This window comes from Nocardia testacea NBRC 100365, from assembly GCF_000308775.1.
GTDB classification, from domain to species: domain Bacteria; phylum Actinomycetota; class Actinomycetes; order Mycobacteriales; family Mycobacteriaceae; genus Nocardia; species Nocardia testacea.
Genome location: NZ_BAGJ01000006.1, coordinates 1 through 56,489 on the forward strand (window position 1 = coordinate 1; position 56,489 = coordinate 56,489).

Below are 56,489 nucleotides of genomic sequence, written 5' to 3' on the forward strand. Positions count from 1 at the left end.
TCGGCCGCCACCGCGGCCGGCCGGGCGCGCCGACGCTCCCGCGCCGGCCGCGCGGTCTGCGGGTGAGGTCCGCCCCGCGGCGCCTATTAGAGTCGAGCCCCGTGCGACCGGACCGATCTCCTCGAGCGTTGAACCGTATCCGTCTGCTGGCCCTGGTATCCGGGCTACTCGGATTCGTGCTGGCCGTCGCGGCGCCGCTGCTGCCGGTGCGCCAGGACAGTACCGCCCTGGACTGGCCGCAGGCCGGTGCGGCCAGTGTCGAGGCGCCGCTGGTGAGTTATCAGCCGTTGCGGCTGGACCTCACCGTGCCGTGCCCGGTGCTGAACACCGCCGAGGGCACGGTCGTGGAGACGGTGCCCGACGGTTCGGGCCAGTCGTCGGCGCGCGGGCTGCGGGTCACGGTGACCGGCGACACCCTGTCGGTGGTGCTGCGCGATGTACCGCTCCTGTCGGCCGAGCGCGCCGAACTGGGCGGCTGCCAGGCCCTGACCGTCTCCTCGTCGGCCGTCGCGACCACCGCGGAACTGACCGGTACCGCCCGGGCCGACGGCACACCGTTCCGCGCGGAGGTGGGCCGCGATATCCGCCCGCAAATGGTCGGAGTGTTCACCGACCTGCCGCGGGACCGGCTCGACGGTATCCGGTTGCACGCCGATATCGACTCGCGTTTCACCTCGTCCCCGACTCCGCTCAAGCTGGCCGCGATCGTCGGCGCGGCGGTGTTCACGGTGCTCGCCCTGGTCGCGCTGCATCTGCTCGACACCACCGACGGCCGCCGCGCCCGCCGTTTCCTGCCCGCGCACTGGTGGCGCTTCCGGTTCGCCGACGGCGCGGTGCTCGGCGTCCTCGTCGCCTGGCACATCATCGGGGCCAACACCTCCGACGACGGTTACATCCTGAACATGGCCCGGGTCTCGGACCGGGCCGGTTATCTGGCCAACTACTACCGCTGGTTCGGGGTGCCGGAAGCGCCGTTCGGCTGGTCCTACGAAGTCCTGGCCTGGATGACGCGGGTCTCGGAGTCGAGCCCGTGGATGCGACTGCCCACGCTGCTGGCCGGGATCGTGTGCTGGCTGGTGATCAGCCGGGAGGTGCTGCCCCGGCTCGGCGCGCGGGTCCGGGGAAACCGGATCGCCCTGTGGACAGCGGGCCTGGTGTTCCTGGCGTTCTGGCTGCCCTACGACAACGGTCTGCGCCCGGAACCGCTGATCGCGGCCGGGGCGCTGCTCACCTGGTGTTCGATCGAACGCGCGATCGCCACCGCCCGGCTGCTGCCCGCCGCGATCGCGGTACTCATCGCGGCGTTCTCGCTGGCCGCCGGCCCCACCGGGCTCATCTGCATCGCCGCGCTGATCGCCGGTTCCCGGCCGGTACTCCAGATCATCATCGCCCGCGCCCGGGGCGGCGCTTCCCGGGCACAGTCGCTGTGGCGGTACGCGAGCCTGCTCCTGCCCGGCATGGCCGCCGGAACCCTGGTGCTGGTGGTGATCTTCGCCGATCAGACCCTGTCCACGGTGCTGGAGGCGACCCGCGTCCGGACCGCGGTCGGGCCGAATGTCGCCTGGTTCGACGAGCGCACCCGCTGGGATTCGCTGCTCATGCTGTCCCCGGACGGTTCGCTGGCGCGGCGGTTCGGGGTCCTGCTCATGCTGCTCTGCCTGCTGGTATGCGTACTCCAGGTGCTGCGCAAGGGCCGGATCCCCGGAACATCACGCGGACCGTCGGTGCGCATCCTGGGCATCGTGTTCGCCTCGCTGCTGCTGATGATGTTCACACCCACCAAATGGACCCATCACTTCGGTGTCTACGCGGGCCTGGCGGGTTCGCTGGCCGCGCTGGCCGCGGTCGCGGTGGGTAACAATGGAATCCGGGCGCCGCGCAATCGCGCCCTGTTCGCCGCCGCCGTACTCTTCCTGCTGGCCATCACGTTCACCGGTTCCAACGGCTGGTGGTACGTGTCCAGTTACGGTGTCCCGTGGTGGGACAAGGCGCCGCTGATCGCAGGTAAGGGCCTGTCCACCCTGTTCCTGGGACTCAGCGTGCTCGCCCTGCTCACCGCGTTGTGGCTGCACTACCGGATGCCGTACCTCCGTGGTTCGAACCGAGGCCGAGGGGGCCCCGGACCCGCGACGCCGAAGGTGGCGCGGTATTACACAGCGCCGCTCACGGTGGCCGCGGCGTTGCTGGTGCTCTTCGAGATCGCGTCGCTGACCAAGGCCGCCGTCGGACAGTACCCGGCCTACTCCGTCGCGAAGTCGAATATCCGCGCGATGGCCGGTGATCCGTGCGGGCTGGCCGACGATGTGCTGGTGGAGACGAATACCGCCGACTCGCTGCTGCTCCCGTATGAGGGTGCCCCCGCCGACGGTCTGGTCTCCACCGATCCCGAGGCGCGGACGGTCGGATTCACCCCGGACGGAGTGGCCGAGGATCTGACCGCCGACGCGGAGGAGACCACCTCCGGTGGTGCGAATTCCGTCGAATCCGATACCGAGAACAAGACCACCGACACCACCGGCGCCGGAACCGGAGGCGGCACGTCCGGGCAGGCCGGTATCAACGGGTCCACGGTGGCGCTGCCGTTCGGTCTGGACCCGTCCCGGACCCCGGTGCTGGGCAGCTACACGACCGGCGACCAGCAGCAGGCGAAGCTCACCACGGGCTGGTACCGGCTGGATCTCACCGACGAGATGCGGGCCGATCCCGCCTACCGGGTGCTCGCCCTGACCGCGGCGGGACGGATCAGATCGGTGGACGCCGACGGAGTGCTCACCTACGGCCAGGATCTCACGGTGGAGTACGGCACCCGCTCCGCCGACGGCACCATGACCGTGCTCGGTTCGGTGACACCGCTGGATATCGGCCCCAATCCGTCCTGGCGCAATCTGCGCGTACCCCTGGACCAGTTGCCCCGGGAGGTGAACGCGGTTCGGCTGGTGGCCGTCGACAACGACATCACCGCCCGGCAGTGGCTGGCGATCACGCCGCCGCGGCTTCCGCGGCTGGCCACCCTTGATTCCGTTGTGGGGCACACCGACCCGGTGCTGCTGGACTGGCATGTCGGGCTGGCCTTCGGCTGCCAGCGGCCGTTCGACCACAGCCACGGCATCGCGGAGGTACCGCGCTGGCGGATCCTGCCCGACCGCGTCGGCTCCGATGCCTCCAACGCGTGGCAGGACCATATCGGCGGCGGCCCGCTCGGCTGGACCGAGCTACTGCTGCAAGCCGATACGGTGGCGACCTATCTGTCCGACGACTGGGGCCGGGACTGGGGTTCGCTGGAGCGTTTCACCCCGTACCGGCCCGACGCCGTACCGGCCGAAACGACCGTCACCGAGGCGGATCGAAGCGGTCTGAGCACTGACGATCCGATCAAAGTGAGTTGAACGGGGTTGCGCTACATCGAGACTCGTCTATCAAGTGGTTTGGCTCACATATCGGTTTATTTCCATGTGAGGGAATTGCCGAACGGATGACGAACGGCAGCACGGCCCGTAGGCTGGTTCGCATGACTTCGGCCTTCGACGATATGGAACTGCGCGATCTCGTCGGCTTGCTCACCGATGAGGAGCAAAAGGAACTACGACCGTCGGTTCTGCGCGTCCTCGGACGCCTGCCGTCTCAGGAGGTGCTGCGCCGCGAGCTGGGCCAGCGTATGACCCGCGTGTGACAGCGGTAGCGGCCACCGGACCCGGGTGGCCCGCCGGAATTATCGAATACGACGAGGGCCGTCGCACACCGGATAGGTGCGCGGCGGCCCTCGGAATCTGTGCGGAGGTGAGCCGTGTCACCGGACCTGCCCGGTGACACGGGCAGGCCGGCCCGGGCGGACTAGACAGGAAGCCTGCGGAAGATCGGCCGCGGGATATGGCGCAGGATCATCATCACGTACCGGAACGCGCCGGGCGCCCAGATGAGCTCCTTGCCCTTCTCCGAGGCCTCCACCGCCAGCGCGGCGACCTCTTCCTTGTCGACCGTGAATGGCGCCTCTTTGGCGCCGGTGGCCTTCCAGTGCTCGATCGTGGTGGTGGTGCGCACCTGACCCGGCCGGATCACCAGGACCCGGGGGCCGTGCGGCCGCAGCGCCTCGCCGAGGCCCAGGTAGAAACCGTCCAGCCCCGCCTTGGTGGAACCGTAGACGAAGTTGGAGCGGCGCACCCGCTCGCCGGCCGCCGAGGACATGGCGATGATCCGGCCGAAACCCTGCGCCTTCATCTTCTCGCCGGTCAGCACGCCGACCGAGACCGCGGCGGTGTAGTTGATCTGCGCGATCTGCACCGCTTTGCGCTGGTCCTGCCACAATTCCTCGGCATTGCCGAGCAGCCCGAACGCGACGATCGCGACATCGACGTCGCCGTCCGCGAAGGCCTGGTCGACCACCTTCGGGTGGCTGTCGGTATCGAGGGCGTCGAAATCGATCACATCGACCTGGCTCGCGCCCGCGGCCTTGGTCTGCGCCACCGCGGTATCACGCAGCGGATCGCCCGGCAGGGCGGCCAGGATCACCCGGGCCGGCCCTTTCTTCAGGTACTCCGCGACGATCGCGAGGCCGATTTCCGAGGTCCCGCCGAACAGCAGAATGGACTGCGGATTGCCTACCGCGTTGATCACTGAAGCTCCAGCCTTCTCGCCATATCGGACATGAAAACGCCTGTGGGATCGACGCTGCGGCGGACCTTGATCCACTCGTCGATCCGGGGATACATCTGATGGAAGTTCTCGGCGGTGGTGCGCGAGTCCTTACCGGTGTAGAGCCGGCCACCGAATTCCAGTACCCGCCGGTCCAATTCGGTGACGAAGTCGTTGAGACCGGGCGCGATCGGGAAGTCCAGGCACACGTTCCAGCCCGGCATGGGGAAGCTCAGCGGCGCCTGGTTGCCCTCGCCGAAGTACTTGAACACATTCAGGAACGAATAGTGCCCGCTCGCCTGGATGTCGATGAGGATCTGCTTGAACTCCTCCACCGCCTCCGGCGGCACCACGAACTGGTACTGCAGGAAACCCCGCGACCCGTAGGCCCGGTTCCATTCGCCGAGCATATCGAGGGGGTGGTAGAAGGCCGTCAGATTCTGCGGCTTCTGCCGGTAGGTGGCGCCCTTGCGGTACCAGATCTCGGTGGCCAGGGTGAACGTCTTGTTGTTGAGCAGACCGTTGGGGAACACATCGGGGAAGGTCAGGAACGTCTTCCCGGTGAAACCCAGCGGGTTCTTGCGCAGTTTCTTCGGCAGCTGATCCAGCTTGGCCAGCGAACCCCGCGAGATCACCGCGCGGCCCAGCTTGGGCATGGGGCTGAGCGCGTCGAACCAGGCCGAGCTGTACTCGTAGTTGTCCTCGGAGCCGTCGCTGTGGAACGCGATGGTCTCGTCGAGACCGGAGGTCACATCGCCGTCGGCGATGAAGTACGCGGTCTCCGTCGGCGTCATCTCGATGGTGGCACGCAGGATGATGCCGGTGAGGCCGCAGCCGCCGATGGTGGCCCAGAACAGCTTGGCGTTCTTCTTGGGGCCGATGGTCTGCACCTCACCGTCGGCGGTGAGCAGCTGAATGGACCGCACATGGTTGCCGAAGCTGCCCGCGCTGTGATGGTTCTTACCGTGGATATCGGAGCCGATGGCGCCGCCGACGGTGACCTGCCGGGTACCCGGCAGGACCGGAACCCACAGGCCGAACGGGAGTGCCGTCTTCATCAGCTGGTCGAGGGTTACGCCCCCGTCGACATCCACCAGCCGGGTGTCCTGGTCGATGCGGTGGATCTTGTTCAGGGCGGTCATATCGATGACCAGCCCGCCCGCGTTCTGCGCATTGTCGCCGTAGGACCGGCCGAGCCCGCGGGCGATCACACCACGCCGCAGATGCTCTGGTTTGCCGTCATTGTCCTCGGCGACCATGGCGACCGCGCGGGCGATGAGTTCGGGGTCGCTCGTCGAGAGCACTTCGGCGGTGGTGGCCGCCGTACGGGCCCACCCGGTGAGCGTCCGGGTTCGCGTGGGTAGCGTGAACCCCGTACCGGCGTTTTCTGGATCGCCGGCCGGCGGGGTCTCGGTACCGGACGCCTGAGTCGAGGTCGGAGCTTTCGTGGACATCGGCATAGAGGCTACAGGCTGTATTGGATTGCGGCGCCTTCGGCGCCGCGAGGTCGGGGCACTGTGACCCCGGTTCTTCACTCCTCCGTTCGGTCGCTGCGCTCCCTCGCTCCGTCGCTCCAGAATCGGGGGCGGGCCCCGACCACGGAGGTGGACCATCGCGGCTCCGGACAAGTACATTTCCGTCGGTGGGCCCTGAAAGCAATGCAGTGAGCCGGAGCCCCCGGGTGACCCCGGGCGGCACCGGGGATGTTTCCGTCTCGGCCGAGGAGCGGGTCGTCGCGGTGAGCGAACCGGACTCCGCCGTGCCCGGGAGCGCGCAGATCGGCCTGGTGACCCAGCTGGTGCGGTTCGGTATCACCGGGGCGCTGTCGGCTGTGGTCGACTTCGGGCTCTACGTGCTGCTGCTCGAGGTCGTGGGTATGCCGGTGAACCCGGCGAAGGCGATCGGTTTCATCGCAGGCACCACGACCGCTTATCTGATCAACCGCCGGTGGACCTTCAACGCGGCGCCGAGCCGGGCCCGCTTCATCGCGGTGGTGATCCTGTACGCCCTCACCTTCTGCGTCCAGGTGGGTATCAACTGGGTCTTCTACCACGCCTTCGACGAGGGCCTGTGGTGGCGCGTCCCGGTGGCCTATGTGATCGCGCAGGGCACGGCCACGGTGATCAACTTCGTCGTCCAGCGCCTGGTCATCTTCCGTATCCGTTAGTTGCGCCACGCACAGCGATGAGCCCCGGGAGTCGGAGACTTCCGGGGCTCACTGCTGTGGGTTCCTATTGTTGTCGGGTCCTGTCGATGCCGCTGTGGTCGCGGCCGGCGCCTCAGGCGCAGGCGACGCTGGCCAGCCGCTGCGGCCGGCGGGCACGCACGGAACGCACCGCGGCGCCGATCGCGACCACCGGCGGGATCCAGCGGGCTTCTTCCGGGCTCACTCCCCAGGTGGCCGAACCGGCCGAGAGGTGGGTGGGCGGCAGCGGGATGCCGTCGCCGTCGGTGTGCACGACCGCACCGGCGGCCCGCAGCGCTTCCACGGCACGTCCGGCCTTGCGCATCCCGGTGACCAGATGGATCTCACGGCGCTCGGCGCCCGGGATCTCGATCACCGGACCGGTCAGGTTGTTGGCGCGCAGATACCGGCGGACCGACGCGGCCAACTCCCCGGTGACCTCGACGGCGGAAAGGTCTGCGTCGGTGATCAGGCACAGGCCGTTGGTCGTTTCGGCGACCGTCCAGCCACGCTGGGCGTAATCCCGCGCGGCAGCGGACTTGGCGGCCGCCGAGACGGAAGTCGGAAACGTCGTACGCACTGTCATCTCCATTCCCCGGTATAGATAAGCTCCGGCTTTCATGGGTCGTATCGGTGCCGGGTGCCCGGGGCGTTACGCCGTTCCAGGGATTTTTTTCGACTGTCGGCTTCCTCTCATTTGTGGCAGCAGTCGACATCCACTGGTACAGGAGGCTCGTCGGGGTCCTGGTTGGCTTCGCGCACGGAATCCGGGAAGGTTTCCGTTATGGCCAGCGAGGCAGCGGACGAATCCCCGAGAACCGGTCCGGCGGCGGCCGGAGCACCTGAGCCGGCGGTTCCTCCCGCAGCCGGCGCGGGAGTGGGACCGCCGGAGGAGGACGATACTGCGGATTCGCCTGGTCGGCGAATCCGGCGGAAGCTCAGTTGGCGGGCCGAAGCCGCGCAGCGGTTCGCCGACGCGGCCGCCGCCGAGGAGGACGAAACCCGCCCCGAAGCCGGTGATCGGGCCGGAACGGCTCGGCGCTGGGGCGCGGACGCGGCCCGCGGACTCCTGGATGTGCAGTTCCGCCGGCCCGCCACCAGGACGCTGTTGCCGCTGGTCTACCTGCTCGGTTTGGTTTTCGCGGTGACCGTGCCGGTGGTGCTCACCGTGTTGGCCTGGCGGATCTCGGTATTGCTCGGGGTCCTGGCGGCCCTGCTGGCGCTGCCTTTCGCGCTGACGATCGCGGCCGCGGTGCGGCTCCTGCTGGAGTTCCTGGTGAACGCCTCCCGGCTGGCGACCCGGGTCGAGCACATCAGCGATCTCGCCGACGACCTGTTCCAGGTGCTTTCCGAAGTGGCCGAACCGGTCAACCAGCTCTCCGAAGATGTGCGGGCGGTACAGTTCTGGCGATTCCGCCGTGGGTCGCGCAAATAACACCGGGACTCGCGTGATAGCACCGGCTCAATTCAGTAGGGGAAATCACTGTTCCCGGGCTGCCGAATAAATCGGCGACTTCGGAAATCATCGACCAGGCGTCCGGTCGCTCGAGCGGATATTTCAGCGGTTCCGCAGCCGAGGCGCCGCGGCGTCCTTCGGGGAGCGCAGATAGGTGAGCCGCTGTCCGTCGCGACCGGTCTCGGGCCAGTCGATGGCCAGGTCCGGATCGAAGGCGTCCAGATCGTGGTCGTGCTCGGGGCTGTACTCGAGTGAGCACAGATAGGTGAGAACCGAATCGTCCTGTAGGGACAGCACCGCGTGCCCGAGCCCCTCGGACAGGAACACCGACCGGCGATCGAGATCGTCGAGCACCACGCTGTCCCAGCGGCCGAAGGTGGGGGAGCCGGGCCGCAGATCGACCACGACGTCGAGGAAGGCGCCACGCCCGCAGGTCACGTATTTGGCCTGGCCCGGCGGATCGTCGGTGTAATGGATGCCGCGCAGTACGCCGGCGGCCGACACCGAGGTGTTCACCTGGAGCAGATCGAAGGACCGGCCGGTGGCCTTCTCGAATTCCGAGGCCCGGAAGGTCTCGGCGAAGGCGCCCCGGTCGTCGCCGTGGATTCTCGGTGTGAAAACCCAGGCGCCGGGGACCGACATCTCACTGATCCGCATCTACCCACTCACCAACTTCGTCCGTGCCCGAGTAGATCGAGCAGGTACTTACCGTAACCGGAGCGGGTGAGCGGGTCGGCGAGCAGGCACAGTTGCTCGTCGTCGATGAAGCCCATCCGCCACGCGACCTCCTCGGGCACTCCGATCTTCAGGCCCTGCCGCTCCTCGATGGTGCGGACATAGTTGGCCGCGTCCAGCAGGGAGTCGAAGGTGCCGGTGTCCAGCCAGGCGGTACCACGGGCCAGTACATCGACACTGAGCTTGCCCGCTTCGAGATAGGCCCGGTTGATATCGCTGATCTCGTATTCGCCGCGGCCGGAGGGACGCAGTCCGCGCGCGATCTCCACCACGTTGTTGTCGTAGAAATACAGTCCCGGCACGGCATAGTTGGACCGGGGCACCTCGGGTTTCTCCTCGATGGAAATAGCCTTGCCGTCGGCGAATTCGACCACCCCGTAAGCGGTCGGGTCGGAGACCCGGTAGGCGAAGATGGCGCCACCGTCGACCTCGGCGAACCGGCTCAGGCTGGTGCCGAGGCCGGGGCCGTGGAAGATGTTGTCGCCCAGCACCAGTGCGGCCGGTTCGTCGCCGATATGGTCGGCGCCCAGCACGAACGCCCGGGCGAGGCCGTCGGGCACCGGCTGCACGACGTAGTCGATCGCGATGCCGAACTGACCGCCGTCTCCCAATAGGCGCCTGAAGGATTCGGCGTCCTCGGGTGTGGTGATCACCAGGATGTCCCGGATCCCGGCCAGCATGAGAGTGGACAGCGGGTAGTAGACCATCGGCTTGTCGTAGACCGGGACCAGCTGTTTGCTCACCCCGCGCGTGATCGGATGCAAACGCGACCCGGTGCCGCCCGCCAGAATGATTCCGCGCATGTTCGGTGAGTGTGCCAGCCCGCGCGAGTGCGGCTGCGTGCGGCGGTACTTCGGCACGCTGCCGAGTGGGGCGTGGCCCGGGCCGGGTCGGCGGACGAGCGGGCCGTTGCCGCGTACCGGGCCGGTCCGCAGCGCCTCCGGCACCGTTTGGTGTCGAACATTCCTGGGTACTCACGGACAATGAGGGCGATACAGGGGTCCGATCCAGATCCGTCTCGATATTTTTGCTGAGGATTCGGTCGAGTATCCGCCCGAATTCCGTGCCGGTGCGGTTTTCCGTGCACGGCCGTGATATTGCGCCCTCGCGATCTGATAGGTGCGAAATGTGATTGAGAGGGGAGAGGCTTTGTCGGTTCCGGCTGTGGACACGAGAAATCGAAACCCGGATAAGGGGTATGTAGCGCTTTTGGGTTGGAGTCTCAATGCGGTCGAGGCGGTGGATCGTTTCGACAGGCGTTACGTGGTGGTCGCCCCCGAGTGGGCGGAGGGATACTGTGCCGAGCACGGGATACCCTATATCTCCTGGAATTTTGAAAGGCTCAACGAACGCTCGGTCGAGATCGCCGAGACCTTACGTGACATGGGTGTCGACGTCGCCATCCCGATCTTCGAGGAAACCGTCGAATGGGCGGGGGCCATAAACTCGGTTCTGATGAACAACCCGCGGCTCTTCGGGCAGGCCATGCTGCTGCGGGACAAGGCGCTGATGAAACGGCGCGCACAGCTCGGCGGGATCCGGGTGGGAATATTCGAGGAAGCACACGAGCGCGAGGACGTGATCCGTTTCCTGAAAGGTCAACCAGACGTTGCTGAAACTCGACGGCGATCCCAACGACCCGATCCACATCAAGGCGTTCGACAAGGCCGGTTGCCTCGGTCACCGGGTCATACGGACGCCCGACGAGATCGAGACCATCCCGGACGACGACTTTCCGGTGCTCATGGAGTCCCACCTCGACGGCTGGGAGTTCGCGGTCGAAGCCTGGATCCACGACGGCAAGATTCGATTCCTGAATATTTCGGAATATGTGACACTGGGCTACTCCGTTTTCGTTCCGGCGACTCCTGAACTGGAAAAGTACCGGCCGGAGATAACCCGTCAGGTGGAACGGCTGATCAAAACATTCGATATCGAATTCGGCTTCGTCCACCCCGAGTATTTCGTGACCAGCGACGGCGAGATGTACTTCGGTGAGGTCGCCTACCGGCCGCCCGGATTCAAAGTGTTCGAGCTGCTGGAACGGGCGTACGGATTCAACGCCTACCACGGGTTGGTGCTCGCGTTCGACCCCAAGACGACGGAAGAGGAGATAACAGAATTCTTCCCGCAGGAGGTGGTGGACGCCAAGGGGCATGCGGGAACCTTCGGGGTCTACCCGCGCCGCCGGGTGGTCAGCCGATTGTCCTTGCCGGAGGAGACCGAAGATCACGAATATTTCGAATCACATGAGCTCACCGCTCCGTTGACCGAAAAAGTGATGAAGCGGACGGCGTTCGGAAACCATTGGGGTCTCCTGTACTTCTTCGGAGAGGACCCGTACACTCTCCGGGACCTGTTGAAAAGGCAGGAAGAGCTCGATTTCTATATTTGATCCGTTGTCGGCAACGGGTTCGTCGGGGAGGTTCGGCGATTGAGTCCACTCAGCAGCGGCGATGAGTCCATGGACAGGCATCTGGCCCGATTGGACGACGCCATCCAGGCACTTGCGGATGCCGGTGATTTCGGTAAGCAGATCAAGTTGTCGCGAGTATTCGGCGCGCTGCGCCGAGTACTGCTGCTGCCCGGAGGCTGCGCGGCGGTGCGTTCGCGTGCGGTGCGGCTGGACACCGCCGGACTGTTCCTCGGTACCGACTGGGCGCGCCCGCAGATCCTCATCCCGTCGCTGAGCAGCGGCTCGCTGCGCAGCGCCAATCCGGACACCGTCGTCCTCGAGACGGTGAGCAATCTGCGGATGCTGGAGATCGCCAAGGGTGTCTACGTGCATCCGCTGATTTCCGCGGAGCAGGCCCACCATCATGTCTCGCAGGTGCTCGCCATCAACCTGTCGCTGCTGTTCACCCCCCCGTCCGAGGCCGAGCGGACACAGCAGGGGCGGATGGCCCAGGTGTCGCGGGAGTTGCTGCGGCACCTGGTGGAAGAGGTGGGCTACGAGAAGGTCCTCGAGAACCTGGTCGACGAGATCTGGCGGATCCTGAGGCAGCGTCCGATCCAGGTCGACTCGGTGAAGCGGATGATCACCCAGATAGCGGTGGCCCGTAGTAATCCGGATATCGACCTGGGTGCGGGCGGGCTGGGCGCGGACCGGCTGATCAGCAGTCTGTACGGCACCACCGACTCCTGCCGTGAGGATCCGGGGGTCGAGGTGTACCGCACCCGGCTGGAGACCATGGACGACAGCGCGCTGCAGTACGAGACAGCGGGTTTCGCGCGCTCGATGCACGATACGGGCCTGGTGTCGCCCTACCACGCGGTGCTGCTGCGTTTCCTGCTGGGCAAGGGCGAGTATCTGCTGAGCGAGGCGCTGGGGTTGTCCAGTACCGGACGTGAATGCCTGCTCTGCTACCACGAACTGGTGCGGCGGCTGATCGACGAGGCCGTGCACGTCGAGACGGCGCAGTGTATCTACGGGCTGGCGCTGATGCTCGAACGCGGCATCCTGTACCAGCCGCCGGTCGCCCCAGCCCTGTGGCGGCAGCTGGCACTGCAACTGTCGGCCCATTCCCAGCAGCGCCTGACGCAGGCCTTCGGTCCGGATCCGTCCCCCCGGGTCCGGTTGCTGGCGGGCATGCTGTCGGTGCTGGGGCTGCCACTCGGGATCGGCCAGGGCGACAATCCGACCTGCCAGTCCGCGCGGGCGCTGTCCATGTGGGCCTACAACGACCCCGACTATCTGCTGCAGACACTGGCCTGGGCCGCGCGCGACGACGAGGTCGTCATGCATTTCGAGGGCGAGCAGATCTCATCCCGCGGCAGCGCCGGCGGGGTCGCCACCGAGCTACCGGTGGACCTGGACCCGGTATCGCTGCTGGTCGTGCCCCATCTGGACCGGATCTACGCGGAAATGGGACGGCGTTGCGCGGACCGGGAGGGCGATCCGCACCGCTGGATCAACCCGGAGTTCCACGGATGGTGGTCCGGCCGGGGCTTCCGGATCAATGTCGACGTGGCGACGGGCAACCTGACCGATCTGGACGAGTTCCTGCGGCATTTCTACGCGAGTTACCACCCGTTCCACAATGGCAATCAACCGCTGATCCACCCCCAGCCGGCCGGTATCGCGGTGACCGACAGCGCTGCCCGATTCGTCGGCTGGCACGCGATCACGGTGCTGCGGGTGGCGCTGGACCCCCAGGAACGGATGCGGGTCTATTTCTACAACCCGAACAACGACAGCGGGCAGGACTGGGGAGACGGCGTGGTGGTCGGCACCGCCGGGCACGGCGAACGGTTCGGGGAGGCATCGCTGCCGTTCGAACAGTTCGCCTCGCGCCTCTACATCTTCCATTTCGATCCGCTGGAGCCCGGCGAGCTGGCCTCGGTGGACCGGGAAGAACTGGACCGGGTGGTGGGCTATGTCCACCGCAGCTGGGGCGCCGACCGGTTGCCCGCCTGACCGCTCAGTCCCGGTACCGGGCGACCAGTTCCGCGAGTTCGTCCAGGTCTCGCAGGGAATCCGCTTCCGGTTGGGTTTCCAGTTTGAGGGTCACCCGTTCCACTCCGGCTTCGGCGTAGGCGTCCAGCACCGCCGGGTCCGCGGGGGCCGGGGTGACCGTGACCGGAAGTCCGCTCGCGCCGAATTCCGCCAGCTGCGCCCGGACCGCGGCGGGATCGGAGACACCGTTGGGTATCCAGCCCACCCCGTGCCGGAGCGCGCGCCGCGCCGCGGCCTCGCCGCCCCCGATGAAAATGGGCGGATGCGGCTGCCGGTGTGGTTTCGGCCAGGCGAAGATCGGGTCGAAATCGATGAATTTCCCGTGGTATTCGGCGAGTTCCTCGGTCCAGATCGCGACGATGGCCTCGAGTTGTTCGTCCAGCAGGGCGCCCCGGGTGCGCGGATCGGTACCGTGGTCGGCCATCTCCTCGCGGTTCCAGCCGACGCCCACGCCGAAGACCACCCGGCCGCCGGAGATCCGGTCGAGGGTGGCGACCTCCTTCGCCGTGTGGATGACATCGCGCTGGATGAGCAGCGTGACACCGGTCCCCAGGACGAGCCGGTCGGTGACCGCCGCGATCGCGCCGAGTGCGACGAAGGGATCGAGGGTGCGGAAATAGACCCGGGGGAGTTCGCCCCCGCCGGGGTACGGGGACTCCCGGCTCGCCGGGATATGCGAGTGCTCGGCGAGGAACAGCGATTCGAAACCGCGTTCCTCGAGTGCCGGCCCGAGCACGGTCCCGCTGATTCCCTCGTCGGTCAGGAAGGTGTTGACGCCGATCTTCATGACAGACCGAACGCCGTGCCCACCCACGAATATTTCGCGGGCGGGCACGGCGCCGGAGATCTACCGGTGGACTACCGGGCCGGGACCGAGCCGTTCGGCGGGAACGGCTCGTTGATGGTGGTGACGTACTGGATCACCGCGCCGATGATCACCGGGGCGGTGACGAATAGCTGGCCGGCCACCGTGCCGAGGGCGCCGATCGCGATGATGCCGCCGAGGCAGCCGACCACCGCGGCCGGGACGAACGGTCCGAAGAGCCCGACGATGGTCGCCGCGGCCACGGTCGCGCCGGCGATGCCGCCGAGCACACAGCCGACTGCGGCGCCGCCCAGGCCGCCGACCGCGGTGCCGACCGCCGCTCCGGTGGCGATGGTGTCCTTGAGCCGGGTGAAGGCGGCGACCTCCCGGTCGTAGGGGGTTTTCCACGGCGCTGTTTCCTGATGCGGCAGCGCGGCCGGTCGATATACGGCCCGGTCCGGGTCGAGTTGCGGGGTGAGCGTGGCGGTGTGGCCGGAAATCGCCGCCGCGATCGGGAACTCGAAATCGTCCAGCCGGAATTTCAGCGGTGTGCCGGCCACCACGGTGCCGTCCGCGGACTTGATCTTGAAGGTACCGTCCTCGACCACCATGGACCCCGAGTCGGTGGTGATGACGGACCGGCCGTCCACGACCTCGGCGGTGAAGCCGACCGGATCCGTCCGGTCGGTGGGCGCGGCGTGGGCGCTGCCGGATGCGATACCGAGCGCGGCGATGAGCAGCGCCGACATCGTGGTCAAACTCCTGACGAGCATGTGTGTATTCACCTCATATTGGAGTGCGGGCACAGATTCGTGTCGATCGAACGGAAGCGGCCGCCCGATGGAGCCCGGCCGAATCCAGACAAAAAGGTTATAGGCCCGGTACCGGACTCCGGCCCACGGGGGTCACGAAAAATGCTCGTCTGCTTGGCGTTTCGTAAAATCTTGTGTTCCGGATCGGCCCGCGTTGCCGCTCGCGTCCCGGCCGGCGCGAAAATCGGCTGCGGGCGCGCCACCCGCCCGCAGCCGCCTCACCTGTCGCTGCCCGGCCCGGTGACCAGGACGTAGAGTGAACGGGTGCGTCTACTCGTGACCGGTGGAGCCGGGTTCATCGGAGCCAACTTCGTCCAGTACACGGTCGCCGAACGGCCGGATACGACGGTGACAGTGCTGGACGCGCTCACCTACGCGGGCAACCGGGCCTCGCTCGACCCGGTGGCCGATCGGATCGACTTCGTCCACGGCGATATCGCCGATCTGGACCTGGTCGACGAACTGGTGAGTGGAGTGGACGCGGTGGTCCATTTCGCCGCCGAATCGCACAACGACAACTCACTGGCCGAACCCTGGCCCTTCGTGCAGACCAATATCGTCGGCACCTATTCGCTGCTCCAGGCCGTGCGCCGCCACGATGTGCGCTACCACCACGTCTCCACCGACGAGGTGTACGGGGATCTGGGGCCCGACGACCCCCCGTTCTCCGAACGGACCGCCTACAACCCGTCGAGCCCGTACTCGGCGACCAAGGCCGCCAGCGATATGCTGGTGCGCGCCTGGGTGCGTTCCTTCGGGCTGCGCGCCACGCTGTCGAACTGCTCCAACAACTATGGGCCATACCAGCACGTGGAGAAGTTCATTCCACGCCAGATCACCAATCTGATCGACGGGGTGCGACCCCGGCTCTACGGCGCCGGACATCAGATCCGCGACTGGATCCACGTGGAGGACCACAATCGCGCGGTCTGGGATGTCCTCGACCGGGGACGGATCGGTCGCACCTATCTGATCGGGGCCGACGGTGAACTGGACAACCGGACGGTGGTGGAGCTGCTCCTCGCCGAGTTCGGCCGCGACCCCGGCGATTTCGACCATGTCACCGACCGTGCCGGACACGATCAGCGATATGCCATAGACGCGACCCCGCTCCGGACCGAACTCGGCTGGCAGCCGCGCTACGCGGACTTCCGGGCGGGGCTTTCGGCAACGGTCGCCTGGTACCGCGCGAACGAATCCTGGTGGCGTCCGGTCAAAGCCGCTACCGAGCGGGCGTACGCCGCGGCGGGGGAGCGGACCATCTCCGTGTAATGACAACGCCCGGCCCGCCGTAGCGCGGACCGGGCGTATCCGGTGCGATTGCGGTCAGGCCCAGACGTAGATGTGGTACTTCGCCACCGAGGCGATCAGGGCGATCAGCGCCGCGACGACGATGGTCACCGCGGCGTAGCGGCCGGGTGCGCGGTCGCCGGGGCCGCGGAGCCGGAAGGGCATCCAGCGCAGCAGCACCGCGAACGACACGATGGCCAGCGGCACGAAGTAGCGCCCCTGAACACCGTCGATGATGTAGTAGCCCACCGGAGTGAAGGACATGTAGAGGGTCACGTAGATCATCGCGACACTGGCCGCCATGGTCAGCGCCACCACCAGCGTGCGCCGGAAATCCGGGCGGTCGAAGCGTTCCGCCATCCCCACGCTCACCGCGAAGGCCAGCAGGCAGGCCACGATCGCGGTGGCCGGCACGTTGATATAGGCGAAACCGAGTTCCCCGAAGAATTCGGGGAACCACTCCTGGTCACGCCGCAGAATGCTCTCCCAGAAGGTCCGCAGGAAACCGAACGGGTCGGTGATGATGCCCATCAACTGCTCGCCGGTGTCCACGGTGTACCACTGGTGCGGAGGCCGCATCAGGCTGGTGCCCTCGCCCGTGGGTGCGGCGATCTTCATCCACACCGCGAACCCGATCGCGCCGAGCGCCGCGCACACCCAGGTGAGCCACCGGCGCCAACCGGTCAGACCCATCCGCTCGGCCGGGATCAGCACCACCAGCATGGCCAGCAGCACATAGGTGGGTTTGCACAGCGGCAGCGCGATCGCGGTACCCAGCACCGCGGCGGTTTCCACCCGGCTCAGCCGGTCCCCGAGGAACAGGCCCTTCACCAGCAGCGCCGAGACCAGGACGGCCAGGGCGTTGGTGAGGGTGTCGGCGGTGACCGTTCCGGCCTGGAACACCGCGATGGGCAGGACGGCCACGGTGAAGGCCAGCCACTGGATGCGGTGCCCCCGCAACGCCCACAGGGCGAAGCCGACCACGAGCAGGTAGGCGGCCAGCCCGGACAACCGGGTGAGGCGCACCATGGTGCCGGCGTCGGCGTCGATCAGTTCGGCGAGTCCGATACCGATCGCATTGGGCACGTAGGGGACCGCTGAGTAGGCGGCGGTGTTGGTGAACCAGATGATCTGGCGCTCGTCGGTGACCGGAGCGTCGCCCAGTCGCTGGTAGGCGGCGGGATCGGCCACATCGGGATACGGTTCGCCCGGGTTGTGGGTGTAGTCGTCGATGGCGTAACCCATCAGCGCTTCGATCGCCGCCGGCACCTCGCCGCCGTAGGCGACGCCGCGGTCGTCCTCGATCCGGGTGGGGTTCAGGCCGCCGTGGGCCACCTGGTAGGCGCGCCCGAACTGGGTGATTTCGTCGTGGCCCCAGAACGGCGGGCTCATCACCGCGAACACGAGACCGAATATCCCGGCCAGGAGAGTGAACGCGACGGTCGCCGGGCCCACCCGGCGCAGCAGGACCTCCCCGGCACGCCGGGGGCCGGCCAGGAAGGAACGACCCGCGGCCTGCTTCGCTTCGGCAGGGCGGGTCTCGGTCTCGGCGGTCAACGGAGGTCCCCGGCCACCTGGTCACTGTGTTGTCCGGGCGTGAGCGAGGCCCCTGCGCGGTCACGCTTCACCACCGCCTCCGGGCCCGACTCGGGGCCGGCGCCGGTTGCGGCCGCGAGGCCCGCGCCGGGAGCCTCGTAGCGGAGATAGATCAGCCGTGCCGCCTCATGCCGGGAACGGCGGATACCGTCCAGGATCAGACCGGCGGTCCAGGCCAGGAAACCGACCAGCAGCAGGGTGCAGGCCAGGAACAGGGTCGGGAAACGGGGCACGGTATGGGTGTCGTAGTACTCGATGATGATCGGGACGGTCAGCACCACCGAGATCAGCCAGCTCACGGTACCGAGCAGGCCGTAGAAGGCGACCGGGCGTTCGTGCCTGGCCAGTCCGACGATCAGAGCCAGGATCTTGAAACCGTCGTGGTAGGTGCGCAGTTTGCTCTCACTGCCGGCGGGCCGGTCCCGGAAACCCACAGGTACCGCGGTCTGCGGAACCCGCAGGTGCAGTGAGTGCACGGTGAGCTCGGTCTCGATCTCGAATTCCCGGGAGACGGCGGGGAAACTCTTCACGAAGCGCCGGGAGAAGACCCGGAAGCCGCTGAGCATATCCTCGACGTTCTCGCCGAAAACCTTGCCCACCACACCGTTGAGAACTTTGTTCCCGGTTTCGTGGCCCGCCCGGTAGGCCGATCCGCTCTCGTCCTGTTTCCGGACGCCGAGGACGTGGTCGTACGGGCCCGACAGCAGCGTTTCGATCATCGCCGGCGCCGCGGACGCCTCGTAGGTGTCGTCGCCGTCGATCATGAGATAGATATCGGCCTCGATATCGGCGAAAGCGCGGCGCACCACATTGCCCTTGCCCTTGGCCCGCTCCGCGCGCACGATCGCGCCGGCGGCCCGGGCCTTCTCGGCGGTGGCGTCGGTGCTCAGATTGTCGTACACGTAGACGACAATTCCGGGCACCGCGGCCTTGAGGTCTGTGACGACCTTGGCGACCGACGCCTCTTCGTTGTGACACGGGACAACGGCGGCAATGCGCAGTTCGTCGGTGGATTCCACCTGGTCAAATCCTCGAAATCGACGGATACGGGAACACCGGGAGAGTACCGGGTCTGTGACATTGGGCATGATCGAGGGCCCTGCGTGGTGACGCTGCGCTACCGCCTCCGGGCCTGACCGCTCATGCCGTGCCCCAGAGGATGGCTCAGGTCACTGCGGTACCGTCGGCGCGTGTCATCTGGTGAGTCAACGGCCGCTGTCGCCGCCGACGCGCCGGCCCCCCGTTCGCTCGCCGAGCGCCTGCGGTCCGGCCTGCGGCAGAGTGCGGCGTTCCTGGTGGTCGGCGTGGTCGGCTTCCTGGTCGATGCGGGGACCTACAACCTGCTGGTGTTCAACATGGGCGCCTGGGGCGGCGAGGGTCTCATGTACTCGGCGCCGCTGCCCGCCAAGATCATCGCGATCGGGGTGGCCACCGTGGTCACCTACTTCGGTAACAAGTGGTGGACGTTCTCGCACAAGCAGTCCGGCAGTCCGGTCCGCGAGTATGTGAGCTACGCGGCGATCAATGTGATCGCGATCGGACTCCAATTGGGCTGCCTGGGTTTCTCCAGGTACATCCTGGATCTGTCCACGCCGCTGGCGGACAATATCTCTGGAACATTGATCGGTCAGATCGTCGCCGTGGTGTTCCGATATTGGGCTTATGACAAGTTCGTGTTTACCGGGGAACCCGATCGGGAAACGACCAACCGGGCGACCGGCGTGGCTGATTGATATCCTCGGGCCCGCCGCGAACCGTATTCAGGGACATGTTTGTCCAGTCGGCACAGCATGAGTTGGTCGGGCCCGGAGGCGGTAGCGGAGCGTAACCACGCAGGGCCCTCGCTCATGCGCGAAAATATTGAGGATTTCGAGGACTTCATGGACCAGTCGGCTATGCAGGCCGTTACCGAGACGAACGATCACGCTGCGGTCGCGCCGGAGTCGCTGCGCGCCGAACACCACCGGGCTCCGCGCCGGCTGGTGCTCGCCCGGGGCATCTTCACCGGGCCCTCGGCGAAGATCAGCGACGAGCTGTACGCGGTGGTCAAGGGCCGTGCCACCCGCGACCGGATGAGCCTGCGCCTGGACAAGGGCTCGACCGCGCACACCAACACCTACTTCGGCCGTTTCGCCGCCAGCTACTGGCAGCGCTGGACCGTGGTCACCGAAGTGCAGGCCACCATGATCCTGCAGGTCGGCAAGCACGCCAGAGTGCGGATCGTGGCCTCCGATATCGCCGGGCACCGCCGGATCGTCGGCACCGCCGAGGTCACCGCCAGCGGCCCGCTGACCCTGACCGCGCCGCTGGACCAGTTCGTCGACGGCGGGGCCCTGTGGCTGGAGTTCGAAGCGGTCGGTGCCGACCTGGAGATCTCCGAACTCACCTGGACCGCGGCCGCCCCCGAGACCGTACGCCCGGTCGCCATCGCCATCTGTACCTTCAACCGCGCCCAGGACTGTGCCGAGACCATCGCCGCGCTGGCCTCCGACCAGACCGTCCTCGGTTCGCTCGACGCGGTGTACGTGGTGGACCAGGGCACCGACCTGGTGGAGGACCGGCCGCTGTACCAGGCCACGCGGTCGATGTTCGGTGACAAACTCCGCTATATCCGCCAGCCCAATCTGGGCGGTGCGGGCGGTTTCACCCGCGGCCTGTACGAGGTGTCGGCGGCCAACGAGCACGCCGACGTCATCCTCATGGACGACGATATCCTCTGCGAACCCGAAACAGTGCTGCGGCTGCAGGCCTTCGCCAATCTCACCGTGGAACCGACGCTGGTCGGCGCGCAGATGCTCTTTCTGCTCAACCCCGACTACCTGAACGTCGGCGCCGAGGATGTGCACCTGCACCGTCTCATGCACGGCCAGAAGGTCCCCAAGGCGCTGCGCAACACCAGCATGCTCAAGAAGAACCAGGAACGCCGGGTAGACGCCGGATACAACGCCTGGTGGACCTGCCTCATCCCGGCCGAGGTGGTGAAGAAGATCGGGCTGCCACTGCCCATCTTCTTCCAGTGGGACGATGTCGAATACGGGGTCCGCGCCCGCGAGCACGGGTTCGTCACGGTCACGCTGCCCAACGCGGCGGTCTGGCACGCGGACTTCTACTGGAAGGACTTCGACGACTGGGCGCGGTACTTCAGTACCCGTAACTCGCTGATCGTCAGCTCGATGCACGCGGACCTGGACCCGGGCACGGTCACCCGGCAGCTCTTCCGCAACATCTCCGAATACCTGGTCGCGATGCAGTACGGGCTCGCGCACACCACCCTGCAGGGCATCGAGGACTTCCTGGCGGGGCCGTCGATCCTGCGGGACGGCGGGATCGAGCCGCTGAAACGGGCCCGGACCAGTCGCGCCGACTACACGGAGACCGTGAAACATCCCGCGGCGACGCCGCCGGTGGACTCCTCCGAGATCCGTGTACGCCGCGCCGGCGGCGAGCCCAGCCGGCTACTGGCGGTGTTGATCAAACGCGCGATCCAGCAGTGGACCGGCAAGGTCCAGTACGGGCTGGTCGGGGTCACCCGCGAGGATGCGCACTGGTGGCATGTCTCGCTGTTCGACCATGTCGTGGTCACCGATGCCTCACAGTCCGGGGTCCGAATCCGCAAGCGCGACAAGGCGACCGCGCGCGCTCTGCTGCTGCGCACGATGCGGGTATTGCGCCGGCTGTACAAGGAACTGCCGGAGCTGCAACAGCGCTACCGCGCCGCGCACGCCGAACTCACCAGCCGGGAGAACTGGGAGCGGCTGTACGGGATCGACTCCGACCGGGGCTGACCGGAGGCACCCGCACGGGCCACGCCGCGGCCGCGGCGTGGCCCGTGGTCGTCAGAGGAACAGGTCGGTGGTGAGTGGTTCGTCGCCCGGGGTCACCCGGTACCTGTCCAGGTCGGTGATGCCGTGGGTGGCGAGCACCTCGTCGTCGATGAAGAAATTGCCGGTCGTCTCGGTGGCCGGTGAGGTGAGTACCAGGTAGGCGGCGTCGGCGTAGATGTCCGGGGTCCGCGAGGTACGGACCATCTCCTCGCCACCGAGCAGATTGCGTACGGCCGCGGTCGCGATCGTGGTGCGCGGCCAGAGCGAATTCACGCCGATACCGTCGGATTTCAGTTCCTCGGCCAGCCCCAGCGTGGTCAGCGACATGCCGTACTTGGCGATGGTGTAGCCCAGTGAGGACCCGGCCCATTTGGGGTCCAGGTTCAGCGGCGGCGACAGCGTGAGGATATGCGGGTTCCGGCCGGCGGCGGCGGAGTCACGCAGCGCCGGTATGCACAGTTTGGACAGCAGGAAAGTGCCGCGGCAGTTGATGTCCTGCATGAGGTCGTACTTCTTCATCGCCAGCGAATCGGTGGGGGACAGATCGATGGCGGAGGCGTTGTTCACCACGATATCGATACCGCCGAAGCGCTCGGTGGTCAGCCGGACCGCCTCGGCGACCGATTCGTCGACCCGCACATCGCCGACGAACGGCAGCACGGTCGCGCCCGCCGCCTCGAGTTCCGCGGCGGCCGTGTGGATGGTGCCCGGCAACTTGGGATGGGGCTGATCGGTTTTGGCGATCAGCGTGATGTTCGCGCCGTCGGCGGCCGCCCGTTTGGCGATCTCCAGCCCGATCCCGCGGCTGCCGCCGGACATGATCATCGTCCGGCCGCTCAGCGGCTTGTCTCCGGTTGCTGTCATTGCCTGCCCTCCTGTTGGTCGCGGGCGCCGATCGCCGTGCGTTCGGCGCTGCGCTTCGAGCGTAGGCAACAGGTCCGGGCTTGCCCAGGGACCGCGCGATCCGGTCTGCGGGTGTCGGACAGGACACCGGAGCCCCGCGGCACGGCTGCCGCCGGGTCGCGAACGTGAGTTCCGAAGTCCGGCCCTGGCCGCCGCCCGGCGGGGCCCCGCTCTCGGGCCGCCCGGCTCTACCGGGACGGAGCCCTCGAGCCGGGGAGCCGGCCGGAGTCTGCCGACCCGGCCGCAGCGATTCACAACTGCGCCCGTCCGGCCGGCGTGGCGGCGGCAGGTGTCCGGCCGGGTCCGCATGCGGTGGGCCCGGGAGACCTCGCCGCATGCGGACATCCGCTCACATCGTGGCGATCATCAGGATGTTCAGCAGGAAGATCAGGGCGACGAACGCCCAGATCACGTACATGACCACCATGCCGGGGGTCTTCTGCGGCACCGGGCCGATCGCTCCGTTGAGGAAGATGAGCGCCGGTGTGCGGTAGTAGTACCGGACCGCCTGCCCGGGCTGGACCGGTACCGCCACATCGGCCGGACCCATATCGAACAGCCAGGGCGTCGTAACCCGCACGTGGTACTGGCCCGGGCCGACCGGAATGTGGTTGGCGCCCCACCGGGTGTTCGGCACCCGCTGCCCGTTCACCGTGATCTTCGGCTTGGTGATCGCGAGCAGGAACGCCATCGGGGTGTAGGAGCAGTCCACCGTGATGCCCGGCGGGTCGTTGGGCGCTGCCTGGGGCGGCTGGCCGTAGGGCCCGGGCTGCCCGCCCGGACCGAACTGGGCCGGGGGCTGCCCGGTCGGCTGCGCGTACGGGCCGCTGGCGTACTGCGGCTGGGCGGGCGGCTGACCGAAGCCCTGCGGCGGCTGCCCGGGCGGCGGGGCGCCCCACGGCTGCGGACCGCCCTGTGGCCCCCCTGGATACTGTGGCTGCCCACCCTGGTTCGGTGCCGGCGGCGCGAACTGCTGTTGCGGCGGCGGGAACTGGCCGGGTGCGGGCTGGCCCTGTGGCGGCTGACCGCCGGGGTAACTCATCGATCTCCTCCCGAATCATGCAGATTGCCAGCCGAACTTACCCGGCGGGGATGAATCTCTCGCATCGGCCGTCAACCCTGGTTGTCCGGTGGGTGAACGATCGGGAGCCGATGAGTGCTCGCGGACTAGTCCGGCTTCTGGAACTGCTCGTTGCGGCCGAGGCTGCGCAGATGGAACCACTCACGCAATCCGGCCGGGTCGCGGCGGGTCACCAGGAAGAACCACGAGAACCGAATCCATTCCTGGGGCAGCAGCTTTCGCATACCCGGCTGGGACATGAGATAGCCGCGGTTGCGGTAGGTGAAATACCGCTTCACCGGATCGTCCGGGTACTGGGTGTGCATCCGGCCGCCGAGGATCGGCTTGAACTCGGCCGCGCCGTTCGGGTGCAGATACGCGGTTTGCAGGCAGGTGCCGAAGGGTAATCCGGAGCGGACCAGCCGGCGGTGTACCTCGACCTCGTCGCCGCGCACGAACAGCCGCAGATCCGGTACACCGATCACATCCACCGCCTGCGCGGAGATGAGGGCGCCGTTGAACAGTGACGCGATACCGGGCAGGAAGTCCTCGCCGCCCAGTTCGGACCGCAACCGCCGCCACACCACGCCCCGACGCAGCGGGAACGCCAGCCGGTCGGGTTCGTCGATATCGCAGACGACCGGTGAGACCTCCACCAGTTCGTGACGCCGCGCACAGTCGAACAGGGTGGCCAGCACCTCGGGGCCCTCCGGCCGCCCGTCGTCGTCGGCCAGCCAGACCCAGTCGGCACCCAGGCTCAGCGCGTGCAGTATGCCCAGCGCGAAACCGCCCGCCCCGCCCAGATTGTGCGCCGAACCGAGATAGGTGGTCTCGATCGGCTGGTCGGCGACGAGTTCGGCCACCTCGGCTTCATTGCCGTTGTCGATCACGATGAGGTGATCGACCGCCCGGGACTGCCCGGCGACGGCCTTCAACGACTCGGCGAGCAGATCACGCCGCTTGTGTGTCACCACCACGGCGACGATCTTGGCCTCCGGCCCGTATCGGACTTCGGGCAACACCGCGGCGGCCGCGTTGTGCTCGCGCGCGGAATCCGGAGCCGGGCGCCGGGGTCCGGCTCCGTCACGCCCGGCGGAAGCGACCGAGGGCTCCGGGCGATTGTCTCCGGGGCCCGAAGCCGGCTCGCCGGTGCCGTCGCCGGTTACGGGTGTGGTCGCGACGGCTTCGCGCTCGGGCTCCGGCGCCGGCTCGCCGGTGCTGTGTCCGCCGGGCGAGGGGTCGGCGTGGTCACGCGTCGCTTCCGCCTCGGAGCCCGGCTCGCTCGGGCTGTCGTCGGGCACCGGCGCGGGCGCTGTGGGCTCACGCGTCGCTTCCGCCTCCGGGCGGGACTCGCTCATGCTGTGCTGGTCGGGCATGAGCGCGGGCCCTGCGGGGTCACGCTCCGCTTCCGCCTCCGGGCCTGACTCGCTCATGCTGTGTTGTTCTCCAGTTCTCTTTCGCCGACGGCCGGCTGCTCTGCGCCGGTTTCCCGATCGGACTTCTCGGCCTCGATCTCCCGCAGGACCGCCGCCACATGATTACCCGCGTCCGGTCCCTCGTAGGCCCGCACGACTTCTTCGATTCCGCCCTGCAACCGCACCTGGCCGTGGTCGATCCACATGGCGGTATCGCAGAGCTGAGCCAGGAACTCGTTGGAATGGCTGGCGAACACCAGGATGCCCGAGCGGGCGACCAGTTCCTGCAAGCGGATCCGCGCCTTCTTCATGAACTCCGCGTCGACCGCGCCGATGCCCTCGTCGAGCAGCAGGATCTCCGGGTCGATGGAGGTCACCACGCCCATCGCCAGCCGTACCCGCATACCGGTCGAATAGGTGCGCAGCGGCATGGACAGATATTCGCCGAGCTCGGTGAAATCGGCGATCTCGTCGATTTTGGAGAGCATCTGCTTGCGGGTCTGTCCCAGGAACAGGCCGCGGATGATGATGTTCTCGTAGCCGGAGATCTCCGGGTCCATCCCGACACCCAGATCGAACACCGGCGCGACCCGCCCGCGGATCCGGGCGCTACCGCGCGAGGGCTCGTAGATCCCGGACAGCAACCGCAGCAGCGTGGACTTACCCGCGCCGTTGTGGCCGACCAGGCCCACCCGGTCGCCCTCTTTCAGCGACAGGTTGATTTCGCGCAGTGCCTCGACCACCACGACATCGGACTGGTTACGGCCGATCGAACCGCCCGCCTTACCCAGAAACGCTTTTTTCAGCGACCGGGATTTCGCGTCGAAGATCGGGAACTCCACCCACGCATTGCGGGTTTCGATACTCACGTGATCACTCATGATCGCCTGACTCCTAAACCCAGTAGGGCACGCGCGAACGGTACTTCTTCAGGGCGATCGCGGCGGCGATCCAGCCCACCACGGTGATGGCGCCGACGATCGCCCAGTGATACAGCTTCTGGTCGTCGCCGAGCAGCGGTGCGCGCACGATCTCCAGGTAGTGGTAGGTGGGCACCACTTCGGCCAGCCGGGCCCGCTCGGCGACCTGGCCGCCCTGCTCGTGCAGGCTCTTGGTATTCCACATCACCGGCGTCAGCACGAACAGCATGAGCGTCATACTGCCCAGAATCGGCGCGATATCGCGGTAGCGGGTGCTGAAGATACCGAACAGCACCGAAACCCACATCGCGTTGAGGAACACCAGCACCAGGGCCGGTATGGCGAAGATCGCGGTCCAGTGCAGGTCACGCCAGACGCCGAACAGCGCCAGCACGACGAAGTAGATCGCCGCGTTGTGCGCGAAGAACAGGATCTGCCGCCACACCAGCCGGTACACGTGCACGCTCAGCGCCGACGGCAGCTGTTTGATGAGGCCCTCGTTGGCGATGAACACATCCGCGCCCTCCAGGATCGAGGCGTTGATGACGTTCCACACGATCAGGCCGACCGCGACGTAGGGCAGGTATTCGGTCAGCGGCTGACCGAGCAGTGCGGCGTACAGGATGCCGATGGCGGTGGCCTGCACGCCGGTGGCGATGGTGATCCAGAACGGACCCAGCACCGACCGCCGGTAGCGCTGTTTGATGTCCTGCCAGCCGAGCGAGAGCCATAGTTCGCGCTGCCCGAAACCGTCGCGGATATCGCGCCAGGCCCGGGCCCAGGACTGCGAATCCGATTCGATGGGGTCCGCGGCGGTCACCTCGGTGATATCGGAGACGGCGGTATCGGCGCCGGCGACCGGGGTCTGCTCGGAACTCACGGGCTTCTCATCTACGGCGGGGTCGTGGTCGGGGCGCACCGGGCTCTCGTCGGTGCTCTCCGGATCGTCAGGGTTTACCAGGTCGGAGCGAGCGGAAGCTGCAGGCACGGTGCACGACACTACCTCGGTCGGCGAGTCCCGGTACCGGCCGCCTATACACCACCGTGTTCAGAGGTATTGTCCGGTGCCTCCGATGGACTGGCCCGGCTGCGCACCGCGACCTTCCGCCGCGTGGATACCCGGAGGCAGGGCACCCTGGCGCATCTGCTCGAGCTGTGCCCGGGCGGCCATCTGCTGGGCGAACAGCGCCGTCTGGATGCCGTGGAACAGACCTTCCAGCCAGCCCACCAGCTGCGCCTGGGCGATACGCAGTTCGGCATCCGAGGGGACGGCGTCCTCGCTGAACGGCAGGGCCAGCCGTTCCAGCTCCTCGCGCAGCTCCGGCGCCAGGCCCTGCTCCAGCTCGCGGATGGAGGATTTGTGGATCTCGGCCAGCCGGGTCCGGCTGGCATCGTCGAGCGGAGCCGCCCGCACCTCCTCGAGCAGCTGTTTGATCATGGTGCCGATCCGCATGACCTTGGCCGGCTGCTCGACCATATCGGCCAGCGATTCGGAGGTGTCCCGATCGGAACCCTCCTGCTCTGGCGTCTCCCGGCCGGGGTAGGACGCGCTCGCCGCGGCGCCCGCGGGCAGCACCAGCGGACGGCCCTCGGGGCCGATCACGACAACGGGATCCGATGCGTCATCCGATTGCGTCATGGTCCCCATCATGTCGTGTTCGCGCCGAACGCGCTAAGCCGGTGGTCGTGAGGCGAGTCGGAGACCCCGGACCAGGGTTACCGAGATATGGACCCTGCCTTAAAGTGACCTGCATGACTTACGACGTCGCGCGGGTCCGGGGACTGATCCCCTCCCTGGCCGACGGCTGGATCAACCTGGCTCCGCAGGCGGGCATGCTTGTTCCGGATTCTGTCTCGCGCGCGGTGTCCATCGGTTTCCGCTCGTCGTCGTTCTCCCACCTCGGCCGCCACGGCGCCGCCAAACGCAGCGCCGATATGCTGCACGACGCCCGGGTGGCGGTCGCGGATCTGGTCGGCGCGGACCCCAGCGGGGTCGTACTGGGGCCGGACCGGGCCGTCCTGCTGGCCTGGCTCGCCGAATCGCTGAGTTCCCGCCTGGGCCTGGGTACGGGGATCGTGCTGTCCCGGCTGGACGACGAGGCCAACGTGGCGCCGTGGCTGCGGATCGCCAACCGCTACGGCGCCCATGTGCGCTGGGCCGAAGTGGAGATCGAGACCTGTGAGATGCCGGCCTGGCAGTTCGAGGAGCTCATCGGGCCCACCGCCCGGCTGGTCGCGCTCACCGCAGCCTCGCCGATCGTGGGGTCGGCGCCCTCGGTGCGGGTCGCGGCCGAACGAGTACACGAGGTCGGCGGCCTGCTGGTCGCCGACGCGGTCGGCGCCGCACCGTACGCGCTGCTCGATATCGAGGAACTGAACGCCGATGTGGTGGCGTTGAGCGCGCCGAGCTGGGGTGGCCCCCAGGTCGGCGCGCTCGTCTTCCGAGACCCGGCGTTCCTGGACCGGATCCCGTCCATGGCGTTGAACCCGTACGCCAAAGGTCCCGAACGGCTCGAGGTCGGCGGGCACCAGTACGCGCTGCTGGCCGGCCTCACCACCTCGATCGACTATCTGGCCGGGCTCGACGAACGGGCCCGCGGCACCCGCCGGGAACGGCTGGAACTGTCGATCACCTCGCTGCAGGACTATCACGATCAGCTGTTCGATCATCTGATGAGCACTCTGGACAAGATCGGTGGGCTCACCGTGATCGGCCGCGCCTCCACCCGGATCCCGACGGTCAGTTTCACCATCGACGGTATGCAGGCGGAGAAGATCGCCGCCGAACTGGCCGACAAGCGCATCAATGTGCTGGCGGGCTCGCACGGCGGCAGCCGGTTACTGGACGCATTGGGTGTGAACGACGAGGGCGGCGCGGTGACCATCGGTCTCGCGCCGTACACGACTCGCCGGGAGATCGATCAGTTCGGCCGGGCCCTGGCCGCGCTCGGCTGACCGGCCCGGCTCTGCCCGGGCCGCGCACGAGCGAGGCCCGGGCGGGCCCGGCTTCCGCCTACCGGCTCGACTCGTCCGCGCCGGCATCCCCGATCCGCAGGATCACCTTGCCGAACGTGTCGTGTTCGTCGAGCAGTTCGTGTGCCCGGGCCGCCTCGGTCACCGGGACCTCGGCATGGATCACCGGGACGACCGCGCCCGTCTCCAGCAGCGGCCAGACGTGGGCACGCACCTCGGCGATGATGTCGGCCTTGCTGCCGCGGCCGGTGGCCGGGCGGTCGCGCAGTTTGATCGCACGCACCGTCCCGCGCTTGGCCATGAGCTCACCCAGGTTCAGTTCGGCGTTCACCCCGCCCTGCATGCCGATCACCAGTATCTGGCCGTCCAGGGCCAGCGCCGCCACATTGCGTCCGAGGTAGGCGGCGCCCATATTGTCGAGGATGATGTCCGCGCCCGGCCCGCCCAGGCCCTCTTCGGCCCGGATCAGATCGACGAAATCGTGTTCCCGGTAGTTGATGAGCACGCTCGCGCCGAGTTCGGCGCAGCGTGCCAGTTTCGTCGCCGACCCGGCCGTCACCGCGACCCGGGCGCCCAGCTGCGCCGCCACCTGGATGGCGTGGGTGCCGATACCGCTGCCACCGCCGTGGATCAGCAACAGCTGGCCGGAGTGCAGACCGGCGGTCAGCACCAGATTCGACCAGACCGTCGCCGCGACCTCGGGTAGTCCGGCGGCCGCCGCCAGATCCACGCCGTCCGGTACCGGGAGCACCTGTCCGGCCGGGACCACCACTTTTTCGGCGTATCCGCCGCCGGACAGCAACGCGCACACCCGGTCGCCGACCGACCATTCCCGGACACCCTCGCCGACCGCCGCGATCACTCCCGAGCATTCGAGCCCGGGCACGGCGGTGGTACCCGGCGGGGGCGCGTACAGTCCCCGCCGCTGCAGCAGGTCGGCCCGGTTCACCCCGGCCGCCACCACCTCGATCAGCACTTCACCGTGACCCGGCACCGGATCGGGCGTCTCGGACCACTCCATGACCTCGGGACCACCGAAGCCGTTCAAATTGATCGCGCGCACCGGCCCATAGTGCACCAGGAAACCTTCGTAACGTGGTGGAAGACTTTCCTGCGCGTCGCCGGCGGTCGGTGCGGCCGGCCGGGTCGGTGCGGCCGGCCGAGTCCTTCCCATCCGGTGTAATGCCTGCTCAGATATCTAGGATCACTTTCGAATTGTCTTGCGGCTCCGAGGGAAGTGCATATGGCTGACGTGATTCCGGGGAAGAAGCAGAGGTCTTTCGCCGGTGCGGTTGTCTTCGGTCTCGCGGTAGCGGGAGTTTCGGCGCTCGGGGTCGGCCCGGCGCAGGCGGCGCCACCGGGATTCGTGCACTGTGTGGCCGTGCCCGCCGGTAGCCGCGTGGAGGTGGAATGCACGAACACCGATGTGGGCGCGGCCACCGCCGGGATGGCGGGTTTGTGCACCAACCTGCGTGTTCTCTACCGCCAGGCCGAACGAATGCGCGGCGAATCGACCATCGCGTGGACCGAGGACTGTGGTCCGGGCGCACATCCGATCCTGTGGAACGCGTGGGGCGAAACCGACTATCAGCGGTCGCTCGACAACGACTGACGCGCCGTCCGCGCGCGGAAACGGCCGAGGGCGTGCCCGGCGCGCCTGTCCGGGCTAGCGTGAGCGTTCGTGAGCAGCTTCATCGACTTCCAGAACGAGATCTATCTCCAGGGAATGGGCGGGGTGGTCCCCGAACTGCCGATGACCGCGGACGGCTTCGCGGACCGGGCCCGGGAGTTGCTCGACGCGCGCGCCTACGCCTACGTGGCCGGTAGTGCCTCCACCGGACGCACGGCCGTGGCCAACACCTCCGCGTTCGATCGGTACCGGATCGTGCCGCGCATGCTGTGCGGAACCAGCGGGCCGGGCGCGCGCGATACCGCGGTCGAGGTGCTCGGCACCAAACTGGCCGCGCCGGTGCTGACCTCCCCGGTCGGGGTGCTGGAACTGCTGCACGAGAAGGGTGAGGTGGTGGTCGCGCAGGCCGCGAAGGAGCTGGGGGTCGGCACCGTGCTGTCCACCGCGTCCTCCGCGACCATCGAGGAGGTGGGCCGGGTCGCCGGTGACTGGTGGTATCAGCTGTACTGGCCCGCCGACGACGAGCTGGCCCGCTCCTTCGTGGAGCGCGCGCAGCGGGCCGGGGCGAAGGCGATCGTGGTCACCGTGGACACCCCTTCGCTGGGCTGGCGGCCCCGCGATCTCGAACTGGGGCATCTGCCCTTCCTGCTGGGCAAAGGTATCGCCAACTATCTGTCCGACCCGGTTTTCCGGGCGAAGCTGTCCGCGCCGCCGGAGGAGAGCGAGGACGCGATGCGGATGGCGATCCTCACCTGGGTCGGCCTGTTCGGTAACCACTCGCTACGTCCCGCCGACCTGGCCGAGCTGCGGGAATGGACCGATCTGCCGATCGCGGTCAAGGGCGTGCTCCATCCCGACGATGCCCGGCTGCTGGTCGACGCCGGCGCGGACGGGGTGTGGGTGAGCAACCACGGCGGCCGGCAGATCGACAATTCGATCGCCGCGCTGGACGCGCTCGGCGCGGTGGTCGGCGCGGTCGGTGACCGGGCCGATGTGCTGTTCGACTCCGGTGTCCGATCCGGCTCGGATGTGCTGGTCGCGCTCGCTCTCGGCGCCAAAGCGGTGGGCTACGGCCGGCCTTGGGCCTACGCCCTCGGTATCGCCGGCAGCGCGGGGGTGCGCCACGCCCTGCGCCTGCTGCTCGCCGATTTCGACTCCGCCATGGGACTTTCCGGCTGCGCCGATCTCTCCGGCGTCACCCGTGACCTGCTCGCCGTCCCCCGGTGAGCGCGCGGCCGGCCACCCGGGCACCGGTGGTCGGCTTTGGGTCGCTCCCGGTCACATCGGTTACTATCGAGGCCCTGGAGACGTGGCAGAGCGGCCGAATGCACTCGCCTTGAAAGCGAGAGTCGTGAGAGCGACCGGGGGTTCAAATCCCTCCGTCTCCGCCAGAACGGCAGATCGATCTGCCACCGGTATCCGGCTCCGGCCCGCCGGCGCGACGGGCTTGCTCGGCCGAGGAAGTCCGGCCGGGCCGTCGACCGAGCGGTTGTCGCCTCACCCGCCTTGTGTAATGGTTTTCCGATTGCACAGTGCGGTGTGGGAGCACCGCGGGAGGGAGGGGCCGCATGCCGGAAGAACTCGAGGTCGATCCGGACCAAGTAGAGAAATTCTCGGCGAGCTTGAAGAAGCTGGCGGACGAGAACGCAAGTGCCACCGCCTACATAGACAAGTGGTTGGTGGTCGACAACAGCGTGTGGGGTGACGGTGGGCTGATCCGTCTCGGGCTCGGTGCGATCAGTGAGGCGTACGACAAGCTCAAACCGAACTACGAGACGCTGGGGAGACTGTCGGCTGCCGCGGCGACCGAACTGACGGCGGTGGCCCAGATGTACCGGACCACGGACAGGGCCAACGCCGCGGCATTGGATCGTACCTACGAGGGTGGCAAGTGATGGCCGGCGCACCTGTCGAGAAATTGGCCGAGCCCGCACTCGAAGATCCGATGAACGACAAGTTCGAGCTCATCGTGACCTCCAACGAGATCTCACCCACCTATTGGGCATGCACGTGGCTCAAAAATGTTGTGGGTGTCGACCCGGTGGAGTGGTTGGCACAGAAGATCTCCGGTGATTGGGAGGCTCTGCAGAAGGCGGGCCGGGCGGTCGAGAATCTCGCGGCCTACAACGCGAGTTTCGCCGCCGAGATCGAGAACGCGACCAAGGCCGTCGACCCGGCCTGGGACGGCAATGCGGCAGCGAACGCGCAAGCGTACTTCGCCGAATTGGCTACGGCGGTCGCTGCGCAAGTCGAATCCTTGAAGACCATCGCAGATGAGATCGAGAACTTCGCGAACGCGGCATATTACGGTGCGAAGACGATCGGCGACGGTGTGCAGACCCTGTTGGATATCGGCGCCATTGCCCTGATCCAATTCGCTGCGCTGAAAATGGCCGCGGTCTCGGGCGTGGGCCTTGTCGCCACCGCGGCGCTTGCCGCGGCCGCGACCTTGACCACCCTGCGGGCAATTGCCGCATTCAATATGCTGGTCTCCGAGCTGACCTCGGTCTATATCGGCTTGGAAGGGATAGCTGGGCTCGTCTATGCGGGCATAGGCGCGATCCAGTCCGCCGATCTGCCCACGCTGCCGCAGAATTCCTACGATCACCCGGGGGCGTGACGTGAGTTCATCCGAGCCGATACACGACCTGGCGCGGGGAGATATCGCGGTGTCGCGTCAGCTGTCCCAGGCGCTCCAGGTCATCATGGACGGTACGACGGACCCGCGGCTGAAGAGTGAGATCCGCGCCATTCTCGATGGCCGGGCCAGCGCCCGGGAACTCATGCACAGCGACGCCTTCAATGTGGTTCTCGATCAGACCATACCCGCGGCCATGCAGGAGTTCGCCGAGATGCCGGAAGAGGAGCGGCAGCGGCTCGCGGAACAGGGGCAAGAGGAACTCGACCGCCTCCGCGATCAGCCGTCGGCATGGTCTGAGCCGCCGCCGGCGGAGCCGGTGGCCTCGTCACCGCCGGTAGCGCCGCAAGCGCCCGCGCCTCCGGTTCGGCCGCAGCCGGGAGGGCCCAAGTCCCACCGTGACCAGGTCGTCACCCCCGACGAACCCGATGAGGACGACCTCTACTTCCGTGATCGCTGGAAGAACGGCTGGATGCAGTGACCGGGCGGGAGCGAGTGCTCTTCGATACGGAGGTGTCCCCGGACCGTCTTCCGATTCTGTCGACCGCGCCGCTCGAACTGGAAGTCGCCGAGTCTCTGCCCGATGTCTGTAGTGAACACGGTCTTCCATCCGTCGAGAGCCGTCCCTTCGTGGTGAATTCCATGGGGCAGCCGGGGTCGGAGATACCGACTATGCGGGGTTTTCTCAGTTCGATCAGGCTGCCTTGGAAGCCTGGGGAAAACTACGGGGTACAGGCTCGCCTGCGATTCGAATGTCCGGCCTGTGAGTACTGCCTGTACGAGGTTCGGCGTTTCCGGCGGCGGGCGCTGCTGGCGCTGTCGGCCGTCGTGCTGACGCTCGCGGCACTCGTAGCCGTGGTCCTCTTCGAGGTGGAGCAACTCTATGTACCGCTGGGATTCGCGGTGGTGCCCGGATGCTTCCCCATCGCGTCGGCTGTGGGCTTGATCGCGTGGATGCGATCGGACTACTTCGCGGATGTCTGGTTGACCGATTCGACCGAGCAGTTGATCGTGTCGGCGCATCCGGACTTCGTCGCGGCTGTGGAACGGCTTCGAGCGCGGGAACGCGATTGAGAACCGCCCACGGATGGTGACGCCGCGACGCGGAACACGGCCCGTATGGGCGCTGCCGGCGCGGCTCTTGCGTACGGTGGACACGTGACGCAATCGAGCGACGTAACCCCCGGACCGGCGGCGACGCCGGCCGCCGGGCGGTGGCCCGCGGTTCTCACCTGGCGTGCGCACGACGGCTCGCGAATGGAATCGGTCCGCGTAACGCTCAACGGCAACCGCATCCGTGCCAGCGGCCGGATCATCGGCGCCGGCTGCGGCGAGCACACCGCGTTCAGCGCCTCCTACGACCTGGTCACCGATGAGAACGGGGCGACCAGGCGGTTGTCGATGAGCAGCACCACCGCCGCCGGGGAACGGCACGCGTCCCTGGCCCGTGACGAGGAGAACTACTGGCTCGTCGACGCCACCGGCGCGCATATCCGGTCCATGTTCGGCGGTGCCCTGGACGCGGACGTGGTGCTCAGCCCGTTCTTCAACACCCTGCCCATCCGCCGGTTCGGCCTGCAGCACGCCATGGAGGATGTGCAGGTCCCGGTGGTCTATGTCCGGTTGCCGGAGCTGACAGTGCAGGAGGCCGATCTCGTCTACAGCAGCGCCGGGGACGGGATCAGCGTTCTCTCGCCGGTGTCCAGCGCGACTCTCACCGTCGACCCGGACGGTTTCGTGCTCGACTACCCGGGACTGGCCGAGCGGGTCTGAGCCGCCGTCGCGCCCGGCCGCTCCCGCGCGGCTCAGGCGTCGGCGGCCGGTTCGATCGCGAGGTGGGTGATGACACCGCCCGCCCGGCCCGCTTCCTGCAGCTTCTCCAGCCAGCCCGCCGCCCCCGGGGAGATCTCGGTGATCTCCCAGCGTTCGGCCGTTTCGTAACGCTGCCGGGCGGCGTGCCCGGCCGCGGTGAGATCGGCGAGGGAGGTCTGGGCGCTCAGGGACTCCCTGGCCTCACCCAGGGCGGTCAGCGTCTCGTCCAGTACCGCCAGCAGGGCCTCGGAGTTGGGTTCGCAGATCGCCCGCACCAGATCGGGTGCGGTTCCCGCGACCCGGGTGCCGTCGCGGAACGAGCCCGCCGCCAATCCGAGCGCGAGGTCGCCGCCGCGGGCCCCGGCCACCGCCAGGGCTTCGGCGAGCACATGCGGTAGATGCGAGATCCGGGCCACGGCCCGGTCGTGTTCGGAGGCGGTCACCGGGACGGCCACCGCGCCGCAGTCCAGAGCCAGTCGCGTGACGCGCAACCAGACGTCGGCGTCGGCGCCCGGGTCCACCCCGACCGCCCACGCCGCGCCGCGGAACAGTTCCGGATCGGTTGCCTGCCAGCCCGACTCGGCGGTACCCGCCATGGGGTGCCCGCCGACGTAGCGGGCTTGGAGCCCGTATCGGCGCACCGCCGCCGCGACAGGGGCCTTCACACTCACCACATCGGTCAGCGCGCATCCCGGCGCGTGTTCGGCGATTGCGTCGAGCATCGCGTTCACGGCCGGCATCGGTACCGCCACCACGATGAGCGCGTCGGCCGCGGCGGCCCGGCGCAGCACCGCCGCGAGGTCGTCGCTCACATCGAAACCCGAGGTCCGTGCCGCCGCCACGCCCGGCGCCGAACGGTTGTATCCCCAGCAGGTCCGACCGGCCGCGGCCGCCGCACGCAGCAGCGAGCCGCCGATCAAACCCGTTCCGAGAACACAGAGCGCCGTATGGTCGTCAGCAGTCACCGGAACAGATTCGCATACGACTTCATCTAACGGCCTCGGGCCGACTACCGTTGCGCCCATGGCAGCACAGCGCTCGGGGACGAACAGGGCGACGTCGGACGATTACGACGATGTGGAAGGGTTCGCGGTGGCCGTTGTCCGGGAAGACGGTACCTGGCGGTGCACTCCGTTGACCTCGGCCGCGCTCGGTACCCTGTCGGCCGCGGAGAACGAGCTGAAAGCGCTGCGTTCCTCCGGCGCGGTCTTCGGACTCCTCGACGTCGACGACGAGTTCTTCATCGTGGTCCGGCCCGCTCCCAGCGGTACCCGGCTGCTGGTGTCGGACGCGACCGCGGCGATCGACTACGACATCGCGGCCGATGTCCTCGAGGAACTCCATATCGACATCCCCGATATCGATCCCGACGAGCTCGACGATGTCGAACCCTGGGAGGAGGGCGACCTCGGCATCCTGGCCGATCTGGGCCTGCCCGAACCGGTGCTCAGTGTGATCCTGGCCGAGACCGATCTCTATCCCGACGAGCAGCTCGCGATGATCGCCCAGCGGCTGGGCTTCGCGTCGGAGTTCTCCGCGGTGCTCGACAAACTGCCCCGCTGAGGTGAGCGTCCCGCTCGCCGATATCGAGATGGTGCGTACGGCCCTCGCCGTGGCCGCCACCGCCGACCCGCGGGATGTACCCGTGGGCGCGGTGGTGTTCGACAGCCGGGGCCGGGAGCTGGCCCGTGCCACCAATGCCCGTGAGGCCTCCGGCGACCCGACCGCGCATGCCGAAGTACTGGCCCTGCGCCGCGCGGCCGCGGTCCACGGCGACGGCTGGCGGCTCACCGGCACCACCCTCGCGGTGACCTTGGAGCCGTGCACCATGTGCGCCGGTGCGCTGGTGGCGGCCCGGGTGGATCGGCTGCTGTTCGGGGCGTGGGAGCCGAAGACGGGGGCGGTCGGGTCGCTGTGGGATGTAGTCCGCGACCGGCGTCTCAACCATCGTCCCGAGGTGCGCGGCGGGATCCTGGAAGCCGAATGCGCGGCGATCCTCGACGATTTCTTCCGGGCCCAGCGCTGAGCGCCTCTTCGGCGAGTTGTCCGGTGGCTCGCCGATGTGGCGGCGGGCGCGGTCTTCCGGAGATTCGCAGGTCGGCCCCCCGATTTAGGGATACGGGGCGGTTCCGGTATTGTTGCGGGCGGTGGCGTGTCCGAGCGGCCTAAGGAGCACGCCTCGAAAGCGTGTGAGGGGTAACCCCCCTCCGAGGGTTCAAATCCCTCCGCCACCGCTTCAGCCCCTTACCTGTTACGGGTGAGGGGCTTTTTCTTGTCGTGGGCGTCCGTCGGCCGCCGCGCTTCGCGGGGTCGCATATGCCGATGTTCCGGCCGCGCGTGGGTCCTACGGCATGATCACCCGGGGCAAATGGTGCCCTCGGACAGCAAGGTCACCGGCACGGCCGGGACGGTACCGCTGCCGGGTCCGGGTCGGCCCGGGTCGCCGGGCAACGCTCCAGATGGAGTGTGCAGGTGGGGTTCACCCGGGGCAGGGCGCGCGCGGCGGCTTCCTGCATGGAAGTGGGGCCGCAAACATAAACGGCCGCATGCGGGTTCGCGCGGGCGAGGATCTCCTCCATATCCGGAGTCCCGAACTCGTCGTCGGGCCGGATGACCGCGCCGGGGACCCGGTCGAGAAAGGGCATCGACTCCCGGCTACGGCCGGTGTAGACGAGGCTGCCGCGCCGCCCGGCCGCCTGGGCCATGGGGAGTATGGGGGTGATTCCCATGCCACCGGCGACGAAGAAGTATTCGGGCGCGTCGATGAACGGGAAGGTGTGCCGGGGGCCGTACACCCGCAGCGCGTCACCGCTGCGGAGGCTTTCGTGTATTTCGATCGACCCGCCGTTGCCGTGCGGCATGAGCCGGACGGCGATGCGGTAGGCGGATCGGTCGCTGGGGTCGCCGCACAGCGAGTACTGGCGCCGGCGCCCGGAGGGAAGGGATAGTTCCAGGTGGGCGCCCGGTAACCAGGCGGGCAACGGGTCACCGTCGGGGTCCACCAGGACCACGGTCACCACGTCGACGGCCTTGCGCCGGATCGCGGCGACCACCAGCCTGCGGTTGAATCCGCTGTGCCAGAGCACCTTCGAATGCGGCAGCAGGGAGGCGGGCCGGTGGGCGACGAATATCGACCGGCAGACGTCCACGGCCGTACCGATCATCTGGAAACCGCGAGCCGGTACCTGGGTGCCCATCAGTTCTCTCCCGATAGTCGGGATGTACGACGCACCAGGGTGAAACAAGCGGCTGCTTGGCTGGTCTGCACCATTCGGCGAATGTACATGGCAACATAATTAATAGCAATGTTGCAATATTGCGAGTGCCCGATAGGTGTTTGCGCTCACGCGGTACTTGCTAGCGTTAACTGCATGTCCGCCGCGTATACATCGTCACCCGGACTGCAGGACGGTATCGAGGCTCGCATTCTGGACGCGGCGTTGATCAGATTCAGCGAGTTCGGCGTCAAGAAGACGACCATTGAAGACATCGCCCGGCAGGCCGGTGTCGACCGCGTCACCATATACCGCCGCATCGGTTCCCGCGACGACGTGGTGCAGGCCGTCGTGAGCCGTGAGGTAGCCGGGGTCCTCATCGAGGTCGACGCCATCTCCACCCGGCACACCTCGCTGGCCGACCTGATCGCCGATATATTTGTGACAGTGGTCACAAGGTGGCGTGATCATCCGCTGGTCAAGCGGATGCTGACCGTCGAACCGGAACGCATTCTGGAAAAGCTGACCGTGGAAGGCGGCCCGGTCTTCGCCATGTCGGTGGCGGCCGCCCACACCGCCCTGTGCCGCGCCGCGGACGCGGGCCTGTTCACCGAACCCGCCGATCTGCTGACCCGCGCGGAAGTGGCGTGCCGACTGGTGCACTCGTTCATCCTCTGCCCGTCGGGCCTGGTGCCCTTGGAATCCGACGAACAGCTGGACGAATTCGCGCGCACCTATGTGGTTCCCATCGTGGCCGCCGAGCGGTGAAACACCCGGCCGGCGGTGGCGGAGCGGACAGGAACTGACCGCAACCGATGTCATGCTCGCGCCATGACCACTTCACCTCTTATCACCCCGGTGTCCGAACTCGGCAACGGCTACGGCAGCCTCAATGCTTTCGCCGCGGTCAAGGGCCCCGGGGGCGCCCGGGCCTTCATCGAATTCCTCGGCGCGGTATTCGACGCGGTGGAGACCCCGGAGGCACACGCCGTCGATACCGACGGGCTGCTGATCCACGCGGAGGTGCGGATCGGCGACTCGTGCCTGATGGTGGTGGACTCCAAGCCCGACTGGGTGTTCACTCCCGCACTGCTCCAGGTCAATGTGGCCGACTGCGACGAGATACTGCGACGGGCCGCGGACCGGGGCGCGCGGATCATCACCGAGACCACGCCCTTCTACGGAGTTTCCTCACTCGCCCGCCTCATCGATCCCTGGCGGAATGTGTGGTGGTTGTTCGGGCCCGCGATCGAGAACGCGCCGGAACCGACCTGGGATCCGGACGCGGCGACCGAAGAGTCCGAGATCCACGCGACCATCTGCCGGGCCCTGCGCGAATTGTCCGCTCCGGCGAGCTCGACGCCATAGTTCCGGGTCCAGCGGTGCGGGGACTCCTCGGCCCGATAGCGGCAGCGTCACGGTTGCGGCGCGGATCGGGGAACCGGCCGGACAGCGCGTGCCGTCCTGGAGAATCGAAGGTATGACCGGTCTCGTCCTGACGCCCGAGCGCCGAACCGAATTGGCCGCGTTGCTCGACGACGAGGCCCGGTTGCGGAGCGCATACCCGAAGGTCGCCGAGTATCTGGCCACCGCGCCGCTGCTGGACGGGACCGGCGATCCGCACGCCGACGCGGCCTTCGACCTGCGGTTCGTGCACTACATGACCGGCGGCGAGACCGAGTCGGGCAATCCGTATTGGGATATCGTCGGCCCGGCCGCCGGCCCCGCCGGTGATCGGCGGGTCGTCGACGGCGGCAACCCGCGAGGCAGTGTGCGGCTGGGGTTCGCCCAGACGATCCTGCAGGCCATCTACGCCTACGCGATCCCCTCACCGGAGACGCTCGACTGGATCGTGGCCTTCGGCGCGGGACGCCCGGTGGTCGAATTGGGGGCGGGGCGCGGTTACTGGGCGAAACTGCTCGCCGACCGGGGCGTCGCGGTGACGGCGTTCGACTCCGCGCCGCCGGACACCGCCGTGAACGTGTCTTTTCCCGGAAGCGCCGGACATCCGGCGGTGTGGTTTCCGGTCGGCGCGGCCGAGGGGTTCACGGCCGGATTGTCCGAGGAATCGATCCTGTTCCTGTGCTGGCCCCCGGGCTGGGGCGATCGGATGGCCTCGGCCGCACTCGAACTCTTCGAGTCCCGGGGCGGCCGGCGCCTGATCTACGTGGGCGAACCCCGGGGTGGCAAAACCGGCGACGACGACTTCTTCGATCGGCTCGCGGCCGGGTGGTCGCTGGAATCGGTGGACGAGCGGCATGTCTGCTGGTGGAATCTCGGCGATACGGCCCAGGGGTGGGTACGGAACGGACATCGGCGCCCGGCCTGAATCCGGCGTTGCCCGGCAGCCGGGGAGGCGCCTGATCGGCGCTCCCCGCAACCTCCGACCGGCCCACACGTTTACCGTGCCCTGGCACGAACGAGGTAGATCGCGATTCCCACAGCGGTAACCGTCAGACCGGAAGCCACTGCCGGCCAGGGCAGGGTGAAGGCGAGCAGGAGGCATCCACACAGTCCGAGGACGGGGATCACCCGCGGTGGCCGGTTCTCGGCCGCGGTCAGTGTCCGGGCCGAGGCGTTGGCGACCGCGTAGTACAGGAGCACGCCGAAGGAGGAGAACCCGATGGCCGATCGCACATCGGCGATCGTGACGACCACCGCGACGACCACCCCGACGCCGATCTCGGCGCGGTGCGGCACACCGAACCGGGGGTGCACCGCCGAAAGCGTCCGAGGCAGGTACCGATCGCGCGCCATGGCGAGCACGGTGCGTGAGACCCCCAGGGTCAAGGCGAGCAGCGAGCCGAGCGCCGCGGTGGCGGCACCCGCACGGACCACGGGTTCGAGCCAGGTCACGCCGGTCGCGCGGACGGTCTGGGCGAGGGGCGCGGTCGCCTCCGCCAACTGCCGGGGCCCCAGCACGGTGAGCGCGGCCACCGCGACCACTGTGTAGACGGCCAGCGTGAGGGCCAGCGCGAGTGGGATCGCCCGCGGAATCGTGCGCGAAGGGTCGCGTATCTCCTCGGCGAGGGTGGCGATTCGCGCATATCCGGCGAAGGCGAAGAACAGCAGTCCGGCGGCCTGGAGGATTCCGCCGACGGTCACCTCGCCGTCGAACGCCGGCCGCGTCGTATCGGCGGGCCCGGCGGTGAACGCCGCTACCACCACAGCGGCCAGCACGCCCAGCACGACGGCGACCACGATGCGGGTCAGCACCGCCGATTTCTCCACGCCGCGGTAGCCGACCGCGGTCAGCACCACCACGGCGGCGACAGCGACGGCATGCGCCCGGTCCGGCCACACATAGGCGCCCACGGTCAGCGCCACGGCCGCGCACGAGGCGGTTTTGCCGACCACGAAACTCCAGCCCGCCGCGAACCCCCAGAACTCTCCGAGCCGCTCCCGGCCGTACACATAGGCGCCGCCGGAAACCGGGTACCGCGCCGCCAGCCGCGCCGACGAGGTGGCGTTGCAGTAGGCGATCACCGCCGCGACCGCCAGCCCGAACGGCAGTCCCTCCCCGGCAGCTCGCGCGGCCGGCCCGAGCGCGGCGAATATCCCCGCACCGATCATCGAGCCCAGACCGATCACCACCGCGTCGGCCACCCCCAGCCGCCTGCGCAGCCCCTCCGGCGGCTGGTCCGGCACAGACGATCGTTCGGCCACAGCTTCTCCTAGCAGAACACCGAGACAACACCTCGGGCAACCGACGGGCCGATCCGCGATCCATGCCCCGATCGGCGCCTTCGCTGCCCGAGCCGCCGCACGGCGCTCTCAGTCGATGCCGGCGCGATACCTGTTGACTGCTTCCTCGAGCTGCCCGCTGTCACCGGAATCCTCCCGCTCGACGGCTCGGAGCACGTCCGAGACCTTGGCCATGCGCCGTTCGACCTGCTCGTGGTAGTTCTCGATCCCGGGCTCGTGGTAGGCCGCGACAGCAGCCAGGACTTCGTCGAGTTCCGTCGCCACATCGGCCGCGCCCGACTCCACCAAACGGTCGCGCACAGCGGTCAGGTCGTCTCGGTGGCCGAGCAGTTCCTCGGGACCGAGTTCGGACAGATGGTTCTCGCTGCCGCTCATGTCTGCGTTCCTCCCGGCTCGGGTTTGTGTGGGGATCGGTCCTCACCGCCGGTATAACCAATTTCCCGGATCGTTATCGCCGCAGATACCCGAGCTACCGGCCGGCGAGCAAGATGGCTGTCCACATCATGATGTGCGTGTCGATCGGGGGCGGGCTGTTACCCGACCGCTGCGCTATATCGGTCCTCACGGCCGTTGATCCTGTGGGTAACTATTGATCGATCACTCCCGCCGTGGTCACCAGCACCGCGAGCGCGGCCATCACTCGCCACGAGTGAGTTCGCTGTATTTCGTCTCGAGTGAGATGCGGAACCACAATTGCCTCGGCGTCCGATTCCAGTAAGTGATGAACAGCGATGAGTGCCGCCAGCTGAGGTGCTGTGTCCGTGACGACCGTGTATACGATGTCGAGGCCGTACTCCTGCGCCAACCGCTCGATATGGCTGCTGTCGCAATCGGCCCGGCGTAGCACGAGCGCTCTTCGCCCTTCGGATGTCGGTTGGCTCATGGGCGTACCCGGGCTGCGAACTCGACCGCGGTCTCGAAGCGGGGACAGCGGTGTTCGGCGTGAGTCGCCATAACCTGATGCGCATGTGCGTAGCCGCGAATCGGAGCCCGCGAACGGCAATGTGTGGTGGGTTGCTCTCTACCGCGCAGGCCGTCGGCGATCTGCCGCAGGATCTTCGGGTCATCGGCGACCCAGACTTTTCCCGCATGCAGGAGTTTCAGTGTCGCCGCCATCGCCCGGTACTTCGGTGCACGGAAGGGCAGCGCTGGGATCTCGGCCATTCGGAGACCTCGGTCTTGTTGTGGATGGGTGTGGATCAGTGGCGTTCTGCTTCATCGGTGACAGAGCCGCCCCGGTCGAGCGGCGCAGTTGTCGTATGGAGACTGTGCCCGTACGCCTCGATACCCGAGTACCAAGCTTTTTCGCACCCGAAGGTCCCCTGCGGCGGTTTACTCGAATGGTGACGGAAACGACCGACGATGCTGTAAGCTCTCGTGTCGCCCAGGCCCGGAAGCTGGCCGGTATAACGCAGAGAGAGCTTGCCGCGCGAGCGAACGTGTCGATCGGTCTCGTTCGCTCGGTGGAGCAGATGCGGGTGCCTGCTACTGCCGCCTTCTTGGGAGCGGTCTCCAAAGCCCTTCGGGTCGGGGTCGCCGACCTGACCGGGCAGCCGTTCCTTCCGGCGCCGGGGCACGACGCCGAAATGCATGCGGCCATCTCCGGGTTGCGTACCGAACTCGCCGCCTACGACATCGACAATCACGCGGTATCGGAGGTACGGCATCCAGAGCAATTGCGGGAGCCAGTGGACCGTATCCGCGTCTACCGCAGGAACGCGTCGTTCCATCGCTTGGGCGAGGAGCTCCTACCGCTGATGGGTGAACTCCGGGCAGCGGTGCATCGAAGCGCTGGTCGAGAGCGCGAGCAGGCGGCAGCGCTACTGTGCGAGTTATACTACTCCGCACACAGTCTCGCCCACAAGCTGGGTTATACCGACCTTGCCGGAACCGCTGTCGACCGCATGACCTGGTCTGCGGCGAAATCCGGCGACCCGCTCTGGATTGCTGCGGCCCAATTTCAGCGCGCGGCCATCCTGACCTCGGGTGGAGATTGGACTGCGGCGATGCGCTTCCTGGAGAGGTGCCGCGCTGATATCGAGCTTCGGCTCGGCTCCGCTACCCGGCCCGACCTCATCGCCTGGGGTGGTCTCCATCTCCAGTCGGGTTTGGCCGCGTCCCGCTCCGGAAAGCGCGATCTTGCCGATGAACATCTGGAAGAAGCTCGCGACGCGGCGCGACGATTGGGAGACGACCGCGATCAAATACTGTCGTTCGGCCCGACCAATGTGGGGATATGGTCGGTCGCACTTTCGGTAGAGGCGATGGATGCGGCGACGGCATTGAGCCGAGCACACACGGTCGTGATCCCGGCGACTACACCGAGAGAACGGGCCGGACATCACTACATCGACCTGTCGCGGGCATTTCTGCTTCAGGGCGACCGGGCAAAGGCATTGGAGTCGCTGTACAGGGCGAAAAGGATCGCGCCCGCCCAGACCCGGTACAACCCGATGGTCCGTGAAACGGTGCGGTCCCTGGCTCGGGCCGAAGCGCGCAGGGGCGATGCCGTACACGGGCTGGCCGTCTGGTGCGGGATCGCCGACCGGCTGTGATCAGGGAAGGCCCTTGGCTGTCGTCGGAGCGAGGAACTCCACTCGGACATCGGCCACATATTCGGCGCGCCGATCGAGGAAACGGCGCGTGTGGGGCTGTCGCTCGTGCTCCTCGAACGCTTCGCGATCTCGGTAGACCTCGTAGAAGATGCGACCCAGCGGGGCGTCCGTCACGGTGTGAATGGCGTAGACGAGGGTCCCAAGTTCCGACTCGGTGATGCCCTCGGCTGTCTCCGCCACCAATCGGTCGAACGCTGCGGCAGCTTCGGCGTCTTTGAGGTCGAACCTGACCACGAGCGCGAACATCGAGCCTCCAATACCCGGACTGCACGGAGAGGCCAGTGTCGCACGCGTTCGCCCTCGCGGCAGGGGAGGGCGAACGCCCTACCGGTCCAAATCGGCGGCTACTGGCAGCTCGGCCGGGTAATTCCCGGCTTCCGGTATCACTCGGCTTCTGCTCGCCGGTGTGGTCCCCGGATGGGGTCAGTACGGCAGCCCGTTCGGGTAGCAGACGGGTCGGTCGGTGCCTGAGCCTGTGCGGGAGCGACGGACCTCGGTACGCCACCGGCCGGCAGGCGGCTGCCGAAGCTGTCCGGGACGACACGGCCGCGAGCATCGCTGCCGGCTTCCGACCGTCGCACACACGTTCGATTATGCTGCGATCTGTGATCGAAATCGGCGACAAGGTGCGCATCGGGGAGTCCGGCGGGTCCGTATTCGTCGTGCGTGCGATCGACCCGGACGAGGGCCGCGCCGTCATCGAACCGACCGATGAGAACGCAGCCGGTGGGTACCCCTTCTCTATGCCCCTCGGCGCGCTGACGCCACTCGACACCGACGCCTGAGTGCGACCGATGGACAGTGGCGTGGCGGACGATGTAGTGCACTGCCCTAGGGGGTGGACCTGAACCCGGACGTCCGAAGCGCGCCCGAACGGTGCGCCGGTGGCCGGCCGGGCTTGGTCCTACCGGGAAAGCGTCGGGCCCTGGTGGAGGCGCTCGAAACGCCGATCGGCCCCCGATCCGCTTTCGCAGGTCGGGGGCCGATCTCTGTGCGCCCGAAGGGATTCGAACCCCTAACCTTCTGATCCGTAGTCAGATGCTCTATCCGTTGAGCTACGGGCGCATACGCGTATTCAGTTGTCGCCCGGTTTCCCGGGCGTGGCGGAGGCGAGAGGATTTGAACCTCCGGTCCCCGTGAAGGGACAACTCATTAGCAGTGAGTCCCATTCGGCCGCTCTGGCACGCCTCCTGGAGCCTTCTCTTCGAGGGCACCGGTCCTTTCGAACCGCCGAGCAGAAAGGCTACCCGAGCTTGTATGAAAACTGCAAAACGGCTGGTCGATCAGCGTAAGTGGCTGTCGAACCAGTCGAAGATACGAGTTCGGGAGTCGATCAGGTCGTCACCGTCCTCACCGCCCGGGTGATCGGCGCGGTGTAGCCGGCCGGGGTAGGTGACCACGAGGCTGGCGACGGCGGCGGTGGCGGTGGCGTCGCGGAGGGCGTCCACATCGTCGGCGGAGGTTTCCGCCTCGGGCCCGAACAAGCCCAGCCAGGGGGCTTGCAGGCGGGGGGCGGCCGTCACGAGTGCTTCGGCCTGGTCGGTGATGGGGGTGGTGATGCCGGTGGCGCCGACGCTCACCGCGGCACCGACGGGGCGGTTGGTGGCGACGAGGAAGGTGGCGGTGCCGGCGGTGTCGAAACCGAGCACGCCGATGCAGTCCGGGAAGACACCGCGGTGGGTGAGCCAGTCGAAGCAGGCGTCGAAATCCTCGAAGAGTTCGTCGCCGTACACCCCGGACGACGACGCGGTGGCGCGGTGGAAGAGGTTCGGTGCGACGACCAGCCACCCTTCGCCCGCGAGGGCGCGCATGAACTCCAGCAACGATCCGGTGAACTCCCGGGCCTCGTGCAACAGGACGATTCCGCCGCGGGCGTAACCGTCCGGTTCGATGACTGTGATGGGCACATGTTCGTCGGCTTTCGGGCTGGTGGCAGCCCCTGTCGGCTCTTGGTCGTGTCCGTTCGCTTCCGGTTCGCCGCGCCGCAGCAGCGCGATATCGTCATAAGTGCCCGACATGTTCCCAGCGTAGGGCGATATCCCGGGACCGGGGAGAATTAGTGGTTGAGCAGCCCGAACGTGGCTCGATCGAGACCGGAACTAAGCTCGTTACGTGACCGCGCACATCCGGCCGGACCTCGATTCCATTCCGGCATACGTTCCCGGCCGCAGCCATCCCGGCGCGGTCAAACTGGCGAGTAACGAGACCACCATCGGTCCGCTGCCCGCCGCGAGCAAAGCCATCGCCGAAGCGGTGGAACTGGCCAACCGCTACCCGGACAACCAGTCCGGCGAACTGCGAGCGGCGCTGGCGGAGTTCCTCGGCGTCGAGCCGGCGAATATCGCGGTCGGTTGCGGAAGCGTGGCGCTGTGCCAGGAGCTGGTCCAGATCACCTGCGCGGATCCGGCCGACGAGGTGCTCTACGCGTGGCGTTCGTTCGAGGCCTATCCGATCATCACCCAGGTCGGCAACGCGACGGCGGTGACCGTGCCGCTGCGCGACCACGTCCACGATCTGGACGCGCTCGCCGCCGCCGTTACGGACCGGACCCGGCTGGTGTTCGTGTGCAACCCGAACAACCCGACCGGTACCGCGGTCGGCAAGGCGGAGCTGGAACGTTTCCTGGACCGGGTACCCGGCAATGTCCTGGTCGCGCTGGACGAGGCGTACTACGAGTACCTTCGGGGCGCGCCCGGTGATCATCCCGACGGCGTCGAGCTGGCCCGGAACCGGCCGAATGTGGTTGTGCTACGCACCTTCTCGAAGGCCTACGGGCTGGCGGGGCTGCGGGTCGGGTACGCGGTGGGCGCGCCGGAGGTCATCGCGGCGCTGCTGAAGGTACATATTCCCTTCAGCGTGAGCCGGGTCGCACAGGCCGCGGCCATCGCCTCCCTGGAGGCGCGGCCCGAACTGCTGGACCGCACCGAAGCGGTGATCGCCGAACGCGACCGGATGCGCACCGCGCTGCTGGCGGCGGGCTACCGGGTGCCGCCGAGCGAATCGAACTTCCTGTGGATCACGCTGGACGCCGCGACCACCGAGTTCGCGGAGGCGAGCGCGGCGGCGGGTGTGCTGATCCGCCCGTTCGCCGGTGAGGGAGTGCGGGTGACTGCGGGTGATCCGCACGAGAACGATCTGTTCCTGGACTTCGCGACCGACCCGGCGACCGCGGCCCGTTTCGCCGGCGCCTGACCGGCGTTCAGCCGAGTCCGATCCCGCCGGCGATGGTGGGCCAGGAGGTGACCAGTTCGTCGGCCCAATAGGGCCACGAATGGGTTCCGGTCGGGCGGAAGTTGGCTGTGTAGGTGATGCCGAGGGTGTCGAGGCGCTGGGCCAGGCGGCGGGTGCAGAAATCGGTGGCGGCCTCGAGCGGGCCGCCCATCACCACGCTGGTCGGGGTTTCCGGGTTGGCGAGGGTGTCGTGGATACCGGGCCGGCCGCTGCCCACCGATATGTAGAGCGCTTTACCGCGCAGCGCGGCGGCGTGCAGGGTCACATCGTGGGCGAGCCAGGCCGGGTCGTCGGGGGCGCCGAACATATTGTCCGGATCGCCCTTGTAGGTGGAGATGACCACGCGGGCCTGGGCCTGGCCGAGGTCGGTACCGGTGGAGAAGCATCCGCTGTGCGCGCCGACGGCCGAGTACAGGTCGGGTTTGCGGATGGCGAGCATCATCGCGGCCTCGGCGCCCATGGACGTGCCGATCACGGCATTGCGGCCGTTGCCCGAGAACCGGGCGTCCAGCAGCGGGGGTAGTTCCTCGGTGAGGAAGGTCTCCCATTTGTTGACGCCGAGCACCGGGTCGGGTTGCTGCCAATCGGTGTAGAAGCTGGCGGGGCCGCCGACGGTGAACACCACATTGACCGGTTTGTCGGCGAAGAACCGGGCGGCGTTGCCGCGGTCGAGCCAGTTGTTGCTGTCGGGTTGGGTGCTGCGGCCGTCGAGCATGTAGACGGTGGGGCGGGGTGTGCTCCGGTCGGCGGGCAGCAGCACCAGCACCTGCACCGTGCGATGCATGGCCGGTGAATCGACGAATACCCGCATCAGCCGGTCGGTCACCGGTTCGGTACCGATGATCGCGGCCCGCGGCGCCCGGACCGGTTCGGTTTTCTCCACCGGGCCGGGGTCCTCGGCGGAGCCGGTATCGGGCCGCGCGGGCGCGGCGTGCAGCGGCCCGGGGACGGCGGCCGCGGCGCCGGGCAGGATCGCACCGGACAGGGCGAAAGCGCCCGACACCACGGTGGCCAGACCGACACGCAACTTCATGGCGCCCATCCTGCCAGACCCGCCGAGTCGGCCCGGGAACCTGAAACCATCAGTGATAAACCCATTGACCAGGCGTTTCTACGGCGTTGTCGCTGAGCGACTCTCAATCTTCCACGATCGACTCGCGGGCCGGGGCGCATATGCGACGGTGGCGTATCTCACGGTTGCGGTGGGCTGCCGGAGCGCGGCTCGGACGGTAATCGCCGGCTCGGGCACCGCGACCCGGAAAGCCGGAGCAATCCCCGGAGTAACCTCCTTTCGGGAGCCGGACCGGATGGAGAGAGGACTTCGTGACGGGCGCGCGGATGGTGGGGCTTTTCGCCGGGATCGGAGGACTCGAACTCGGGCTGTCGGCGCACGGATGGCAGACGGCGCTGCTCTGCGAAATCGACCCGGGCGCACGGGCGGTGCTGGCGAGCCGCTTCCCGCACGCCGAACTCCACACCGATATCACCCGGTTGCGGGCGCTGCCGCCGGACACCGAACTGGTCGCCGCGGGTTTCCCGTGCCAGGACCTGTCGCAGGCGGGACGCACGGCAGGTATCACCGGCACCCGATCGAGTCTGGTGGACCATGTGTTCCGGCTGGTCCGGCGCAAACGCGGGCCGCGCTGGCTGCTCATCGAGAACGTGCCGTTCATGCTGCAGCTCGGTCGCGGGGCCGCCATGCGCCATATCACCACGGCCCTCGACGAACTCGGTTACACCTGGGCCTACCGGGTGGTGGACGCGCGCGCGTTCGGGCTGCCGCAGCGACGCAACCGGGTGATCATGCTGGCCTCGCGCACCGAGGATCCGCGCACCGTGCTGTTCGCCGACGATGCCGGACCGCGGCTGCTGGGCTCCCCGGAGCACGACCCGTGCGGCTTCTACTGGACCGAGGGCGTGCGCGGCCTGGGTTGGGTGGTCAACGCCGTCCCGACCTTGAAGGGTGGGTCGGGTCTGGGCATCGCCAGCCCGCCCGCGGTGCGGCTGCCGTCCGGGGAGATCGTCACGCCGGGGATCACCGACGGGGAACGATTGCAGGGCTTCGCACCCGGCTGGACCGAACCCGCGCTGGACGCGCCGGGCTTCCGGCCTGGGCAACGCTGGAAACTGGTGGGCAACGCGGTGAGTGTGCGGATGGCGGCCTGGGTCGGCTCCCGGTTGCGTACTCCGGCCGAGCCGATACCGGGGCATATTCCGCTGCCGCCGGGCAGTCCGTGGCCGGGCGCGGCGTGGGGGCGGGCCGGATCGGCGTTCGAGGTGCCGATCTCACCGTGGCCCGTGCACGATCCCTACGAGGATCTGCGGTTCTTCCTCTCCGATACCCAGTTGCTGTCGGCGCGGGCCACCGCGGGTTTCCTGCGCCGCACCGGGATGGGGTCGTTGCGTTTCCCGGCCGGGTTCCTCGACGATGTGCAGGCCCACCTGGATCGGATGGGAGGCTGGGCGGCGTGACCGGCGACCCTTCCGGCTCGTGGCGCCCGCCGACCGACGCGTCCACCAGCGCGCGAATGTCGCGGCAGCGGCGCGCCCACACCGCCCCCGAACTCGCGCTGCGCCGCGAACTGCACCGGCGGGGCCTGCGCTATTTCGTGGACCGCGCGCCGATCCGGGGACAGCGCCGCCGCGCCGATCTGGTGTTCCCGCGCCGGCGGATCGCGGTCTATGTGGACGGCTGTTTCTGGCACCGCTGCCCCGACCACGCCACCGATCCGAAGAACAATGCCGCCTGGTGGGCGGAGAAACTGGCCGGCAATGTGGCGCGGGACCGGGCCACCGACGCGGCATTGCGCGAGGCGGGCTGGCAGGTCGTCCGGATCTGGGAACACGAGGATCCGGTGCGGGCCGCCGACCGCGTACAGGCCGCCCTGGACAGCGCTGCGCCGGGAGCGGAAACCGCTGGGACATAGGCGTACCGCGGAAGTAGTGTCGGAAGCCGTGCCCAGCGATTTCATCGAACTGCTCACCGTGCGGACGCAGGCCGTCACCGACGCCACCCGTGCGCTCCTCGCCACCGTCGACACTCTCGACGACGCGGCGGTCGCCGCCCCCTCCGCGCTTCCGGGCTGGACCCGGGGCCACGTCCTGACCCATCTGTCCCGCAATGCCGACAGCCTGGTGAACCTGCTGCTCTGGGCACACACCGGGGTGGAGACACCGCAGTACGCCAGTGCGGCGCTGCGGGATTCCGATATCGAGGCGGGTGCGCCGCGCGCGCTCGCCGAACAACGCGCCGACCTGGTGGAGTCGGCCGATCGGCTGTCCGGGATGGCCGGGGTGCTCTCCGCCGAGCAGTGGCGGACGGAGGTCCGGACCAGGCAGGGCACTCCCGTCGAGGCGACCCGGATCCCGTGGATGCGGTTGCAGGAGGTCTTGATCCACCATCTCGATCTGGACGCCGGCTATACGCACGCGCACTGGCCGGCCGATTTCGTGGCCGAACTGCTCGCCGAGGCCGCCGTCGACCTGGGCGGGCGTGCTGGGGTGCGGCCTTTCACGCTCGACGCGACCGATACGGGTTTCACGGCGATCGTCGGGGCCGGGGAGCCCGAACAGGTCGTATCGGGCCCGGCGTCGGCGCTGCTGGCCTGGCTGCTGGGACGCGGCGCGGACCGCGCGCTGCCGCGGCCGCTGCCGGAGCTGCCCGCCTGGCGTTGAGTGGAGCTGCCGCCCGAAGGCGAGCCGCCGACTGATGTCGAGCGGGACTGCCCGGCGTCGAGTTGCGGCCCGGCGTCGAGCGGAGCTGCCCACCGGACGCTGAGCGGAACTGCGCTCCCCGGCTAGAAACCGGCCTCCGGGCGTGGAATGGAGCTGTCTCCCGGCATCGAGGGACTGCCCCGGAAACGAAACTGCCGGCGTCCGCTGCGGACGCCGGCAGTTTCGATGAGATGCCGGTGGATCAGACTCCGGCGGGTTCGGATTCGACCGCGTGGGTCTTGGCGCGCTGCTGGAGCTCGCGCAGCTTCGTCCCCTCGACGTCGATATCCGGCAGGATCCGGTCCAGCCAGGCCGGCATCCACCAGGCCCATTTGCCCAGCAGCGCCAGCAGCGACGGGATCAGCACCATCCGCACCAGGAAGGCGTCGAAGAACACGCCCGCCGCCAGGGCGAAGCCCATGGACTTGGAGGTGATGTCCGGCGAGAGCATGAAGCCGCCGAACACCGAGATCATGATGATCGCGGCCGCGGTGACCACGCGGGCGCCGTGGTGGTAGCCGCTGACCATCGCCTCCTTCGGATCCTTGCCGTGCACGTATTCCTCGCGCATGCGGGTCACCAGGAATACCTGGTAATCCATCGCCAGGCCGAACACCAGGCCGATCAACACGATGGGCAGGAAGCTGATGATCGGATGGGTGTCCTTGACGATGCCGAAGGCGCCCTCCTGGAAGATCAGCACCGTGACGCCGAAGGTGGCGGCCATCGACAGCAGGAAGCCCAGGGCGGCGGTGAGCGGTACCAGGACGGACCGGAAGACCAGCAGTAGCAGGACGAACGCGGCCGCGGCGACGATCGCCAGGTACGGGATGATGCTGGCCAGCAGGACGTGGTTGACGTCGGCGTAGATGGCGGTCTGGCCGGTCACGCCGTACTCCATGCCGTACTGCGCTTTCAGCGCGGCTTCGGCGTCGCGGGCGTGTTCGACCAGGTCCTGGGTCGCGGCACTGTTGGGGCCGGAGTTCGGCACCACCTGGAACAGGGCGGCCTGGCCGTCTTCGCTGGGCTGCGCCACGCTGAGGTAGTCCACCCCGTCGTAACCCGCCAGTTCGTCCCGCAACGCGGTCAGCGCGGCGTCGCGCTGATCCTGCGGGGTCTCGGAGAGATCCACCGCGACCACCAGCGCGCCGTTCTTACCCTCGCCGAAGCCCTCGGTCTGCAATTCGTAGGCCTTCCGCACCGAGGAGTCCTCGGGCATGCTGTCGCCACCGGGCAGACCCAGGTTCAGCTGGGTGGCCGGGGCGGCGAGCGCACCCAGCACGATCGCGCTCACCACCAGTGTCAGCACCGGGACCCGGGCGATGATCCGGGCGAAACGCATCCCGTTGGTGACCGAATCGTCGTCCTCGGGGTCGTGCTGGGCGACCAGCGGCAGTTTCGGTTTGAACAGGAACCGGCCGAGCGCGCCGAGCAGCGCGGGCATCAGGGTGATGGCGGCCAGGACCGCGAACCCGGCGGCGATGGCCCCGCCGATACCCATCATGGTGAGGAAGCCGATCCCCACCACAGACAGCCCGAGCAGCGCGATCACCACGGTGAGCCCGGCGAACACCACGGCAGAACCGGCGGTGCCGACCGCGACACCCGCGGCTTCCTCGGGTGAGTCCTGGACCACCAGCTCGTGTTTGTACCGGGAGACGATGAACAGCGCGTAGTCGATGGACAGCGCCAGGCCGATCATGGAGGCCAGGATCGGGGTGAATGTCGGGACCTCGGTCAGCGAGGTGCCGGTGAGGATGAGCGCGCCCGCGCAGGCGACACCGACGATGCCGGTGACGATCGGGACGAACGCCGCCACGATGGCGCCGAAGGCGATGATCATGACGATCAGCGCGACCCCGATACCGATCATCTCGGCCTGGCCGGATTCGGCCTGGGTCTGGGCGATGGCCCCGGTGAGTTCCACGGTGAGGCCGGCGTTGCGGCCCTCCTGGGCGATGGCCTCCGCGGCCTGCCGGTTCTCCTCGGTGATATCGGAGAAGGTCGGCATCGTGAATTTCACGTCGAGCACGGCGACGGTTTCCGGGTTGCTCTCGTTGAGCACGTTCAGCGGAGCGCCGCCGCACAGACCCTTGAACTCCGGGGACCCCCGGCCGTCGAGGCAGTTCGGCTCCGGCAGCGGCGGGGTCTGGCCGGGCGCGAGTTCGGCCGCGGCCTGCGCCTGTTCCTTGGCGGCTTCCTGGCTGGCGGGCATCATCGAGGTGGCGAGAACCGGGTTGACGGCCTGCTCGGTGTGATCGACGATGTCGAGCTCGTTCAGCCGCTGGACCAGCGCGTCGAGTGCGGTCATATTCGGCTCGTCGGTGAGCTTGCCGTTCTGGGCCGCGATCACATAGGTGCCGTTGATGGCGTCGATGCTGAACATCTTCGCCATCTGGGGCATATGTTCCTCGAGGATGCCGGTGGCCTTCTCCGACGGTAGTCCCGGCATCTCGAAGCTGTCCTGGAACGGTTTGGACAGCGAGGCCGCCGCCCCACCGAGCAGTACCAGGATCAGTGCCCAGACGGGCAGCACTATCCATTTCCGGCGGAAAGCGAACTTTCCCCATCTGTACAGGAATACGGACACGAGGGATTTCTCCTAGCGAGGCCGGGACGGTTTGGTCATATGCGCTGTGACGAGCTGACGGCCGACGTCGCTATCGCGGACCGGGCTGCGCGGGCCGGACGCTTTCGCGTGCCCGGAGCCGATGGATCCGCCTACACGGTGGACGCCAGATGTATCTACCGTACGGTAGGTAGGCTACCGGCAGGTTAAGCGGAGGAACAAGCTCGACTTCCGGTGCCGACCGGACATGCCACCGGGAGAACTAGAAGGGGCCGAGCATGGCGAATCGCAGAACTGGAGACCACGTTACCGCAGGTCGAGATACCAAGCGGGCCATCCTGGACGCCGCCGTGCGGCTGTTCGTGGCCAAGGGTTACGAAGAGACGAGCCTGCGTGAAGTCGCGGATGCGGTCGGAATCACAAAGCCGTCGCTCTACTATCACTACGCGTCGAAGCTCGATTTGCTCGTGGCGATCGTCAACCCCCTTCTCGACGATCTACGCGCACTCGCCGAGGAAGTCGAGCGGATGCCTCCGGACGTCGAGGCCCGCAGGACTGTCCTGCAGTCCTATATCCGCACCATGATCCGGCACCGCGACGCGGGCGAGATGATGCTGCGCAACGCCGTTCCCATCGTCAACGCGCTGGCCGACCAGTATCCGGTGATCGTGGACGCCAACAAGGCGTTACGGAACTGGCTCGCCGGTCCCCAGCCCACCGCGGTCCGGCTGCTGCGGGCAAGCGCCGCCATGGAAATCCTGGCCGTTGCGCTGATTTCGAACGAGATCGTGCAGGACACGGGAGATGATGTGGTGGAGGCGACGCTGCTGGAAGCGGCGCTCGCGGTACTGCAACCCGGCGCCGACTAGGTTTGTCGCGTCATCGTGCCCCGGCACAGCGAAAGGTCAGGTCAGTCGTGCACATCACCGCCAAGGTGGATCATGCCGTGCGGACCCTGCTCGAGATCACGGCATCCGATCAGGCTGTCGCGGTGAAGGCGGAGTCCATCGCGGCGGCTCAGCGCATACCACCCAAAGTGCTCGAGAGCGTGCTGGCCGAATTGCGCCGGGCCGGGCTGGTGACCAGCCGCCGCGGCCCCGACGGGGGTTATCGGCTGGCCCGCCCGCCCGCCGATATCTCCATCGCCGATGTCATCCGTGCCCTCGAAGGCCCGCTCGCCTCCGTGCGCGGCCTGCGGCCCGAGGAAGTGCAGTACGCGGGCGTGGCCGAACCGCTGCGGCAGGTGTGGATCGCGCTGCGGGTGAACCTGCGCGCGGTGCTGGAGAACGTGAGCCTGGCAGATATCGCCGCGAACGGTCTGCCGGAGTTCATCGGCACGCTCACCGCCGACCCGGGCGCCTGGGTCCGCCGGGAGCCGCACCGCACCGACCCGCCGGAAATCACAGGGCGCCCCACCGGGGCAGACGGTAGCGTTCGGTCATCATGTTGATCCGACTGCTCCGTGGTTTCCTGGGCCCGTACCGGAAACAGTTGACCGGGATCGTGGTACTACAGCTGATCTCGGTGATCGCGATGCTGTACCTGCCGAGCTTGAACGCCGACCTCATCGACGAGGGGGTCACCAAGGGCGATATCGGCTACATCTGGACGGCCGGGCTGCGGATGCTGCTGGTCTCCGGGGTGCAGATCATCGCCTCCGCGTCCTCGGTCTTCCTGGCCGCGCAGGCGGCGATGAGCGCGGGCCGCGATCTGCGCGGCGCCCTGCTGCACCGGGTCGGCTCCTTCTCGGCCCGGGAGGTCGGCATGTACGGTGCCCCCTCGCTGATCACTCGCAACACCAACGATGTCCAGCAGGTCCAGTTGCTCATCGTCATGGCCGCCACCGTGGCGGTGATGGCGCCCATCATGTGCATCGGCGGCATCGTCATGGCGCTGCGCGAGGACTTCGGGTTGTCCTGGCTGCTGCTGATCGCGGTGCCGGCCCTGGCCCTGAGCATGGGATTCATCATCGCCCGCATGGTGCCGGCGTTCCGGCAGATGCAGGCCCGGCTCGACCAGGTCAACCGGGTGCTGCGCGAGCAGATCACCGGTATCCGTGTGGTCCGCGCCTTCGTCCGGGAGCCGCTCGAGACCTGGCGGTTCGGGGTGGCCAATACCGACCTCACCGATATCTCGCTGCGGGTGGGCCGGTTGATGGCGCTCATGTTCCCGACGGTCATGCTGATCAGCAATGTCACCTCGGTGGCGGTGATCTGGTTCGGCGGAAAGGCCATCGACGCGGGTGAGATGCAGATCGGCTCGCTGACCGCGCTGCTCTCCTACATCATGCAGATCCTGATG

55 protein-coding genes, 4 tRNA genes and 2 pseudogenes (1 of these 61 running past the window's edge) are annotated in these 56,489 nt (G+C 67.8%); 33 read left to right on the plus strand and 28 right to left on the minus strand.

Annotated elements, in window-relative coordinates:
* Positions 1-128 precede the first annotated feature (128 nt).
* The gene (locus tag ON38_RS00685; RefSeq protein ID WP_245563834.1) at positions 129-3,386 is read left to right on the plus strand and encodes an arabinosyltransferase domain-containing protein; all 3,258 of its coding nucleotides are present in this window, start codon (positions 129-131) and stop codon (positions 3,384-3,386) included.
* 122 nt (positions 3,387-3,508) lie between these two features.
* A complete protein-coding gene (locus ON38_RS36580) occupies positions 3,509-3,670 on the plus strand; it encodes a hypothetical protein (protein WP_169333235.1) in 162 nt (53 codons plus the stop codon).
* A 161-nt stretch (positions 3,671-3,831) separates the two neighbouring features.
* On the opposite strand, the gene dprE2 is transcribed toward ON38_RS36580, so the two are convergent.
* Together dprE2 and dprE1 are read right to left on the minus strand one after the other, a co-directional pair.
* Complete coding sequence (gene dprE2, locus ON38_RS00695; RefSeq protein ID WP_039821514.1) at positions 3,832-4,611, minus strand: decaprenylphospho-beta-D-erythro-pentofuranosid-2-ulose 2-reductase; 780 nt, start codon at positions 4,609-4,611, stop codon at positions 3,832-3,834.
* Entirely contained in the window at positions 4,608-6,089 is a 1,482-nt protein-coding gene (dprE1, locus tag ON38_RS00700; protein WP_039821515.1) for a decaprenylphosphoryl-beta-D-ribose oxidase, read from the minus strand. The genes dprE2 and dprE1 overlap by 4 nt, the downstream gene beginning before the upstream one ends.
* Before the next feature lie 278 nt (positions 6,090-6,367).
* Between dprE1 and ON38_RS00705 the strand changes: the two genes are divergently transcribed.
* Positions 6,368-6,796, plus strand: coding sequence for a GtrA family protein (locus ON38_RS00705; protein WP_083872074.1), 429 nt, complete (start codon positions 6,368-6,370; stop codon positions 6,794-6,796).
* A 112-nt stretch (positions 6,797-6,908) separates the two neighbouring features.
* Here ON38_RS00705 and ON38_RS00710 read toward each other — a convergent pair whose 3' ends face one another.
* Positions 6,909-7,406 (minus strand): hypothetical protein, encoded by a 498-nt coding sequence (locus ON38_RS00710; RefSeq protein WP_174372376.1) that lies wholly within the window; start codon positions 7,404-7,406, stop codon positions 6,909-6,911.
* Between the two features lie 192 nt (positions 7,407-7,598).
* Here ON38_RS00710 and ON38_RS00715 point away from each other — a divergent pair, with 192 nt between their 5' ends.
* Positions 7,599-8,249 (plus strand): DUF4282 domain-containing protein, encoded by a 651-nt coding sequence (locus tag ON38_RS00715; RefSeq protein WP_039821517.1) that lies wholly within the window; start codon positions 7,599-7,601, stop codon positions 8,247-8,249.
* Positions 8,250-8,372: 123 nt separating this feature from the next.
* Here the strand turns inward: ON38_RS00715 and ON38_RS00720 are convergent, their stop codons facing one another.
* The gene (locus ON38_RS00720; RefSeq protein WP_039821519.1) at positions 8,373-8,927 is read right to left on the minus strand and encodes a dTDP-4-dehydrorhamnose 3,5-epimerase family protein; all 555 of its coding nucleotides are present in this window, start codon (positions 8,925-8,927) and stop codon (positions 8,373-8,375) included.
* 8 nt (positions 8,928-8,935) lie between these two features.
* Complete coding sequence (gene rfbA / locus ON38_RS00725) at positions 8,936-9,808, minus strand: glucose-1-phosphate thymidylyltransferase RfbA (protein ID WP_039821590.1); 873 nt, start codon at positions 9,806-9,808, stop codon at positions 8,936-8,938.
* Between the two features lie 517 nt (positions 9,809-10,325).
* Here rfbA and ON38_RS00730 point away from each other — a divergent pair.
* Positions 10,326-11,400 (plus strand): annotated as a pseudogene (locus tag ON38_RS00730) (ATP-grasp domain-containing protein).
* A 69-nt stretch (positions 11,401-11,469) separates the two neighbouring features.
* A complete protein-coding gene (locus ON38_RS00735; protein WP_051164234.1) occupies positions 11,470-13,422 on the plus strand; it encodes a hypothetical protein in 1,953 nt (650 codons plus the stop codon).
* 4 nt (positions 13,423-13,426) lie between these two features.
* On the opposite strand, the gene ON38_RS00740 is transcribed toward ON38_RS00735, so the two are convergent.
* A complete protein-coding gene (locus ON38_RS00740) occupies positions 13,427-14,248 on the minus strand; it encodes an LLM class F420-dependent oxidoreductase (RefSeq protein WP_039821522.1) in 822 nt (273 codons plus the stop codon).
* Between the two features lie 71 nt (positions 14,249-14,319).
* A complete protein-coding gene (locus ON38_RS00745) occupies positions 14,320-15,039 on the minus strand; it encodes a DUF8020 domain-containing protein (RefSeq protein WP_039821591.1) in 720 nt (239 codons plus the stop codon).
* A 303-nt stretch (positions 15,040-15,342) separates the two neighbouring features.
* Between ON38_RS00745 and rfbB the strand changes: the two genes are divergently transcribed.
* Positions 15,343-16,350 carry a dTDP-glucose 4,6-dehydratase gene (gene rfbB, locus ON38_RS00750; RefSeq protein WP_039821523.1) on the plus strand — a complete coding sequence of 336 codons (1,008 nt, stop codon included), beginning with the start codon at positions 15,343-15,345 and terminating at the stop codon, positions 16,348-16,350.
* Between the two features lie 54 nt (positions 16,351-16,404).
* Here rfbB and ON38_RS00755 read toward each other — a convergent pair whose 3' ends face one another.
* Complete coding sequence (locus ON38_RS00755) at positions 16,405-17,925, minus strand: DUF2142 domain-containing protein (protein WP_083872063.1); 1,521 nt, start codon at positions 17,923-17,925, stop codon at positions 16,405-16,407.
* Positions 17,922-18,983, minus strand: a complete 1,062-nt coding sequence (locus ON38_RS00760; protein WP_083872065.1) for a glycosyltransferase — start codon at positions 18,981-18,983, stop codon at positions 17,922-17,924. The genes ON38_RS00755 and ON38_RS00760 overlap by 4 nt, the downstream gene beginning before the upstream one ends.
* A gap of 171 nt (positions 18,984-19,154) precedes the next feature.
* Here ON38_RS00760 and ON38_RS00765 point away from each other — a divergent pair, with 171 nt between their 5' ends.
* On the plus strand, positions 19,155-19,697 hold the full coding sequence (locus ON38_RS00765; protein ID WP_245563836.1) for a GtrA family protein: 543 nt from the start codon (positions 19,155-19,157) through the stop codon (positions 19,695-19,697).
* A gap of 147 nt (positions 19,698-19,844) precedes the next feature.
* Positions 19,845-21,749, plus strand: a complete 1,905-nt coding sequence (locus ON38_RS00770; RefSeq protein ID WP_039821596.1) for a glycosyltransferase — start codon at positions 19,845-19,847, stop codon at positions 21,747-21,749.
* 51 nt (positions 21,750-21,800) lie between these two features.
* On the opposite strand, the gene ON38_RS00775 is transcribed toward ON38_RS00770, so the two are convergent.
* From ON38_RS00775 to ON38_RS00800, 6 genes and pseudogenes are all read right to left on the minus strand, one after another.
* Positions 21,801-22,652: an SDR family oxidoreductase gene (locus ON38_RS00775; protein ID WP_039821525.1), complete on the minus strand. Its 852-nt coding sequence runs from the start codon at positions 22,650-22,652 to the stop codon at positions 21,801-21,803.
* A 388-nt stretch (positions 22,653-23,040) separates the two neighbouring features.
* Positions 23,041-23,733 (minus strand): hypothetical protein, encoded by a 693-nt coding sequence (locus tag ON38_RS37305; protein ID WP_039821527.1) that lies wholly within the window; start codon positions 23,731-23,733, stop codon positions 23,041-23,043.
* Between the two features lie 125 nt (positions 23,734-23,858).
* Positions 23,859-24,770, minus strand: a complete 912-nt coding sequence (glfT1, locus tag ON38_RS00785) for a galactofuranosyltransferase GlfT1 (RefSeq protein ID WP_039821597.1) — start codon at positions 24,768-24,770, stop codon at positions 23,859-23,861.
* 410 nt (positions 24,771-25,180) lie between these two features.
* Positions 25,181-26,047: a galactan export ABC transporter ATP-binding subunit Wzt/RfbE gene (gene wzt / locus ON38_RS00790; protein ID WP_039821529.1), complete on the minus strand. Its 867-nt coding sequence runs from the start codon at positions 26,045-26,047 to the stop codon at positions 25,181-25,183.
* A gap of 13 nt (positions 26,048-26,060) precedes the next feature.
* Positions 26,061-26,915 (minus strand): galactan export ABC transporter permease subunit Wzm/RfbD, encoded by an 855-nt coding sequence (gene wzm, locus ON38_RS00795; RefSeq protein WP_039821598.1) that lies wholly within the window; start codon positions 26,913-26,915, stop codon positions 26,061-26,063.
* Between the two features lie 219 nt (positions 26,916-27,134).
* Positions 27,135-27,596: pseudogene (locus tag ON38_RS00800) on the minus strand (bacterial proteasome activator family protein); the annotation flags it as partial.
* Positions 27,597-27,838: 242 nt separating this feature from the next.
* On the opposite strand from ON38_RS00800, the gene ON38_RS00805 reads away from it, so the two are divergent.
* Positions 27,839-29,041 carry a cysteine desulfurase-like protein gene (locus tag ON38_RS00805; protein WP_039821532.1) on the plus strand — a complete coding sequence of 401 codons (1,203 nt, stop codon included), beginning with the start codon at positions 27,839-27,841 and terminating at the stop codon, positions 29,039-29,041.
* A gap of 58 nt (positions 29,042-29,099) precedes the next feature.
* On the opposite strand, the gene ON38_RS00810 is transcribed toward ON38_RS00805, so the two are convergent.
* On the minus strand, positions 29,100-30,122 hold the full coding sequence (locus tag ON38_RS00810; RefSeq protein ID WP_039821534.1) for an NAD(P)H-quinone oxidoreductase: 1,023 nt from the start codon (positions 30,120-30,122) through the stop codon (positions 29,100-29,102).
* A 180-nt stretch (positions 30,123-30,302) separates the two neighbouring features.
* Between ON38_RS00810 and ON38_RS00815 the strand changes: the two genes are divergently transcribed.
* The 8 genes from ON38_RS00815 to ON38_RS00850 all read left to right on the plus strand — a co-directional run bounded on the left by ON38_RS00815 (position 30,303) and on the right by ON38_RS00850 (position 35,100).
* The gene (locus ON38_RS00815) at positions 30,303-30,671 is read left to right on the plus strand and encodes a hypothetical protein (RefSeq protein ID WP_039821535.1); all 369 of its coding nucleotides are present in this window, start codon (positions 30,303-30,305) and stop codon (positions 30,669-30,671) included.
* A gap of 69 nt (positions 30,672-30,740) precedes the next feature.
* Positions 30,741-31,916: an alpha-hydroxy-acid oxidizing protein gene (locus ON38_RS00820; RefSeq protein ID WP_039821536.1), complete on the plus strand. Its 1,176-nt coding sequence runs from the start codon at positions 30,741-30,743 to the stop codon at positions 31,914-31,916.
* Between the two features lie 76 nt (positions 31,917-31,992).
* Positions 31,993-32,080, plus strand: a tRNA-Ser gene (locus tag ON38_RS00825).
* Between the two features lie 177 nt (positions 32,081-32,257).
* A complete protein-coding gene (locus ON38_RS00830; RefSeq protein ID WP_039821537.1) occupies positions 32,258-32,584 on the plus strand; it encodes a type VII secretion target in 327 nt (108 codons plus the stop codon).
* Complete coding sequence (locus ON38_RS00835; RefSeq protein ID WP_039821539.1) at positions 32,584-33,309, plus strand: hypothetical protein; 726 nt, start codon at positions 32,584-32,586, stop codon at positions 33,307-33,309. Before ON38_RS00830 ends, ON38_RS00835 begins: the two co-directional genes overlap by 1 nt.
* A 1-nt stretch (position 33,310) precedes the next feature.
* A complete protein-coding gene (locus ON38_RS00840; protein WP_039821541.1) occupies positions 33,311-33,808 on the plus strand; it encodes a hypothetical protein in 498 nt (165 codons plus the stop codon).
* 14 nt (positions 33,809-33,822) lie between these two features.
* Positions 33,823-34,401 carry a hypothetical protein gene (locus ON38_RS00845; protein WP_157181624.1) on the plus strand — a complete coding sequence of 193 codons (579 nt, stop codon included), beginning with the start codon at positions 33,823-33,825 and terminating at the stop codon, positions 34,399-34,401.
* Between the two features lie 84 nt (positions 34,402-34,485).
* Entirely contained in the window at positions 34,486-35,100 is a 615-nt protein-coding gene (locus ON38_RS00850; RefSeq protein ID WP_281004586.1) for a putative glycolipid-binding domain-containing protein, read from the plus strand.
* A gap of 32 nt (positions 35,101-35,132) precedes the next feature.
* Here the strand turns inward: ON38_RS00850 and ON38_RS00855 are convergent, their stop codons facing one another.
* Positions 35,133-36,104, minus strand: a complete 972-nt coding sequence (locus ON38_RS00855; protein WP_039821546.1) for a prephenate dehydrogenase — start codon at positions 36,102-36,104, stop codon at positions 35,133-35,135.
* A gap of 58 nt (positions 36,105-36,162) precedes the next feature.
* Here ON38_RS00855 and ON38_RS00860 point away from each other — a divergent pair, with 58 nt between their 5' ends.
* The 3 genes from ON38_RS00860 (at position 36,163) to ON38_RS00870 (ending at position 37,373) form a co-directional block, all read left to right on the plus strand.
* Positions 36,163-36,702: a tRNA adenosine deaminase-associated protein gene (locus tag ON38_RS00860; RefSeq protein WP_039821547.1), complete on the plus strand. Its 540-nt coding sequence runs from the start codon at positions 36,163-36,165 to the stop codon at positions 36,700-36,702.
* A 28-nt stretch (positions 36,703-36,730) separates the two neighbouring features.
* Positions 36,731-37,165 carry a nucleoside deaminase gene (locus ON38_RS00865; protein ID WP_039821600.1) on the plus strand — a complete coding sequence of 145 codons (435 nt, stop codon included), beginning with the start codon at positions 36,731-36,733 and terminating at the stop codon, positions 37,163-37,165.
* A 120-nt stretch (positions 37,166-37,285) separates the two neighbouring features.
* Positions 37,286-37,373 (plus strand) — tRNA-Ser (locus ON38_RS00870).
* A gap of 156 nt (positions 37,374-37,529) precedes the next feature.
* On the opposite strand, the gene ON38_RS00875 is transcribed toward ON38_RS00870, so the two are convergent.
* Positions 37,530-38,336 carry a ferredoxin reductase gene (locus tag ON38_RS00875; protein WP_051164236.1) on the minus strand — a complete coding sequence of 269 codons (807 nt, stop codon included), beginning with the start codon at positions 38,334-38,336 and terminating at the stop codon, positions 37,530-37,532.
* 174 nt (positions 38,337-38,510) lie between these two features.
* Between ON38_RS00875 and ON38_RS00880 the strand changes: the two genes are divergently transcribed.
* The 3 genes from ON38_RS00880 to ON38_RS00890 all read left to right on the plus strand — a co-directional run bounded on the left by ON38_RS00880 (position 38,511) and on the right by ON38_RS00890 (position 40,683).
* On the plus strand, positions 38,511-39,122 hold the full coding sequence (locus tag ON38_RS00880) for a TetR/AcrR family transcriptional regulator (protein ID WP_039821548.1): 612 nt from the start codon (positions 38,511-38,513) through the stop codon (positions 39,120-39,122).
* A 63-nt stretch (positions 39,123-39,185) separates the two neighbouring features.
* On the plus strand, positions 39,186-39,722 hold the full coding sequence (locus tag ON38_RS00885) for a VOC family protein (protein WP_039821549.1): 537 nt from the start codon (positions 39,186-39,188) through the stop codon (positions 39,720-39,722).
* Positions 39,723-39,834: 112 nt separating this feature from the next.
* A complete protein-coding gene (locus ON38_RS00890) occupies positions 39,835-40,683 on the plus strand; it encodes a class I SAM-dependent methyltransferase (RefSeq protein WP_039821551.1) in 849 nt (282 codons plus the stop codon).
* Between the two features lie 71 nt (positions 40,684-40,754).
* Here ON38_RS00890 and ON38_RS00895 read toward each other — a convergent pair whose 3' ends face one another.
* The 4 genes from ON38_RS00895 to ON38_RS00910 all read right to left on the minus strand — a co-directional run bounded on the left by ON38_RS00895 (position 40,755) and on the right by ON38_RS00910 (position 43,223).
* Positions 40,755-41,927 (minus strand): APC family permease, encoded by a 1,173-nt coding sequence (locus ON38_RS00895; protein ID WP_085995318.1) that lies wholly within the window; start codon positions 41,925-41,927, stop codon positions 40,755-40,757.
* Positions 41,928-42,128: 201 nt separating this feature from the next.
* Positions 42,129-42,434: a hypothetical protein gene (locus ON38_RS00900; protein WP_039821553.1), complete on the minus strand. Its 306-nt coding sequence runs from the start codon at positions 42,432-42,434 to the stop codon at positions 42,129-42,131.
* Positions 42,435-42,645: 211 nt separating this feature from the next.
* Positions 42,646-42,942, minus strand: coding sequence for a hypothetical protein (locus tag ON38_RS00905; protein WP_157181625.1), 297 nt, complete (start codon positions 42,940-42,942; stop codon positions 42,646-42,648).
* A complete protein-coding gene (locus ON38_RS00910) occupies positions 42,939-43,223 on the minus strand; it encodes a hypothetical protein (RefSeq protein WP_039821556.1) in 285 nt (94 codons plus the stop codon). Before ON38_RS00910 ends, ON38_RS00905 begins: the two co-directional genes overlap by 4 nt.
* Before the next feature lie 176 nt (positions 43,224-43,399).
* Here ON38_RS00910 and ON38_RS00915 point away from each other — a divergent pair, with 176 nt between their 5' ends.
* A complete protein-coding gene (locus ON38_RS00915) occupies positions 43,400-44,614 on the plus strand; it encodes a helix-turn-helix domain-containing protein (RefSeq protein ID WP_039821559.1) in 1,215 nt (404 codons plus the stop codon).
* Here the strand turns inward: ON38_RS00915 and ON38_RS00920 are convergent, their stop codons facing one another.
* Positions 44,615-44,920 carry a putative quinol monooxygenase gene (locus ON38_RS00920; RefSeq protein ID WP_039821561.1) on the minus strand — a complete coding sequence of 102 codons (306 nt, stop codon included), beginning with the start codon at positions 44,918-44,920 and terminating at the stop codon, positions 44,615-44,617. It lies immediately after the preceding gene.
* Positions 44,921-45,279: 359 nt separating this feature from the next.
* Between ON38_RS00920 and ON38_RS00925 the strand changes: the two genes are divergently transcribed.
* Positions 45,280-45,459: a hypothetical protein gene (locus ON38_RS00925; protein ID WP_157181626.1), complete on the plus strand. Its 180-nt coding sequence runs from the start codon at positions 45,280-45,282 to the stop codon at positions 45,457-45,459.
* A 207-nt stretch (positions 45,460-45,666) separates the two neighbouring features.
* Here ON38_RS00925 and ON38_RS00930 read toward each other — a convergent pair.
* From ON38_RS00930 to ON38_RS00940, 3 genes are all read right to left on the minus strand, one after another.
* Positions 45,667-45,739 (minus strand) — tRNA-Arg (locus ON38_RS00930).
* A 36-nt stretch (positions 45,740-45,775) separates the two neighbouring features.
* Positions 45,776-45,865 (minus strand) — tRNA-Ser (locus ON38_RS00935).
* 92 nt (positions 45,866-45,957) lie between these two features.
* On the minus strand, positions 45,958-46,692 hold the full coding sequence (locus ON38_RS00940) for a dienelactone hydrolase family protein (RefSeq protein ID WP_039821564.1): 735 nt from the start codon (positions 46,690-46,692) through the stop codon (positions 45,958-45,960).
* Positions 46,693-46,786: 94 nt separating this feature from the next.
* On the opposite strand from ON38_RS00940, the gene hisC reads away from it, so the two are divergent.
* A complete protein-coding gene (gene hisC, locus ON38_RS00945; RefSeq protein ID WP_039821565.1) occupies positions 46,787-47,866 on the plus strand; it encodes a histidinol-phosphate transaminase in 1,080 nt (359 codons plus the stop codon).
* Positions 47,867-47,873: 7 nt separating this feature from the next.
* Here the strand turns inward: hisC and ON38_RS00950 are convergent, their stop codons facing one another.
* Positions 47,874-48,938, minus strand: coding sequence for an alpha/beta hydrolase (locus tag ON38_RS00950; RefSeq protein WP_039821602.1), 1,065 nt, complete (start codon positions 48,936-48,938; stop codon positions 47,874-47,876).
* A 305-nt stretch (positions 48,939-49,243) separates the two neighbouring features.
* On the opposite strand from ON38_RS00950, the gene ON38_RS00955 reads away from it, so the two are divergent.
* The 3 genes from ON38_RS00955 to ON38_RS00965 are packed head-to-tail and all read left to right on the plus strand — an operon-like array spanning position 49,244 to position 51,580.
* Positions 49,244-50,377 (plus strand): DNA cytosine methyltransferase, encoded by a 1,134-nt coding sequence (locus tag ON38_RS00955; RefSeq protein WP_174372377.1) that lies wholly within the window; start codon positions 49,244-49,246, stop codon positions 50,375-50,377.
* The gene (locus tag ON38_RS00960; RefSeq protein ID WP_281004588.1) at positions 50,374-50,832 is read left to right on the plus strand and encodes a very short patch repair endonuclease; all 459 of its coding nucleotides are present in this window, start codon (positions 50,374-50,376) and stop codon (positions 50,830-50,832) included. Before ON38_RS00955 ends, ON38_RS00960 begins: the two co-directional genes overlap by 4 nt.
* 28 nt (positions 50,833-50,860) lie before the next feature.
* Positions 50,861-51,580, plus strand: coding sequence for a maleylpyruvate isomerase family mycothiol-dependent enzyme (locus ON38_RS00965; RefSeq protein ID WP_051164245.1), 720 nt, complete (start codon positions 50,861-50,863; stop codon positions 51,578-51,580).
* A 241-nt stretch (positions 51,581-51,821) separates the two neighbouring features.
* Here the strand turns inward: ON38_RS00965 and ON38_RS00970 are convergent, their stop codons facing one another.
* Positions 51,822-54,209 (minus strand): MMPL family transporter, encoded by a 2,388-nt coding sequence (locus ON38_RS00970; RefSeq protein WP_039821568.1) that lies wholly within the window; start codon positions 54,207-54,209, stop codon positions 51,822-51,824.
* A 257-nt stretch (positions 54,210-54,466) separates the two neighbouring features.
* On the opposite strand from ON38_RS00970, the gene ON38_RS00975 reads away from it, so the two are divergent.
* The 3 genes in view from ON38_RS00975 to ON38_RS00985 are tightly spaced (at most 47 nt apart) and all read left to right on the plus strand, a layout consistent with a single transcriptional unit that may run on beyond the window.
* Positions 54,467-55,057: a TetR/AcrR family transcriptional regulator gene (locus ON38_RS00975; protein WP_051164237.1), complete on the plus strand. Its 591-nt coding sequence runs from the start codon at positions 54,467-54,469 to the stop codon at positions 55,055-55,057.
* A gap of 47 nt (positions 55,058-55,104) precedes the next feature.
* Complete coding sequence (locus ON38_RS00980) at positions 55,105-55,638, plus strand: RrF2 family transcriptional regulator (protein WP_051164238.1); 534 nt, start codon at positions 55,105-55,107, stop codon at positions 55,636-55,638.
* On the plus strand, positions 55,632-56,489 hold the 5' end (the start) of the coding sequence (locus ON38_RS00985) for an ABC transporter ATP-binding protein (RefSeq protein ID WP_039821608.1). 876 nt of this gene lie beyond the right edge of the window; only the first 858 of its 1,734 coding nucleotides appear in the window; its start codon is at positions 55,632-55,634; the stop codon falls past the right edge of the window. Before ON38_RS00980 ends, ON38_RS00985 begins: the two co-directional genes overlap by 7 nt.

Coding starts and splice junctions, on each gene's coding strand:
- ON38_RS36580 (WP_169333235.1), top strand. CDS start 3,509: ATGACTTCGGCCTTCGACGATATGGAACTGCGCGATCTCGTCGGCTTG.
- dprE1 (WP_039821515.1), bottom strand. CDS start 6,089: ATGCCGATGTCCACGAAAGCTCCGACCTCGACTCAGGCGTCCGGTACC.
- ON38_RS00710 (WP_174372376.1), bottom strand. CDS start 7,406: ATGGAGATGACAGTGCGTACGACGTTTCCGACTTCCGTCTCGGCGGCC.
- ON38_RS00715 (WP_039821517.1), top strand. CDS start 7,599: ATGGCCAGCGAGGCAGCGGACGAATCCCCGAGAACCGGTCCGGCGGCG.
- ON38_RS00720 (WP_039821519.1), bottom strand. CDS start 8,927: ATGCGGATCAGTGAGATGTCGGTCCCCGGCGCCTGGGTTTTCACACCG.
- rfbA (WP_039821590.1), bottom strand. CDS start 9,808: ATGCGCGGAATCATTCTGGCGGGCGGCACCGGGTCGCGTTTGCATCCG.
- ON38_RS00735 (WP_051164234.1), top strand. CDS start 11,470: ATGGACAGGCATCTGGCCCGATTGGACGACGCCATCCAGGCACTTGCG.
- ON38_RS00740 (WP_039821522.1), bottom strand. CDS start 14,248: ATGAAGATCGGCGTCAACACCTTCCTGACCGACGAGGGAATCAGCGGG.
- ON38_RS00745 (WP_039821591.1), bottom strand. CDS start 15,039: ATGCTCGTCAGGAGTTTGACCACGATGTCGGCGCTGCTCATCGCCGCG.
- ON38_RS00770 (WP_039821596.1), top strand. CDS start 19,845: ATGGACCAGTCGGCTATGCAGGCCGTTACCGAGACGAACGATCACGCT.
- ON38_RS00775 (WP_039821525.1), bottom strand. CDS start 22,652: ATGACAGCAACCGGAGACAAGCCGCTGAGCGGCCGGACGATGATCATG.
- ON38_RS37305 (WP_039821527.1), bottom strand. CDS start 23,733: ATGAGTTACCCCGGCGGTCAGCCGCCACAGGGCCAGCCCGCACCCGGC.
- wzt (WP_039821529.1), bottom strand. CDS start 26,047: ATGAGTGATCACGTGAGTATCGAAACCCGCAATGCGTGGGTGGAGTTC.
- ON38_RS00805 (WP_039821532.1), top strand. CDS start 27,839: ATGACTTACGACGTCGCGCGGGTCCGGGGACTGATCCCCTCCCTGGCC.
- ON38_RS00815 (WP_039821535.1), top strand. CDS start 30,303: ATGGCTGACGTGATTCCGGGGAAGAAGCAGAGGTCTTTCGCCGGTGCG.
- ON38_RS00830 (WP_039821537.1), top strand. CDS start 32,258: ATGCCGGAAGAACTCGAGGTCGATCCGGACCAAGTAGAGAAATTCTCG.
- ON38_RS00835 (WP_039821539.1), top strand. CDS start 32,584: ATGGCCGGCGCACCTGTCGAGAAATTGGCCGAGCCCGCACTCGAAGAT.
- ON38_RS00860 (WP_039821547.1), top strand. CDS start 36,163: ATGGCAGCACAGCGCTCGGGGACGAACAGGGCGACGTCGGACGATTAC.
- ON38_RS00865 (WP_039821600.1), top strand. CDS start 36,731: ATGGTGCGTACGGCCCTCGCCGTGGCCGCCACCGCCGACCCGCGGGAT.
- ON38_RS00875 (WP_051164236.1), bottom strand. CDS start 38,336: ATGGGCACCCAGGTACCGGCTCGCGGTTTCCAGATGATCGGTACGGCC.
- ON38_RS00880 (WP_039821548.1), top strand. CDS start 38,511: ATGTCCGCCGCGTATACATCGTCACCCGGACTGCAGGACGGTATCGAG.
- ON38_RS00885 (WP_039821549.1), top strand. CDS start 39,186: ATGACCACTTCACCTCTTATCACCCCGGTGTCCGAACTCGGCAACGGC.
- ON38_RS00890 (WP_039821551.1), top strand. CDS start 39,835: ATGACCGGTCTCGTCCTGACGCCCGAGCGCCGAACCGAATTGGCCGCG.
- ON38_RS00895 (WP_085995318.1), bottom strand. CDS start 41,927: ATGATCGGTGCGGGGATATTCGCCGCGCTCGGGCCGGCCGCGCGAGCT.
- ON38_RS00900 (WP_039821553.1), bottom strand. CDS start 42,434: ATGAGCGGCAGCGAGAACCATCTGTCCGAACTCGGTCCCGAGGAACTG.
- ON38_RS00905 (WP_157181625.1), bottom strand. CDS start 42,942: ATGAGCCAACCGACATCCGAAGGGCGAAGAGCGCTCGTGCTACGCCGG.
- ON38_RS00910 (WP_039821556.1), bottom strand. CDS start 43,223: ATGGCCGAGATCCCAGCGCTGCCCTTCCGTGCACCGAAGTACCGGGCG.
- ON38_RS00915 (WP_039821559.1), top strand. CDS start 43,400: ATGGTGACGGAAACGACCGACGATGCTGTAAGCTCTCGTGTCGCCCAG.
- ON38_RS00920 (WP_039821561.1), bottom strand. CDS start 44,920: ATGTTCGCGCTCGTGGTCAGGTTCGACCTCAAAGACGCCGAAGCTGCC.
- ON38_RS00940 (WP_039821564.1), bottom strand. CDS start 46,692: ATGTCGGGCACTTATGACGATATCGCGCTGCTGCGGCGCGGCGAACCG.
- ON38_RS00950 (WP_039821602.1), bottom strand. CDS start 48,938: ATGAAGTTGCGTGTCGGTCTGGCCACCGTGGTGTCGGGCGCTTTCGCC.
- ON38_RS00955 (WP_174372377.1), top strand. CDS start 49,244: ATGGTGGGGCTTTTCGCCGGGATCGGAGGACTCGAACTCGGGCTGTCG.
- ON38_RS00975 (WP_051164237.1), top strand. CDS start 54,467: ATGGCGAATCGCAGAACTGGAGACCACGTTACCGCAGGTCGAGATACC.